General features: G+C 73.2%; 52 protein-coding genes (2 of these 52 running past the window's edge). 26 read left to right on the top strand and 26 right to left on the bottom strand.

What is annotated here, in order from left to right; genetic code table 11:
* Positions 1–2, top strand: partial view of a DUF2469 domain-containing protein gene (locus tag AH6_RS20885; RefSeq protein ID WP_067482363.1) — a 2-nt sliver only. The gene continues 313 nt to the left of window position 1, outside the view; just 2 of its 315 coding nucleotides fall inside the window; its start codon lies off the left edge, out of view; only part of the stop codon is in view: it crosses the left edge, with 2 bases visible at positions 1–2.
* A gap of 342 nt (positions 3–344) precedes the next feature.
* Here AH6_RS20885 and dprA read toward each other — a convergent pair whose 3' ends face one another.
* The 3 genes from dprA to AH6_RS20870 are packed head-to-tail and all read right to left on the bottom strand — an operon-like array spanning position 345 to position 3392.
* Entirely contained in the window at positions 345–1499 is a 1155-nt protein-coding gene (dprA, locus tag AH6_RS20880) for a DNA-processing protein DprA (protein WP_067482422.1), read from the bottom strand.
* Entirely contained in the window at positions 1487–3037 is a 1551-nt protein-coding gene (locus AH6_RS20875) for a YifB family Mg chelatase-like AAA ATPase (protein WP_067482361.1), read from the bottom strand. Before AH6_RS20875 ends, dprA begins: the two co-directional genes overlap by 13 nt.
* A gap of 1 nt (position 3038) precedes the next feature.
* On the bottom strand, positions 3039–3392 hold the full coding sequence (locus AH6_RS20870; protein ID WP_067482424.1) for a YraN family protein: 354 nt from the start codon (positions 3390–3392) through the stop codon (positions 3039–3041).
* A gap of 146 nt (positions 3393–3538) precedes the next feature.
* Here AH6_RS20870 and AH6_RS20865 point away from each other — a divergent pair, with 146 nt between their 5' ends.
* Entirely contained in the window at positions 3539–4501 is a 963-nt protein-coding gene (locus AH6_RS20865) for a tyrosine recombinase XerC (RefSeq protein WP_373861782.1), read from the top strand.
* 98 nt (positions 4502–4599) lie between these two features.
* On the opposite strand, the gene AH6_RS20860 is transcribed toward AH6_RS20865, so the two are convergent.
* Positions 4600–5472 (bottom strand): M23 family metallopeptidase, encoded by an 873-nt coding sequence (locus AH6_RS20860; protein WP_083983282.1) that lies wholly within the window; start codon positions 5470–5472, stop codon positions 4600–4602.
* A gap of 310 nt (positions 5473–5782) precedes the next feature.
* On the opposite strand from AH6_RS20860, the gene rpsB reads away from it, so the two are divergent.
* The 5 genes from rpsB (at position 5783) to AH6_RS20835 (ending at position 10037) form a co-directional block, all read left to right on the top strand.
* The gene (gene rpsB / locus AH6_RS20855; RefSeq protein ID WP_067482357.1) at positions 5783–6754 is read left to right on the top strand and encodes a 30S ribosomal protein S2; all 972 of its coding nucleotides are present in this window, start codon (positions 5783–5785) and stop codon (positions 6752–6754) included.
* An 85-nt stretch (positions 6755–6839) separates the two neighbouring features.
* Positions 6840–7676, top strand: a complete 837-nt coding sequence (gene tsf, locus AH6_RS20850; protein ID WP_067482355.1) for a translation elongation factor Ts — start codon at positions 6840–6842, stop codon at positions 7674–7676.
* Between the two features lie 58 nt (positions 7677–7734).
* Positions 7735–8514, top strand: coding sequence for a UMP kinase (gene pyrH, locus AH6_RS20845; protein WP_083983278.1), 780 nt, complete (start codon positions 7735–7737; stop codon positions 8512–8514).
* Between the two features lie 84 nt (positions 8515–8598).
* Positions 8599–9156 carry a ribosome recycling factor gene (frr, locus tag AH6_RS20840; protein ID WP_067482351.1) on the top strand — a complete coding sequence of 186 codons (558 nt, stop codon included), beginning with the start codon at positions 8599–8601 and terminating at the stop codon, positions 9154–9156.
* Positions 9156–10037: a phosphatidate cytidylyltransferase gene (locus tag AH6_RS20835; RefSeq protein ID WP_067482349.1), complete on the top strand. Its 882-nt coding sequence runs from the start codon at positions 9156–9158 to the stop codon at positions 10035–10037. The genes frr and AH6_RS20835 overlap by 1 nt, the downstream gene beginning before the upstream one ends.
* 101 nt (positions 10038–10138) lie before the next feature.
* Here AH6_RS20835 and AH6_RS20830 read toward each other — a convergent pair whose 3' ends face one another.
* Positions 10139–11236, bottom strand: a complete 1098-nt coding sequence (locus AH6_RS20830) for a suppressor of fused domain protein (protein ID WP_245679393.1) — start codon at positions 11234–11236, stop codon at positions 10139–10141.
* A gap of 179 nt (positions 11237–11415) precedes the next feature.
* On the opposite strand from AH6_RS20830, the gene rlmN reads away from it, so the two are divergent.
* Genes rlmN through AH6_RS20815 form a run of 3 tightly spaced genes read left to right on the top strand, consistent with a single transcriptional unit; the run spans position 11416 to position 13916 of the window.
* The gene (rlmN, locus tag AH6_RS20825; protein WP_083983277.1) at positions 11416–12603 is read left to right on the top strand and encodes a dual-specificity RNA methyltransferase RlmN; all 1188 of its coding nucleotides are present in this window, start codon (positions 11416–11418) and stop codon (positions 12601–12603) included.
* A gap of 17 nt (positions 12604–12620) precedes the next feature.
* Positions 12621–13133, top strand: coding sequence for a DivIVA domain-containing protein (locus AH6_RS20820; RefSeq protein WP_067482345.1), 513 nt, complete (start codon positions 12621–12623; stop codon positions 13131–13133).
* Between the two features lie 51 nt (positions 13134–13184).
* Positions 13185–13916 carry a DUF1963 domain-containing protein gene (locus AH6_RS20815; protein ID WP_067482343.1) on the top strand — a complete coding sequence of 244 codons (732 nt, stop codon included), beginning with the start codon at positions 13185–13187 and terminating at the stop codon, positions 13914–13916.
* A 15-nt stretch (positions 13917–13931) separates the two neighbouring features.
* Here the strand turns inward: AH6_RS20815 and AH6_RS20810 are convergent, their stop codons facing one another.
* Both AH6_RS20810 and AH6_RS20805 read right to left on the bottom strand, forming a co-directional pair.
* A complete protein-coding gene (locus AH6_RS20810) occupies positions 13932–14627 on the bottom strand; it encodes a hypothetical protein (RefSeq protein WP_067482341.1) in 696 nt (231 codons plus the stop codon).
* Positions 14624–15334: an ABC transporter ATP-binding protein gene (locus AH6_RS20805; protein WP_067482339.1), complete on the bottom strand. Its 711-nt coding sequence runs from the start codon at positions 15332–15334 to the stop codon at positions 14624–14626. The genes AH6_RS20810 and AH6_RS20805 overlap by 4 nt, the downstream gene beginning before the upstream one ends.
* A gap of 208 nt (positions 15335–15542) precedes the next feature.
* Here AH6_RS20805 and AH6_RS20800 point away from each other — a divergent pair, with 208 nt between their 5' ends.
* The 5 genes from AH6_RS20800 to AH6_RS20785 all read left to right on the top strand — a co-directional run bounded on the left by AH6_RS20800 (position 15543) and on the right by AH6_RS20785 (position 22492).
* Positions 15543–16322, top strand: coding sequence for an AfsR/SARP family transcriptional regulator (locus tag AH6_RS20800; protein ID WP_067482337.1), 780 nt, complete (start codon positions 15543–15545; stop codon positions 16320–16322).
* 113 nt (positions 16323–16435) lie between these two features.
* The gene (locus AH6_RS43900; RefSeq protein WP_157431607.1) at positions 16436–16609 is read left to right on the top strand and encodes a cinnamycin family lantibiotic; all 174 of its coding nucleotides are present in this window, start codon (positions 16436–16438) and stop codon (positions 16607–16609) included.
* 297 nt (positions 16610–16906) lie between these two features.
* Entirely contained in the window at positions 16907–20032 is a 3126-nt protein-coding gene (locus tag AH6_RS20795) for a class III lanthionine synthetase LanKC N-terminal domain-containing protein (protein ID WP_067482335.1), read from the top strand.
* A 1-nt stretch (position 20033) separates the two neighbouring features.
* Entirely contained in the window at positions 20034–21944 is a 1911-nt protein-coding gene (locus tag AH6_RS46700) for an ABC transporter ATP-binding protein (RefSeq protein WP_067482333.1), read from the top strand.
* A gap of 122 nt (positions 21945–22066) precedes the next feature.
* Positions 22067–22492, top strand: a complete 426-nt coding sequence (locus AH6_RS20785; protein WP_067482331.1) for an HIT family protein — start codon at positions 22067–22069, stop codon at positions 22490–22492.
* Positions 22493–22552: 60 nt separating this feature from the next.
* On the opposite strand, the gene AH6_RS20780 is transcribed toward AH6_RS20785, so the two are convergent.
* Positions 22553–22810, bottom strand: a complete 258-nt coding sequence (locus AH6_RS20780) for a type II toxin -antitoxin system TacA 1-like antitoxin (protein ID WP_067482329.1) — start codon at positions 22808–22810, stop codon at positions 22553–22555.
* Positions 22811–22930: 120 nt separating this feature from the next.
* A complete protein-coding gene (locus tag AH6_RS20775) occupies positions 22931–23419 on the bottom strand; it encodes an Lrp/AsnC family transcriptional regulator (protein WP_067482327.1) in 489 nt (162 codons plus the stop codon).
* A 165-nt stretch (positions 23420–23584) separates the two neighbouring features.
* Here AH6_RS20775 and AH6_RS20770 point away from each other — a divergent pair, with 165 nt between their 5' ends.
* The 5 genes from AH6_RS20770 (at position 23585) to AH6_RS20750 (ending at position 29200) form a co-directional block, all read left to right on the top strand.
* Positions 23585–25027: a gamma-aminobutyraldehyde dehydrogenase gene (locus AH6_RS20770; RefSeq protein ID WP_067482325.1), complete on the top strand. Its 1443-nt coding sequence runs from the start codon at positions 23585–23587 to the stop codon at positions 25025–25027.
* Positions 25028–25120: 93 nt separating this feature from the next.
* Positions 25121–26278, top strand: coding sequence for an ABC transporter ATP-binding protein (locus AH6_RS20765; RefSeq protein ID WP_067482323.1), 1158 nt, complete (start codon positions 25121–25123; stop codon positions 26276–26278).
* Positions 26275–27507: an ABC transporter substrate-binding protein gene (locus tag AH6_RS20760; protein ID WP_083983269.1), complete on the top strand. Its 1233-nt coding sequence runs from the start codon at positions 26275–26277 to the stop codon at positions 27505–27507. Before AH6_RS20765 ends, AH6_RS20760 begins: the two co-directional genes overlap by 4 nt.
* Before the next feature lie 2 nt (positions 27508–27509).
* Entirely contained in the window at positions 27510–28373 is an 864-nt protein-coding gene (locus AH6_RS20755) for an ABC transporter permease (protein ID WP_067482321.1), read from the top strand.
* Positions 28370–29200: an ABC transporter permease gene (locus tag AH6_RS20750; RefSeq protein WP_067482319.1), complete on the top strand. Its 831-nt coding sequence runs from the start codon at positions 28370–28372 to the stop codon at positions 29198–29200. The genes AH6_RS20755 and AH6_RS20750 overlap by 4 nt, the downstream gene beginning before the upstream one ends.
* An 86-nt stretch (positions 29201–29286) precedes the next feature.
* Here the strand turns inward: AH6_RS20750 and AH6_RS20745 are convergent, their stop codons facing one another.
* Positions 29287–30504: an RNA-guided endonuclease InsQ/TnpB family protein gene (locus tag AH6_RS20745; RefSeq protein ID WP_067482317.1), complete on the bottom strand. Its 1218-nt coding sequence runs from the start codon at positions 30502–30504 to the stop codon at positions 29287–29289.
* Positions 30505–30611: 107 nt separating this feature from the next.
* Between AH6_RS20745 and AH6_RS20740 the strand changes: the two genes are divergently transcribed.
* The 3 genes from AH6_RS20740 (at position 30612) to AH6_RS20730 (ending at position 33743) form a co-directional block, all read left to right on the top strand.
* The gene (locus AH6_RS20740; protein ID WP_067482315.1) at positions 30612–32024 is read left to right on the top strand and encodes an NAD(P)/FAD-dependent oxidoreductase; all 1413 of its coding nucleotides are present in this window, start codon (positions 30612–30614) and stop codon (positions 32022–32024) included.
* Positions 32025–32056: 32 nt separating this feature from the next.
* Positions 32057–32908 (top strand): DUF1444 domain-containing protein, encoded by an 852-nt coding sequence (locus tag AH6_RS20735; protein ID WP_067482313.1) that lies wholly within the window; start codon positions 32057–32059, stop codon positions 32906–32908.
* Positions 32909–32996: 88 nt separating this feature from the next.
* On the top strand, positions 32997–33743 hold the full coding sequence (locus AH6_RS20730) for a GDSL-type esterase/lipase family protein (protein WP_067482311.1): 747 nt from the start codon (positions 32997–32999) through the stop codon (positions 33741–33743).
* On the opposite strand, the gene AH6_RS20725 is transcribed toward AH6_RS20730, so the two are convergent.
* Positions 33740–34258, bottom strand: coding sequence for a PH domain-containing protein (locus AH6_RS20725; RefSeq protein WP_083983265.1), 519 nt, complete (start codon positions 34256–34258; stop codon positions 33740–33742). The genes AH6_RS20730 and AH6_RS20725 overlap by 4 nt on opposite strands.
* Positions 34259–34410: 152 nt before the next feature.
* On the opposite strand from AH6_RS20725, the gene AH6_RS20720 reads away from it, so the two are divergent.
* Positions 34411–35037: a hypothetical protein gene (locus AH6_RS20720; RefSeq protein ID WP_067482309.1), complete on the top strand. Its 627-nt coding sequence runs from the start codon at positions 34411–34413 to the stop codon at positions 35035–35037.
* Here AH6_RS20720 and AH6_RS20715 read toward each other — a convergent pair.
* From AH6_RS20715 to AH6_RS20680, 8 genes are all read right to left on the bottom strand, one after another.
* Positions 34998–36164 carry a hypothetical protein gene (locus tag AH6_RS20715; RefSeq protein ID WP_067482307.1) on the bottom strand — a complete coding sequence of 389 codons (1167 nt, stop codon included), beginning with the start codon at positions 36162–36164 and terminating at the stop codon, positions 34998–35000. The genes AH6_RS20720 and AH6_RS20715 overlap by 40 nt on opposite strands.
* Before the next feature lie 139 nt (positions 36165–36303).
* On the bottom strand, positions 36304–37146 hold the full coding sequence (locus AH6_RS20710) for a glutamate ABC transporter substrate-binding protein (protein ID WP_067482305.1): 843 nt from the start codon (positions 37144–37146) through the stop codon (positions 36304–36306).
* Between the two features lie 20 nt (positions 37147–37166).
* Positions 37167–38663, bottom strand: a complete 1497-nt coding sequence (locus tag AH6_RS20705) for a GlnX family signal transduction membrane protein (protein WP_067482303.1) — start codon at positions 38661–38663, stop codon at positions 37167–37169.
* Positions 38660–39364: an FHA domain-containing protein gene (locus AH6_RS20700; RefSeq protein WP_067482301.1), complete on the bottom strand. Its 705-nt coding sequence runs from the start codon at positions 39362–39364 to the stop codon at positions 38660–38662. The genes AH6_RS20705 and AH6_RS20700 overlap by 4 nt, the downstream gene beginning before the upstream one ends.
* The gene (locus AH6_RS20695; protein WP_067482299.1) at positions 39364–40668 is read right to left on the bottom strand and encodes a vWA domain-containing protein; all 1305 of its coding nucleotides are present in this window, start codon (positions 40666–40668) and stop codon (positions 39364–39366) included. The genes AH6_RS20700 and AH6_RS20695 overlap by 1 nt, the downstream gene beginning before the upstream one ends.
* Entirely contained in the window at positions 40665–41795 is a 1131-nt protein-coding gene (locus AH6_RS20690) for a PP2C family protein-serine/threonine phosphatase (RefSeq protein ID WP_067482298.1), read from the bottom strand. Before AH6_RS20690 ends, AH6_RS20695 begins: the two co-directional genes overlap by 4 nt.
* Complete coding sequence (locus AH6_RS20685) at positions 41792–44218, bottom strand: serine/threonine-protein kinase (protein WP_083983263.1); 2427 nt, start codon at positions 44216–44218, stop codon at positions 41792–41794. The genes AH6_RS20690 and AH6_RS20685 overlap by 4 nt, the downstream gene beginning before the upstream one ends.
* Before the next feature lie 62 nt (positions 44219–44280).
* Positions 44281–45516: a coiled-coil domain-containing protein gene (locus AH6_RS20680; protein ID WP_083983261.1), complete on the bottom strand. Its 1236-nt coding sequence runs from the start codon at positions 45514–45516 to the stop codon at positions 44281–44283.
* A gap of 146 nt (positions 45517–45662) precedes the next feature.
* On the opposite strand from AH6_RS20680, the gene AH6_RS20675 reads away from it, so the two are divergent.
* Positions 45663–46181, top strand: coding sequence for a helix-turn-helix transcriptional regulator (locus tag AH6_RS20675; protein WP_067482294.1), 519 nt, complete (start codon positions 45663–45665; stop codon positions 46179–46181).
* Positions 46182–46342: 161 nt separating this feature from the next.
* Here AH6_RS20675 and AH6_RS20670 read toward each other — a convergent pair whose 3' ends face one another.
* The 5 genes from AH6_RS20670 to AH6_RS20650 form a co-directional block, all read right to left on the bottom strand.
* Entirely contained in the window at positions 46343–47215 is an 873-nt protein-coding gene (locus AH6_RS20670) for a lysophospholipid acyltransferase family protein (protein ID WP_067482292.1), read from the bottom strand.
* 125 nt (positions 47216–47340) lie between these two features.
* On the bottom strand, positions 47341–48087 hold the full coding sequence (locus AH6_RS20665; protein WP_067482290.1) for an SDR family oxidoreductase: 747 nt from the start codon (positions 48085–48087) through the stop codon (positions 47341–47343).
* A gap of 70 nt (positions 48088–48157) precedes the next feature.
* Positions 48158–48796, bottom strand: a complete 639-nt coding sequence (locus AH6_RS20660; RefSeq protein ID WP_067482288.1) for a TetR/AcrR family transcriptional regulator — start codon at positions 48794–48796, stop codon at positions 48158–48160.
* Between the two features lie 26 nt (positions 48797–48822).
* Complete coding sequence (locus tag AH6_RS20655; protein WP_067482286.1) at positions 48823–52056, bottom strand: acetyl-CoA carboxylase family protein; 3234 nt, start codon at positions 52054–52056, stop codon at positions 48823–48825.
* Between the two features lie 100 nt (positions 52057–52156).
* A complete protein-coding gene (locus AH6_RS20650; RefSeq protein ID WP_067482285.1) occupies positions 52157–53005 on the bottom strand; it encodes a hypothetical protein in 849 nt (282 codons plus the stop codon).
* Positions 53006–53049: 44 nt separating this feature from the next.
* Here AH6_RS20650 and AH6_RS20645 point away from each other — a divergent pair, with 44 nt between their 5' ends.
* A complete protein-coding gene (locus AH6_RS20645) occupies positions 53050–53886 on the top strand; it encodes a TrmB family transcriptional regulator (protein ID WP_067482412.1) in 837 nt (278 codons plus the stop codon).
* 160 nt (positions 53887–54046) lie between these two features.
* On the opposite strand, the gene AH6_RS20640 is transcribed toward AH6_RS20645, so the two are convergent.
* Entirely contained in the window at positions 54047–55189 is a 1143-nt protein-coding gene (locus AH6_RS20640; protein WP_083983259.1) for a carboxylate-amine ligase, read from the bottom strand.
* 77 nt (positions 55190–55266) lie between these two features.
* Positions 55267–56088 carry the 3' portion of an aminoglycoside phosphotransferase family protein gene (locus tag AH6_RS20635; protein ID WP_067482283.1) on the bottom strand. It continues 90 nt past the right edge of the window, so only the last 822 of its 912 coding nucleotides appear in the window; its start codon lies off the right edge, out of view; its stop codon occupies positions 55267–55269.

Raw genomic sequence — 56088 nt, 5'->3', positions numbered from 1 at the left:
AATCCCTGCCTCTCCCGCACGTGCGGCGGGGTGGTGTTGTCGACGAGAGCCGGCGGCGTCTTCGACTCCCAGCGACAACATCTTGCCGATTGCCGATATGCGAGCGGTTGCGCATACAACGGCGCGGAGGGGCGCGTATGCCGTGGTTTGAGTAGTCGTGCATGTGGCGGCGCGTGTGCGCATGCAGGTCACCGTCCACACGGTCGTGCCGGTGATGGTGCGTGCGGTCGTGCATGCAGCCGTGCCTGTGGTGTGGACGGTTTGGTGCGCTGCGGGGCAGGGGGCGTGGGCGTGGCTGTACGGGGCGATGTGCGAGTGCGCTGCGGTTGCTCATTGGAGGGCCCTTAGGATTTGGCGGCGGCGGTCAGGCGCCAGCCGCCGTTGGCGCGTTCGATGAAGCCCGCCGCCGACAGCAGGCCGAGCTTGGCGTTCAGGGCCGCGAGGTCCATTCCCGCCTTGGCGGCCAACTGGGCGGGGCCTGCCGCGCCTCGGGACGGGAAGACCTCCAGGACCGAGCGGGTCACCGGGTCGAGGCGGTCGCGGGGCAGGACGGGGGCTTCGGGGTCCGGGGCGAGGTCCGCGCCGATGCGGCCGACGGCCTCGATGACCTCCTCGGCGCGGGTGATCAGTACGGCGGGCGGGTGGTCGCGGAGCAGGCGGTGGCAGCCGACCGAGGTGGCCGCGGTGACGGGGCCGGGGACCGCCATCACCTCGCGGCCCAGCCGCTGCGCCCAGGCGGCCGTGCTGAGCGCGCCGCTGCGGCGTTGGGCCTCCACCACCACGGTGCCCCGGGACAGGGCGGCGATCACCCGGTTGCGGACCAGGAAGCGCAGCCGTTGCGGGACGGTGCCCGGCGGGGACTCGCTGACCAGCAGGGCGCGGCGGGCCATCTCGGTGAACAGGCCGTCGTTGGAGGCCGGATAGGGGACGTCCACGCCGTTGGCGAAGACCGCCACCGTCGGGCCGTCGGCCGCGAGGGCGCCCTTGTGGGCGGCCGAGTCGATGCCCAGGGCGCCGCCGGAGACCACCGCCCACCGGCGTTCGGCCAGCTCGGCGCCCAGCTCGGCCGCCACCCGCAGGCCGTAGGGGGAGGCGGCGCGGGCGCCGACCACGGCGACCGAGCGCAGGCAGGTGTGGCGCAGGTCGTCCGGGCCGCGCAGCCACAGGGCGTAGGGGCGCTCGTCGCCCAGGTCGTCCAGGGTGGTCGGCCATTCGGTGTCGCCGGGGCAGACCAGGCGGCAGTTGAGGTGTTCGGTGACGGCCAGGTCCTGCTCGGGGGTCGCCGTCGCCAGGCGGATGCGCCAGTGCTCCAGGCGGGCGGCGATCCGGGCCCTGTCGTGGGGAGAGGGCGCTAACTCGTCGGGGACGGTGCCGGTGCAGATGTTCTCCAGGGCTCCGGCCGGGCCGGAGTGGTCGATCAGCCGGTTGATCAGGGACTCGCCCGGTTCGGCGATGGCGCAGAGGACGGCTCGGGCCGTTCGGTCGTTCACGGCCGCCATCCCGACCACAGGGCCAGGGCGCCGCCGATGTCGTCGGCGCTGGGTCTGTCGCGACCGGCCAGGTCGGCGAGGGTCCAGGCGACGCGGAGGACGCGGTCCAGGCCGCGGGCACTGAGCGAGCCGTTCTGCAGGGCGTCGTCGGCGGTGAGCATGGCGTCTCCCGAGGGGACGAAGCGGCGGCGCAGTTCGGGGCCGGGGATCTCGCTGTTGGCGCGCCAGGGCGTGTCGGCCAGGCGTTTGAGGGTGCGTTCGCGGGCGGCCAGCACCCGGTCGGCGACCACGGTGCTGGACTCGGCGAGTTCGAGGTCGTAGCGGAGTTCGGCGCGGCTGGCGGGGGTCAGTTCGAGCTTGAGGTCGACGCGGTCCAGGAGCGGCCCGGAGATGCGGGTGAGGTACTTGCGGCGGACGGCCGGCGGGCAGGAGCAGTCGATCTGCTTGGCCGCCGCGCACGGGCACGGGTTCGCCGCCAGGACGAGCGTGAAGCGGGCGGGGAAGGTGGCGGTGCCCTCGGCGCGGGCGATGTGGACCTCGCCCTCCTCCAGGGGTTGGCGGAGCGCGTCCAGGGTGCCGTTCATGAACTCCGGCGCTTCGTCGAGGAAGAGGATGCCGCGATGGGCCAGGGAGACCGCCCCGGGTTGCAGGGACCGGCCCGATCCGCCGCCCACCATCGCCGCGCGGGTGGCGGTGTGGTGCGGTGCGTGGAACGGCGGCCGGACGATGAGGGGCTGGCCGGGCGGCAGGGTGCCCGCGATCGAGTGGACGGCGGTGACCTCCAGGGCGGCCTCCCGGTCGAGGGGCGGCAGGAGGGTGGGCAGGCGTTCGGCGAGCATCGTCTTCCCGCAGCCCGGCGGCCCGGAGAAGAACAGGTGGTGGCCGCCCGCGGCGCTGATCTCCAGCGCGCGGCGCGCCTCGGCCTGGCCCCGGACGTCGGCGAGGTCCAGGCCGGTACGGCGGTCGGGAGCGCGCAGCGGCAGGGTCTCGGAGGGGCGTGGCAGCGGTTCCTCTTCCTCCTCGGGCGGGGGCGGCTCGTCGCGGAGCAGGCACAGCAGGGCGCGCAGCGTTCCGGCGGACACGATCTCCACCCCCGGGACCAGTTCGGCTTCGGCGGCGTTGGCGCGCGGCACGACGATGGTGCGGCACCCGGCGTTCGCCGCCGTCAGGACGGCGGGCAGCACTCCGGGGATGGGACGGATGCGGCCGTCCAGCCCCAGCTCGCCGATGAACACCAGACCGGTGCAGGATTGGGCGGGCACGGCTCCGGCGGCGGCCATGAGGGCTGTGGCGATAGCAAGATCGAATGTTGAGCCCGCTTTGGGGCGGCTGGCGGGGAACAGGGACACCGTGACGTGCCGGTTGGGATAGTCCTCGTCCGAATTGAAGATCGCCGCGCGGACGCGGTCGCGGGACTCGCTGAGCGCGGTGTCGGGCAGCCCGACCAGGTGCAGGCCCGGGACGCCGCTGGTGATGGCGGCCTCCACGTCCACGACGAAGCCGTCGACGCCGACCAGGCAGACCGCGCGGGTCTTGGCGAGCGTCATCTCAGCACACCGCCCGGTGGTGCTCCACGACGAAGCCGTCGCCGTCGGTCAGCAGGCCGAGCACGTCGATGCGGATCTCGGCGTCGCGGGCCCGGTGCGTGGCGGCCCAGGCGCAGGTGAGGCGGCGCAGCCGGGCCGCCTTGTCGGTGGAGATCGCCTCGAACGGGGTGCCGTAGCGGTCGGAGCGGCGGGTCTTCACCTCGCAGACGACCGTGCCGGCGCCGTCGTGGGCCACGATGTCGAGCTCGCCCTCGGGACAGCGCCAGTTGCGGGCGAGGATCGTCCAGCCGAGCCGGACCAGGTAGGCGGCCGCCGCGGTCTCTCCGCGCCGGCCGAGGCCGATGTGGGTTTGCATGATGCTCACCTCCGCCTTCGACGGTGCCGTGTCCGGACGCGGAGCGTCACTACAGAATCGCGTTCTGTGGATAAGTCGAGATCTTGCTGGGCCCGCAGGCGGGTGAGGCTTGCTTTGCCCGGCCCGGTGGCGCAGCGTGGGCCGCTGTGAGCGCTGACGAGGAGTCCGAACAGGAGATCCCCGCGGACGTCACCGCGCCGTTCCAGGAGGCGTTGGGGGAGTTCGAGCGGCACCTGCGCGCCGAACGGGACGTGTCGGAGCACACGCTGCGCGCCTACCTCGGCGATCTCGGCGACCTGTGCCGGTACGCGGGGACGGTGGGCGCCGCCGAGCCGGCGGAACTCGACGTGGCGGTGCTGCGCGCCTGGCTGGCCCGGCAGCACGCCCTCGGCAGATCGCGCGCCACCCTGGCCCGGCGCACGGCGGCCGTCCGGACCTTCACCGGATACCTGCACCGGCGCGGCCTCATCCCGACGGACCCGGGCCCGCTGCTGGGCACACCGAAACGCCCGCGCGACCTCCCCGCCGTCCTCGCGCAGGACGACGCGTCGCGCCTCCTGGACCGCATGGACGCCACCGGGCCGCTGGGCCTACGGGATCTCGCCGTTCTGGAGGTCCTGTACGGGACCGGCGTGCGGGTCGGCGAGTTGTGCGGGCTGGACATCGACGACCTGGACGCCGGGCGGCGGACCGCCCGCGTCCTGGGCAAGGGCGGCAAGGAGCGGACCGTTCCGATGGGCGAGCCCGCCGTGCGGGCCGTCGAGGACTGGTTGCGGGCCGGGCGTCCGGCACTGACCACCGAGGACAGCGGCCCCGCCCTGTTCCTCGGTGCGAGAGGCGGGCGTCTGCACCCCAACACCGCGCGCCGCATAGTGCACGACCGCATCGCCGAGGTCGGAGAGGTGCCCGATCTGAGCCCGCACGGACTCCGCCACAGCGCGGCCACCCACCTGCTGGAGGGAGGAGCCGACCTGCGCAGTGTCCAGGAGATCCTGGGGCACGCCTCCTTGCAGACCACCCAGCTCTACACGCACGTCTCCGCCGAACGGCTCAAGCAGGTGCACCGGCAGGCCCACCCGCGCGGGACCGCCGACGACGCCCGCGACTGAGCGCCCCACCGCGGCCGTTCATCGGGACAGTTATTCGTCGGAACGGTCGTTCAGCGGGACGGTCGTTCAGCAGGACGGACATTCGTCGGGACGGCCGATCATCGGGAGCGGCGCAGGCGGCGTTCCCGCGTCAGGTCGACCACGCCCGGCGGCGGACGGCGCCTGGAGCGGCCTCGGATGCGCATCTGGCGCAGGGCGACCAGGCCGAACGCCAGCAGCATGCCCGTCACGGCCCCGCCGGTCGCCGTCGTCGCGTCGCGCAGGACCAGACGGATCGGTTGGTCGACAGGACGCTCGTCGGCCTTGCCGACGTTCTGGGCGCGTGGATGTGGCGAGATCCCTGTGGCCGACGGTGGCGAGGGCAGGGAAGCAGGCGTGCTCGGCGGCGGTGGCGAGGCGAGAGAGGCGGGCGTGCTCGGCGGCGGGGATGAGAGGAGGGCGGGCGTGCTGGGCGGTGGTGTTGCCACTGCGGGCGGCGCAGGTGCCTGCAAGATCGGGCCGGCGGGCCAGCGGGGGAGTAGCCGGATCTGCGGGCGCACCAGGAGCAGCGGATCCAGGTAGGCGGTCGCGTTCCGCAGGCCCCAGTGCAGGCAGGCGACTGTGCAGTGGACGGGCACGCGTTCCACCGTGCCGATGCGCGTCCCGGGAGCCACCCGGTGGCCACGCCGGAGGGCCGGGCGCACCGGCAGGTAGGTCGTCCGCAGGGCGCCGTGGCTGATCGCGACCACTCCGCGCCCGGCCACGTACCCGGCATAGCTGATCTGGCCCCGGCCCGCGGCGTACACCGGCTGGCCCGGACGGGCGGCCAGATCGACCCCCCGGTGCCCCGACAGCCAGGGCGAGGGCGGCGGCGTGAAGCCGCGGAGGACCTCCGGAGCGGGCGGCCCTAACGGCCAGCGCCACTGATCTTGAGGCGGTGGAGCGCCCGTGATCAGGGTGGTGCAGGCGAACAGCAGAGTGAGTAGGGTCATGTCCAGCAGCGTGCACGGACCGCCGGCGGCACCGCCAGGCCCGAGCCCCACCTGTGGATAACCGAGCCTCCGAGGCCGGTTGATTCCACGTGCGCGCCGAACATCCAATAGACTTGGGGAACGGTCGCACGGACTTCACCCGCGCGGCCGAATTCACGCGCTCGTCGGCCACCCACAGCTCACCTCGCGGAGAGCACGGTGGGGCGCAGCCTCTCGGTCCGTCGCCTGCGACGGCGGGGCCGCGTCCGAGCGCGGGCAGACAACCGGAACTTGGCCCGCACCATCGGGCCGGACAGGAGAACACGGGCACATGGCTCCCGTCGTCACCATGCGGCAGCTCCTCGAGAGCGGCGTCCACTTCGGCCACCAGACCCGCCGGTGGAACCCCAAGATGAAGCGCTTCATCTTCACCGAGCGCAACGGCATCTACATCATCGACCTGCAGCAGTCGCTGTCCTACATCGACCGTGCCTTCGAGTTCGTGCGGGCCACGGTCGCGCACGGCGGCACGATCCTGTTCGTCGGCACCAAGAAGCAGGCCCAGGAGGCCATCGCCGAGCAGGCGGCCCGGGTCGGGATGCCCTACGTCAACCAGCGCTGGCTGGGCGGCATGCTCACCAACTTCTCCACCGTCCACAAGCGGCTCACCCGGCTCAAGGAGCTGGAGGAGATCAACTACGACGACGTGGCCGGCTCCGGCATGACCAAGAAGGAGCTGCTGGGCCTGCGCCGCGAGAAGGACAAGCTGGAGCGCACCCTCGGCGGTATCCGCGACATGGCCAAGGTGCCCAGCGCCGTCTGGATCGTGGACACCAAGAAGGAGCACATCGCGGTCAACGAGGCCAAGAAGCTCGGCATCCCGGTCGTGGCGATCCTGGACACCAACTGCGACCCCGACGAGGTCGACTACCCGATCCCGGGCAACGACGACGCCATCCGCAGCGTCAGCCTGCTGACCCGCGTGGTCGCCGACGCCGTCGCCGACGGTCTGATCGCCCGCTCCGGCGCCTCCGCCGGCGACGAGAAGCCGGCCGAGGCCGCCGCCTCCGCCGCCGAGCCGCTGCCCGAGTGGGAGCGGGACCTGCTGGAGGGCAAGCCGGCCGAGCAGGTCGCCACCGAGGCGCGCGCCGAGGACGGCGGCAGCACCGAGGAGCAGGCCTCCGCCGAGACCGACCGCGCCGCCGCCTCCGAGGCCACGGCCAAGGACGAGCCGGCCGCCGAGGGCACCGAGGCCGCCGCCGAGACCGCCGAGGCCCCCACCGAGGCCGCCGAGCAGTCCTGACGACGCGGGGTCCCCGAGGGCGCGGCCCTCGGGGGCCCGTTGTCTGTCACCCCAGTTTCTTCCACCACGACAGGACAAGAGAGCGATGGCTGACTTCACCGCCGCTGACGTCAAGCGGCTTCGCGAGCTGACCGGCTCCGGCATGATGGCCTGCAAGAACGCCCTCACCGAGGCGGCGGGCGACTTCGAGAAGGCGGTCGAGATCCTGCGCCTGGCCGGTGCCAAGGACGTCGGCAAGCGCGCCGAGCGCACCGCCGCCAACGGCCTGGTCGCCGAGCACTTCGAGGGCACCACCGACGGCGCGCTGCTCGAAGTGAAGTGCGAGACCGACTTCGTCGCCAAGAACGCCGAGTTCATCGAGCTCGCCAACCGGATCGTCGGGTTCGCCGCCAAGAGCGGCGTGGCCGACTCCGCCGCGCTGCTGGCCGCCGAGATCGAGTCCGGCAAGACCGTCGAGGCCCTGATCCAGGAGGCCTCCGCCAAGATCGGCGAGAAGCTGGAGATCGGCCGCTTCGCCCACTACCAGGGCGCCTACGTGGCCAGCTACCTGCACAAGTCCGACCCGTCGCTGCCGCCGACCACCGGCGTGCTGGTCGAGCTGGACACCGAGAACGCCGAGGTCGCCAAGGACGTCGCGCAGCAGATCGCCGCGATGTCGCCCAAGTACCTCACCCGCGAGGAGATCCCCGCGGAGGCGATCGAGAAGGAGCGCGCGCTCGCCGAGCAGCTCACCCGCGACGAGGGCAAGCCCGAGCAGGCCATCCCGAAGATCGTCGAGGGCCGGGTCAACGCCTACTTCCGCGACTTCGTGCTGCTGGAGCAGGCGTTCGTCAAGGACAACAAGAAGACCATCGCCAAGGTCCTCGACGAGGCCGGTGTGAAGGTCGTCCGCTTCGCCCGCTTCAAGGTCGGCCAGGCGTAAGGGACCCTGGAGACAGGGGACCGCACAGATTTCACGAAGCAACGAGGAGGCCGCCGACGTGCCGGAAGAGACCACAACCGATACGACGGCGGCCTCGTCGTCTGCCCAGCACGCCCCGCGCGGCGGCTGGAAGCGGGTGCTGCTGAAGCTGTCCGGCGAGGCGTTCGCCGGCGGTGACCCGCTGGGCATCGACCCCGAGGTCGTGCAGCACGTCGCCGAGGCCATCGCCGAGGCCGTCAAGGACGGCGTCGAGGTCGCGGTGGTGTGCGGCGGCGGCAACATGTTCCGCGGCGCCCAGCTCGCCGAGCGCGGCATGGACCGCGGCCGCGGCGACTACATGGGCATGATCGGCACCGTGATCAACTGCCTGGCGCTGCAGGACTTCCTGGAGAAGCTGGGCCTGGACACGCGGGTGCAGACCGCCATCACCATGAGCCAGGTGGCCGAGCCCTACATCCCGCGCCGCGCCATCCGGCACCTGGAGAAGGGCCGCGTGGTGATCTTCGGCGCGGGCCTCGGCCAGCCGTTCTTCTCCACCGACACCACCGCCGCCCAGCGCGCGCTGGAGATCGGCGCCGAGGCGGTGCTGAAGGCCACTCAGGTGGACGGCGTGTACGACGCCGACCCCCGCAAGAATCCGGACGCGGTGAAGTTCGACCGTTTGGATTACGGTGAGGTTCTACAGCGGGGTCTGAAGGTCATGGACGCCACGGCCATCAGCCTCTGCATGGATAACACGCTGCCCATCGTGGTCTTCGACCTCATGGGCCAGGGCAACATCGTCCGGGCCGTCCGCGGTGAGAAGATCGGCACGCTGGTCAGCCCGGCCGACGGCTGACCGATCCGACCGAGCGCGGCCGGGCCGGCGGCGCAGCACGACCGGCAGGCAACCCAAGGGCCGACAGATGAACCGGGAGTCGAAGTGATCGACGAGACCCTCCTCGAAGCCGAGGAGAAGATGGAGAAGGCGGTCGCGGTCGCCAAGGAGGACTTCCAGGCCATCCGCACCGGCCGCGTCACCCCCGCCATGTTCAACAAGATCACCGCGGAGTACTACGGCACGCCGACGCCGGTCAACCAGCTGGCCTCCTTCACGCTGCCCGAGCCCCGCATGGTGATCGTCCAGGTCTTCGACAAGTCCTCCATGCAGGCGGTGGAGCGGGCGATCCGCGACAGCGACCTCGGCGTGAACCCCACCAACGACGGCAACGTCATCCGCGTGGTGTTCCCCGAGCTGTCGGAGGAGCGCCGCCGGGAGTTCATCAAGGTCGCCGGAGGCAAGGCCGAGGACGCCCGGATCTCGATCCGCAACGTCCGCCGCCGCGCCAAGGACACCCTCGACAAACTCGCCAAGGACGGCGAGGCCGGCGAGGACGACGTCCGCCGCGCGGAGAAGGAGCTCGACGACGCCACCCACCGGTACGTGGCGCAGATCGACGAGCTGCTCGAACACAAGAAGGCCGAACTCCTCGAGGTTTGATGGAACTCGACGAGTCCGGGGAGCCCGCGGGCTCCCCGACCGGCGGTGCGCAGCCGCCGGCCAAGAAGAACCGGGCGGGCCGCAACCTGCCCCTCGCCATCGGCGTCGGGGCGGCACTCGGCGCGCTGGTGCTGGTGTCGCTCTACACCGTCAGGGAGATCTTCCTGGCGGTCATGGTCGTGTTCCTGTTCCTCGGGATGCGGGAGCTGACCGAGGCGTTCAAGAGCCGCGACATCCAGGTCCCGTTCGCCCCGCTGGCGGTCGGGATGGTGTTCGCGCCGGTCGCGGCCTACATCTGGGGGCCGATCGCGCTGGTCGCGGTCGTCGCCCTGGTGGTGCTCGCGGTGCTGGTGGTGCGGATGCCCGAGGGCGCGGAGGGGTACGTCCGCGACACCACCGCCGGGGTGTTCGTGGCGGGCTACCTGGTGCTCATCGGCGGCATCGTGGCCCTGCTGATGCGGCCCGACGACGGCGACCACCGAACGGTGATCTTCATCGCGGTGACGGTGGCCAGCGACATCGGCGGCTACTTCGCCGGGGCGTTCCTCGGCCGGCACAAGATGGCGCCGACGATCAGCCCGAAGAAGACCTGGGAGGGCGTCACCGGCTCGGCGATCGCCTGCATGGCGGTGGGCGCCTGGCTGATGTGGTGGCTGCTGGCCGACGGCCAGGTCTGGCACGGCGTGCTGGTCGGCCTGGCCGCGGTGGTCACCGCCACCGTGGGCGACCTCATCGAGTCGATGATCAAGCGGGATCTCGGCATCAAGGACATGGGCACGCTGCTGCCCGGCCACGGCGGCGTGATGGACCGGCTGGACTCCCTGGTCGCCACCGCCCCCGTCGTGTGGCTGCTGCTGGAGCTGTTCACCCCCGCCCCCTGATCCCCCGACGCGCCGGACGGCCGTGCGATCGCCCCCGATCGCACGGCCGTCCGTGTTCTCTCGTCCGTGTTCTCTCGCCCGTGTTCTCCGGACCGTTCCGGTCAGGACACCACCCAGGACCGCCCCTGCTGCGCCAGCCGCCGCACCAGCGCGTCCGACCCCTCGCTCCTGGCGTACCGGTACTCCTCGCCGGAGATCGGCACCAGCCACAACCAGCGCACCGGGTCGCCGACCGTCAGCCCTGTCAGGCCCGGCGCGACCGGCCCCGCCAGGCGGCTGGGGTCGTCCAGCAGCAGCACGCCCTCCCAGGCCGTGTCGTCGCCGCCCAGTGGGAACGTCTGAGCCTCGTGGTACCACTTGACCACGTCGCCCGGCGCGAACCACGTCACCGACCGCCACGGGTACTGCGCCAGCCAGGGGAAGACGCTGCCCGCCCGCTGGCTCGGCATCGTGGTGGCGACGGCCAGCTCGATGCGCGAGTGCGGGGCGACGTCGTCCTCGTACAGCTCGACGGTCGGCATCCGCTGCCGGCTCATCCCCACGGTGCTCAGCACCGTGAACTCCCGGTCGCGGCGGGCAGGGCGCTCCGACACCCCGACCAGCGGCGCGGCCCCGGCGTTGCCGGGGGTGAGGCGGCGGCCGACGTCGTGCCAGTAGTGGCCGCCGGGCCCCAGGCGCTGGAGGAGGTGACCCAGCACGGACTGCTGGTAGCCGGCCCACGAGCCGTCCGCCGTGACGGCCTTCCAGTGCTCGCGGGCCTGGTCGACGCGCGCCGCGAACTCCGCGATCTCGTCGTCGAGCGGGAACGCGAACGGTCCGGGCCCGGTGGCGTCGCGGCTGTAGCCGGGCACGCCGCGGGCCACGTCCCCCCAGCCCGGCAGCACCAGCAGGAGTTCGCCGCGCTCCAGGACGGCCGCGCCGTCGCCCTCCTCGAACCAGACGATCTCAAGGTCGCCGGGGGCCAGCGGGTCCCGCCCCTCGGGCTCGCGGACGTGGGAGGCGGGCATGAGCGGCGCCAGTCCGGCGTCCATCCGGCCGAGGTCCGGCCCGTCCGGCGCGGCCCGGTGGTTGGCGGCCCAGACCGCGCCCACCACCGCGTCGCGGGCGTCCTTGAGATAGGCGGCGGTGACGACGCCGTCGGTCTCGATCACCAGCCGCCTGCTGCCGTACGGGCTGACCGCGTCCCGCACGACCGTCACACCGCTCCGGGCCGAAGCGGACCCCCTGCGCAATACCGACATGATCGAGACCCTAGTGTCCGGGGAAGGTCATGCGCAGGCGTGTTGGAGGTCAACGCGCGAGCCCGCGGGACGAGGGCCGTGCCGGGAAGTCGGGAACGGTCAGGGCATGGCGCGGTGTTTGCGACACTGGAGGAACCATGTCTGCCACCACCGAACCCGCCGCGTCCACCGAGTCCGCCGCTTCCGCGCCCGAGGGCGCCCCGGCGGCCGGGTCGCCTGCCAAGACGCCGGCCAAGCTCGTGTTCGCCGCGCCCCGCCGGGCCAAGCCGCCGCGCCACCTCGCCGACCTCACGACGGACGAGCGCCGCGCCGTGGTCGCCGAGCTGGGGGAGAAGCCGTTCCGCGCCGACCAGCTCTCGCGGCACTACTTCGCCCGCCTGGTCGACGACCCGGCGCAGATGACCGACCTGCCCGCCCCGCTGCGCGAGCGGCTGGTCGGCGAGCTGCTGCCGGACCTGCTGACCCCGGTGCGGGAGCTGGCCTGCGACGGCGGCAAGACCTTGAAGACGGTCTGGAAGGCCTTCGACGGCGTGCTGTTCGAGTCGGTGCTGATGCGCTACCCCGACCGCGCCACGATGTGCGTGTCGTCCCAGGCCGGGTGCGGCATGAACTGCCCGTTCTGCGCGACCGGGCAGGCCGGGCTGACCCGCAACCTGTCCACCGCCGAGATCGTCGAGCAGGTCGCCGCGGGCGCCCGCGCGATGGCGCGCGGCCGCGTCGCCGGCGGTCCGGGGCGGGTCTCCAACATCGTGTTCATGGGCATGGGCGAGCCGCTGGCCAACTACAAGGCGGTGCTCGGCGCGGTGCGGCGCATCACCGACCCCGCGCCGGCGGGCCTCGGCATCTCCCAGCGCTCGGTGACGGTGTCCACGGTGGGCCTGGTCCCGGCGATCGAGAAGCTGGCGGCCGAGGACATGTCGGTGCGGCTGGCGCTGTCGCTGCACGCGCCCGACGACGAGCTGCGCGACGAGCTGGTGCCGATCAACAACCGGTGGAAGGTCGAGGAGGTCCTGGACGCGGCCTGGGCCTACGCCGACAGGAGCGGCCGCCGGGTCTCGATCGAGTACGCGCTGATCAAGGACATCAACGACCAGGGCTGGCGGGCCGACCTGCTGGGCCGCCTCTTGCGCGGCCGTCTCGTACACGTCAACCTGATCCCGTTGAACCCGACGCCGGGCTCCAAGTGGACCGCCTCGCGGCCGGAGGACGAGCGGGAGTTCGTCCGGCGGCTGGAGGCGCACGGGGTGCCGGTGACGGTGCGCGACACCCGGGGGAGGGAGATCGACGGCGCCTGCGGCCAGCTGGCCGCGGCCACCAAGGACTAGCACGGACGAGGAGCCGCATGTCGGCCGGGACCGGGAGCCGCCCGCCGGTGGCGCTGCGCGGCTACGACCGCGCGCAGGTGGACGCGCTGCTGGCGCGGATCGACCGGGCCCTGGACGGCGGCCCGGAGCTGCCGCCCGAGGAGGTCCGCCGGACCCGGTTCGACGTGGTGCTGCGCGGCTACGAGCAGCGGGCGGTCGACGAGCTGCTGCGCGAGCGCGTCCGGCGGCTCCAGGCGGCCGGGCCGATCGCCGAGCGCGCCGGGCGTCCCCGGGTACATCCGGGCTGGCTGATCACCTGGATTCAGAACGCCCGATTCACCGGTTCCCGGCTGCGCGCCGGATACGACGTGCGCGACGTGGACGCGTTCCTGGACCGGGTGATCGCCGGGCTGCGCGGCACCGCGCCGCCCGTGCCGCCCCGGGACGTGCGCGAATGCGTGTTCCGCAACGTGCGGTGGGGGCCGGGGTACGACGAGCAGGAGGTCGACCGGTTCCTGACCCAGCTCGCCGGGGCGCTGGAACGCCGCTGAATCCGTCCCGACACTGGTACGCGCGACCCGCGCCGGGGAACGCTACGTGACATGGATCACTTCCTCCCGCAACGGCAACGCCTGCACTCCCTGTTCGGCGTGTTCTTCGCCCCCGAGGTCACCGCGGCGCTGCTGGAGCTGGCGCGGCCCGCCATCGCGCTGGGCCCGCCCGGTGACGCGACGGTCCGGCTGGGCGGCGAGCCGCTGCTGCCGGAGGGCGCGTCCTGGCCGGTCCAAGACGGGCGGCCGCTGGCGTTCCTCGGCTCGGTGGACTTCGCCGGGCTCGCGGCCCTGACGCCGCTGCCGGGCCTGCCCGGCAAGGGCGTGGCGGCGTTCTACCACGCGGCGGGCGCGGAGGAGGGCTGCCGGGTGTTCACCGGCGACCTCCGCCCGGCCGAGCGGCCGTCCGGCGCCGTCTCCTACCCGCTGTGCCCGCTCGGCGCGTCGCCGTTCCTGTCGGTGCCCTCGCCGCAGGAGCCGGTCATGCGGCGGCTGGAGGAGTCCTACAGCGGGTTCCTGGAGGTCTACGAGCAGCTGCACGCGGCGTGGCTGGCGCACATGTGGCCCGACGACGCCCCGAACCACCAGCTCGGCGGCTGGCCGGTGCTGGTGCGGACCCCGGCGGGGCCGCAGGAGACCGAGCAGGAGCGGTGGCGGCTGCTGCTCCAGCTCGACTCCGACGTCCGGCTCGGCTGGGACTGGGGCGGGCCCGGCCGGGTGTACTTCTGCGTGCGGTCCGACGAACCGGTCGAAAGCGCGTGCCTCACCGCGCAGGCGTCCTGAACCGATCGGCAGAGCTCAGCGGCGGCGGCCGACCAGGGCGTAGCCGACGCCGACCAGGGCCGTCCACAACGCCAGGCGCAGCGCGATGCCCCCGTAGGCGTCGGTGAACGCGACCGGCCCCGCGTGCGCGGCGCGGATCCAGTCGAGCATCGGCACCGTCAGCGGGGACAGCGGCCCGATTCCGAGCAGCAGCACGGCCAGGAGCACGCTCAGCAGCACCAGCAGGCCCGTCCCCGGCGAAGGGATGACCGGCCTGCTCGTCCAGGCGCCCAGGGCGGTGGCGGACGCGGCGGCCAGCAGCATCAGCCCCACACCGGCCAGCAGCGCGGGCGCCCCGACGCCCGCGAGGGCGCCGTAGACGAACGGCACGGCCAGCGCCACCACGCCCAGCACCAGGTTGACCGTGTACGCCGCGAGCAGCCCGGCGGCGACCGGCGCGCCGCGATGCCGCACGGCCGTCGCCGACAGGTCGCGCTGCCCGTCCGGCTGGGTGTCGAGCAGCGCGCGGGCCGCCCACGCCCAGATGGGGAACATGAACGCGGCCACGTCGCCCAGCGTGCCGGTGGCGAGCTCGCGAAGCCCTTCCGGGTCGGGATGGCTCGGCCGCTGGAGCAGGACCAGCGCCACGATCAGCAGGACCACCAGCAGCGGTTGCAGGATACGCAGCGACCGCAGGTAACCGGCGATCTGGAACCGGGCGAGCGCGATCACCGGCGCGGCCTCCGCACGTCGTAGCCGTCGGCCCGCAGCTTGGTCTCCACGGTGTCGGCCTCGTCGGCGCGCACCACCACCTCCAGGGTCGTCCATCCCGCGGTCGCGCCCGCGGCGGTCACGGTGCCGTCGGCGACGCGGACGCGCTCGACGCCGGGCAGGTCCTCCAGGCAGCGCTGATGGTCGCTGACCACGACGGTCGTGCCGCCCTCGGCCAGCTCGGCGACCAGGCCGGGCAGCGCGTCGCGGGTCTGGGCGTCCAGCCCGGCGAACGGCTCGTCCAGGATCAGCAGGCCGGGGCCGGGCAGCAGCGCCTGCGCCAGCCCGACCTTCTGCGCGCTGCCCTTGGACAGCTCGGGCAGCCGCGTCTCCAGCAGGTGCCCGAACGCCAGGCGCTCGATCCAGGGCTCGGCGGCGGAGGTGGGCACGTCCTGCATGGCCGCCATGTGCCGCAGGTAGGCGCGGACGGTGAACGGCTGCTCGACCGGGAAGCGCTCGGGCGCGTACCCGACGCGCGCGGGCCTGCCGGTGACCGTGCCGCGGCGCGGGTCGCGCAGCCCGGCGACCAGCCGCAGCAGCGTCGACTTGCCGGCGCCGTTGCGGCCGGTGACCTCGATGATCCGGCCGGGCGGCAGGTCGAGGGTCACGTCCCGCAGCACCCACGGAGCGCGGCGACGGTACCGGAAGGCGACACTGTCCAGGCGCATGGGACCGCACGCTAGCGGTGCGCGCGTAAGCCCGCCATCAGGCCGGAACCCGCCGCGCCGGGCGACCTGTCGATCTGGTGAGACCAGTGTGCGGAAACGTTCCCATAGTGCTCACCTGGCCGATCCGCACCACGAAGCGCTCCGTCGCATGAGAATGACTGTCCGTCACCTTGCCCAGGTGAAGGGGAAGGGTGGAGAAAGGAATGTGATGGAATTCCGGTTGCTCGGCACGGTCGAGACGGCCGACGGAGGGTGGTCCCCGACCGCCGCCAAACAGCGGGTCCTGCTCGCTGCCTGCCTGCTCACGCCACGCCGGGCGGTGTCCACTGAACGACTCATCGAGGCGATCTGGGGGACGGCCCCGCCGGCCACCGCGAGCGCGCTGGTGCAGAGCTACGTGTGCGCGCTGCGCCGCGCCCTTCCGAAGCCGGACCTGTTGCAGACCCGGCCTCCGGGATATCTGATGGACGTCGATCCGGGGCAGGTGGACGTGCACCGGTTCACCGACCTGACGGCCCGGGGCCGGCGCGCGCTGGTCCGGCAGCGGCACGCCGAAGCGTCGGCGATCCTGCGGCACGCCTTGGGGTTGTGGCGCGGGGCCGCGTTCGGCGGCGAGGGCGAGTCGTTCCTGCGGGCGGAGGCCGCCCGCCTGGAGGAGATGCGGCTGGCGGCGCTGGAGGACCGCGTCGCCGCCGAACTATGGCTGGGAGAGGGGCTGTCGCTGGTGCCCGAACTGGTCGGCCTGGTGGTCGGCCACCCGTTACGCGAACGGCTGCGCGGGCAGCTGATGGTGGCCCTGCACCAGTCGGGCCGCCGGGCGGAGGCCCTGGAGGTGTACCGGGAGACCCGGCGCGTGCTGGCGGAGGAGCTGGGACTGGACCCGTGCCAGGGCCTGCAACGCCTGCACGAGGCCATCCTCAACGAGGATCCGGAGCTCCCGACGGCCTTCCAGCCCGGCGATCCCCGCCGCCAGCGGCGGGGCGCCTGAACGTTGCAGCGGGACTGCAGAGCTGCTGCAGAGCCGCCCGCTTGACTGGGCGGCAGCCGGGAGGAACCCGGCGGACGAGGGCGCCGAAGGCGTCCCGAGCAGGGGAGTTGTGCATGAACGCGAACACGCTCGAACCGCGCGACGCCGGCATCCGGGAGACGGCCGAGTTCGACCAGGTCTTCTTCGCGACGGCTGAGGGCGCCGACCACTACAGCCCGCAGACGGCCTGCATCAGCACGTGCATCTCGGGCTGGACCATCCGCTGCGACGGCCGGACGTTCGACTAGGCCGCGATCCGCTCCCAGGAAAGGCCACCGGGCGGTGACCCGGTGGCCTTTCCCAGCGAATCCAGGCGCAGCCGCCGCCCGGCAGGACCGAGCGGCGGCGCGCACACCCGGCGGAACGAGGGCGGCTGGCTAGTCGGCTTCGGCGAGGGCCAGGGACATGGCACAGGCGCTCGGCGCATGCATCGGTGATTACGGGTTCGTGGGCTGGGCTGGGCGTTCGGCCTGGCGGCGGTGGGTGGGACGGCCTGGTGACGGGCCGGGCAGGGAACGGCGGGACTCGGCGAGAGGGGCGGGACGATGGACCTCGGCGAACGGATCGAAGCCGCGGCCGGGCGGCGCGGGCTGTCGGTGCGCACCGGACGAACGTGGATCTCGGTCCGGGACCCCACGGCCGAGCTGGCCGACCAGGGCTGGAAGCTGCACGTCTCGGCGCGGCCGGTGACGCTGGCGGAGACCGTGGAGCGGGCGCTGCCGGTCCTGCTGGAGGCCGCGCCCGGCTTCAAGGTGGTCAGCGGCGCTGACATCCTGGGCTCGTTCAACTCCAGCGGCAACGGCACCGGCTCGACCGGCAAGGCCATCACCGTCTATCCGGCCCAGGACGCCGTCGCCGAGGTGGGCGCCCTGCTGGTGGCGGCGCTGCGCGGACTCGACGCGCCGGTCATCAAGAGCGATCGGCGCGTTCATCCCGACGCCCCCGTCTACTACCGGTACGGACCGTTCCGGCCGAGGTACCGGGCGACGCGCAACGGCGACTACGAGCTGGTGGTGGTGGGGCCGGACGGTCAGACCTACCCGGGGGAGGCCGGACCCGCCTACCGATGCCCGGATTGGGCGCGAGATCCGTTCCATGACGAACCCGGTGACCTCGGGGGAGCCCGGATACTCGGTGGCCGTTACCGCCTCGTCTCCGGAATCTCCTGCTCGCCCAGGGGGAACGTCTACCGGGCGGTCGACCTGGAGGACGAGCGCGAAGTGGTCGTCAAGCAGGCGCGCGCCTATATCGGGGAACGCGAAGACGGCACGGACGTGCGCACCTACCTCCGCAACGAGCGCCGCGTGCTGCACGTGCTGGCGGGCGTCAGCGGAGTGCCCGCCGTCCTGGACCACTTCCGGCACGGTGCCGACGAGTTCCTGGTGGTGAGCAGCGCCGGAGAACGGGACCTGCGCCAGGACGTCGCCGAGCACGGTCCGTACAGGTCAGGTCCCTCCGGGCAGGATTCGTGCGGGCAGGATTCGGAACGGGACCTGACGGCCCTCGCGCGGAAGCTGGTGGCCCTGCTGGACGCGGTGCACGGCAAGGGAGTGGTGTACCGCGACCTGGCGCCCAAGAACGTGGTGCTGGACGGCGATGGCCGCTGCCATCTGGTGGACTTCGACATCAGCCGCTTCGACGGCGAGCAACGGTCCGGCTGGACGCCCGGATACGCGCCTCCCGGCCAGAACCAGGGTGTTGCGGCTGTACCCGCGGACGACTACTACGCCCTCGGCGCCACCCTGTTCTACGCCGCGACCGGCCTCGACCCCGTCCGGATGCACGACCAGGAGGAGCGGAACGTCACCGGCACCCTGGCGGCCCTGGGCGCCCTGGGACTGGCGGATTCACCGGCGGTGGCGGCGATACCGCGCCTGCTCGACGCGGACCCGGCCGAACGTGTCAGGGCGGTCGCCGACCTCCGCGAACGCGCAGTCCCGGGTGGACGCGCCGCTTCAGCTGATCACCGTCGCGGGGGCCGCCTCCGCCCGGTTCCGCTTCCCGCACTTCCGGCGTCCGGCCCGGCCGAGCTGGAAGAGATCATCGCGCACACCGTCACGGAGACCGTCCGCTACGCCCGCGAGATGGTCGAAGCCGGCGGGGACCCGCCCCGTCCGACCAACGCCCATCTCGGCGGTGCCGGGATCGGGGCCGAGCTCCTGCAGCACGGCGACCGGCCGGACGTCCGCCATGCCGTTCACGACCTCGTCCGCTGGTCCCTGGCGCGCGTGCGGGACGAGGAACCGGCGCACGGTCTGCTCTTCGGCAGCGCCGGTCCGGCGATCTTCCTGGCCATGGCCGCAGCAGACTCGCAGATCGGGCTCGACCGCTTCGCCGGCCGCGCAAAGGACGATCAGAGTGGCTTCGCTCGTGGCCTCACCGCCCCCGAAGACGCGGCTACCGGCCCTTCCCGCACGAACCGTGACGTGCACGGGGCAGACGATGGCAGCGGGCGTGTTCGGGGCCGACCGGGTGATCCTGCTGATCTGCGCACTCCGGAGACCGGCGACCAGCGCACTCGGGCCGCCGCGTGCATACCGGAAAGCGGCGGCCATCGCGCCTGGCCTGTCGACGCGGGATCGCATGCACAAGCCTGGGATGCACAGGGCGGGGAAGCCCGGCGTGCAGCTGACGGTTCGTCTGACCAGCACGGCGCAGGACGGGGTGATTCCTGCGCCCGGTTCGCCGCACCTCGACCCGGTGATCGGGACGACTTCGCACACGGCTTGGCCGGGACGGGTGCCGGTCACCTGATCCTGGCTGAACTGGAAAGCGACTCCTGGCATCTGGAACGCGCCGCCGAATGTGCGCACCTGCTCGCCAACGGGCAGGTCAGCGCGACCGCCGACGAGATCCCGCCGTCCCCGCCCGGGTCCGGTGTCCATCCCGAATGGGGACTCGCGCACGGAACGGCGGGCATCGTCTCCTTCTTGCTCGCCGAAGGCCGGACGGCGATGCCGGAGGCCGAGCGCCGCTGCGCGGAGCTGGCCGCCGTGGTCCCCGAACTGGTCGAAGCCGCCGGGCGGCCCACGGCGCGCCCCATGGTCGGCTCCTGGTGCCAGGGGCTCGCCGGGATCGGCGTGTGCCTGCTGGCGGCGTCCGCCGTGCTGAACGACGACCGGATGCTGGACCTCGCTGCGGACGCCGGGCGGGCCTGCCTGCGCACCGCGCCGACCATGGCCGTGCTGAGCCAGTGCTGCGGCATGGCCGGGGCGGGCGAGCTGCTCATCGACCTGGCCGTGGCCACCGGATCGGAGGAGTTCATGGACGGCGCGCACCGCGTGCTCGGGCTGATGCTGGCCCGGTCCGGCGGGTCACCGGGGCGTCCGGTCTTCCCCGACCATTCGCTGACCGCCGCCAGCGGTCCGTGGGGGGTGGGCACGGCCGGTGTCCTGACGTTCCTGCGCCGGCTGCGCGACGGCGGCGGACCACGGCCATGGACGATCGGTGGGGTTGCCAGCGGGACGGCCGACGGGCCTACGGGTAGGGCGGGCGACAGGGTTGCTGGCAGGACGGTCGACGGGGCTGCTGGCAGAGTGGCGGGCAGCGCTGTCAGCAGGGCGGGCGACGGGGGAGCCAGCAGGGCGACAGGCGGGACGGTCGGCGGGGCTGCCAGCGGAGTGACCGGCAGGATGACCGGCGGGGCGGTCGGCATGACGGCGGGGCGGTGACATGGGCCGCGACACCGCCGAACTGGACCCGTCCCTCCTGCCCGGCTACGACGCGCGCCTCATGGGCGCGGGCGTGTGGGGGACGGCGCGGGAACTGCCCGTCGTCACCGGGCGCGTGCTCCGGCTGGCCTGGTCGGCCGGGCGCCGCGCCACGCTGGGACTGCTGGCGTTGCAGACGTTGTCGGCCGCCGTGACCGGGTTCGCGCTGCTGGCGGGGACGGCCGTGCTGAGCGCGCTGCTGGCGTCCGGGCCGACCCCCGACCGGATCCGTGCCGCGCTGCCCGCGTTGCTGGTGATGGCGGGGGCGTACGCGCTGCGCGGGCTCGCCGACGCCGGGGTCGCCGACCTCCAGGCCCGGCTCACCCCCCGCGTGCAGCGGGTCGCCGAGGACCGTTTCCACACCGCCATCGTCGGCGTCGAGCTGCCCGCGTTCGACGATCCCGACTGGCACGACGCGATGAGCCGGTCCCGCGACCGTGGCCTGACCTACACCGAGATGGCCGTCGAGCAGCTCGTGGAGACGGTCAGCGCCCTGGTCGGGCTGCTGGCGGTGGCCGGGGTGCTGGGCGTGCTGCATCCGCTGCTGGTGCCGCTGCTGGCCCTGTCGGTGCTGCCGCAGGCGTGGGCGGCGCTGAGCACCGCGCGGCACTCCTACACCGGTGCGCTGCGCCTGGCGACGTTGCGCCGCCGCCAGCTCATGGTGGGAGACCTGCTGTCGCAGCGCGCCCCGGCCGCCGAGATCCGCGCGTGCACGGCCGAGGACTTCCTGCTGGGGGAGTACCGGGCGCTGGCGGCCACGGTCGAGGCCGAGCGGCGCCGGGTCGAACTCGCCGGGGCCCGCCGCACGACCCTGGGCCGGACGCTGGGTGGGACGGCCACCCTGGGGCTGTTCGTGGTGCTGGGCTGGCTGCTGGCCGAGGGCATGATGCCGCTGGCCGTGGCCGGTACCGCCGTCGTCGCGGTCCGGCTGGGGCAGGCCGGGCTGCTGAGGTTGTCCACGGTCGCCAACCGGCTGTACGAGCAGGGCCTCTACATCGCCGACCTGGAGACCTTCATCGGCGACAGCCGGGCGCGCCGCCCCGAGCCCACCGGACGGCCCGCCCCCGCCGACTTCGAGGAACTGGTGCTGGACGGCGTCGGCTTCCGCTACCCCGGCGCTGACCGGGACGCGCTCCGCGACGTCCACATGCGCGTCCGCAGGGGCGAGGTCATCGCGCTGGTCGGGGAGAACGGCTCGGGCAAGTCCACGCTGGCCAGGTTGCTGGCCGGACTCTACCGGCCCGACACCGGCACGATCCGCTGGGACGGTGTGGACACGGCCGGTCTCGACCCCGCCGGCGTCCGTGAACGGGTCGCGCTGGTCCCCCAGGAGGCGGCGCGCTGGCCGCTGACCGCCCGCGAGAACATCACCATCGGACGGCACCGGCGCCCGGACCCCGCGGACCGGGCGCTGGGGGAGGCGGCCCGCTTCTCCGGCGCGGACCGGATCATCGCCAGGCTGCCCGGCGGCTACGACACCATGTTGTCGCGCTGCTTCGCGGGCGGCGCGGAACTGTCGGGCGGGCAGTGGCAGAGCGTGTCGATCGCCCGCGCGGTGTACCGGGACGCGCCGCTGCTCATCTGCGACGAGCCGACCTCGGCGCTGGACCCGCGCGCCGAGCACCGCGTCTACGAGTCGTTCCGGCGGCTGGCGGGGAGGGGGGCCGACGGCGGCCCGGAACGCACGGTCGTGCTGATCACGCACCGCATGGCCAGCGTCCGGCACGCGGACCGGATCTACGTGCTGGACCGGGGCGCCCTGGCGGAGGTCGGCGGCCACGAGGAGCTGATGGCCCTGGACGGGATCTACGCCGGGCTCTACCGGACCCAGGCCGCCGCCTTCCGGGAGGAACCACCGGTCCCGGCGTGCTGATCGCCGTTGTCGGTCAGCCGGCTTCATGGTCGAAGGCATAGGGGCGCGTTGTCCGGTAGCCGGGGCTGTGAGCAGGGGGCGGGACGCTTCGGGCGGGGGTGGCGGCGGGCAGAATGAGGGGCATGAGTGCCAGCGGGTGTGTGTTCTGTCGGATCATCAAAGGGGAGCTCGGCGCACATTTTGTGCTGGAGGAGCCCGACGCGGTGGCCTTCCTCGACACGCGGCCGCTGTTCAAGGGGCACACCCTGCTGGTGCCGCGCGACCACCACGAGACGCTGACCGACCTGCCGGCCGAGGAGGTCGGGCCGCTGTTCCGGCACGCGCAGCGGCTGGCGGGGGCCATGGAGAGCGGGCTGGCGGCGGCCGGGTCGTTCGTGGCCAACAACAACCGGATCAGCCAGAGCGTCCCGCACCTCCACGTCCACGTCGTGCCGCGCAGGCCCAAGGACGGCCTGCGCGGCTTCTTCTGGCCCCGCACCAAGTACGAGTCCGACGCCGAGGCGGCCGAGTACGCGGCACGTCTGCGGGCGGCGTTGGCGGGGGCGTAGTCAGCTGGGGGTCATGGCCGACGGCGCTGTCGGGCGGGGGCGGGGGTCCTCAGGGCGGCTTCACAGAGCGGCTATCAGGGCCACGAACGGCGCGGCCGTCTCCTCGAAGTGCAGGCGGTCGCCGTCGGCGCGCTCGTCGACCGCGGCGTGCTCGTAGAGTTCGCGTTCAGCTCGGTCCAGGACCGCGCACAGCACGTACTGGTTGACCGTCCAGCCCAGGAGGTCCGCGGCCTTGCGGATCACAAGGTGCTGTTCCTCGGTGACGGGCAGCTCGATCTGGCGGGTGGCGGGAAGGTCCTGGCGAACCGACTCCGACATGGCCGGTCTCCTTCCTGGCAACATCTCAAAGTACGCCCGCGGGCGCGGCCGCTGCATCCCCTAGGAGAAGGAGAATCCGAAGGTGGCGGGGTCCCGGCCGGGCGGCGCGCGCCCCAGGAGTCAGCGGGTGCCCCAGGAGTAGGACTGTTTCCGCAGCTTCAGGTAGACGAAGCTCTCGGTCGAGACCACCCCCCGCACCGCGCGGATGCGGCCCAGCAGCTCCAGCAGCTGCTCGTCGTCCTCGCAGACCAGCTCGACCAGGATGTCGAACGAGCCCGCGGTGATCACCACGTAGTCGATCTCCTCGACGGCGGCCAGCTGGTCGGCGATGGACTCCAGGTCGCCCTCGCACTTGACGCCGATCATCATCTGCCGGGAGAAGCCGAGCATCATCGGGTCGGTGACGCCCACGATCTGCATCACGCCCGCGTCCAGCAGCTTCTGCACGCGCTGGCGCACCGCCGCCTCCGACAGTCCCACCGCCTTGCCGATCGCCGCGTAGGAGCGGCGGCCGTCCTGCTGGAGCTGCTCGATGATCTGCTTGGCGGTCTCGTCGAGGTGGACGGACGCTAGGGCACGTCGGGACGACGGCGGTCGGCGGTCCGTCATGGGTGCTCTCCTTGCTGCGGCATCGTGCCTGTTCGGCGTACGGTCCAAAGGAATTAGTCGTGAAATGGGATCGTAACAACGGAATCACTTGTCAGAGCCCGAGTCCTCTGTCAAGGTCGGGACCAAGCGGACACATCGGGCAGGTGCCCCCGGGAAGGGATCGACGTGACCAGCGACGGCAGGACCAGGCTGCGCAACTTTATCGGCGGCGCGTACACCGACACCAAGGAAGGCCGGACGCTGGAGGTGATCGACCCCAGCACCGGTGACGCCTACGCCGAGGCCCCGGTCTCCGGGCCCGCCGACGTGGACGCGGCCTTCCGCGCCGCCGCCGACGCCTTCCCCGGCTGGCGCGACGCCACCCCCAAGGACCGCAGCCTCGCGCTGCTGCGCTTCGCCGACGCCGTGGAGGCCCGCGCCGCCGACCTCGTCGAGGCCGAGAGCCGCGACACCGGCAAGCCGCTCCAGCTCACCATGGACGAGGAGATCCCGCCCATGGTGGACAACATCCGCTTCTTCGCGGGCGCGAGCCGGGTCCTGGAGGGCAAGGCCACCGCCGAGTACATGGCCGACCACACCTCCTCCATCCGGCGCGAGCCGATCGGCGTCTGCGCGCAGGTCACGCCGTGGAACTACCCGATGATGATGGCGGTGTGGAAGTTCGGCCCGGCGCTGGCGGCGGGCAACACCGTCGTCCTCAAGCCGTCGGAGACCACCCCGGCCAGCACGCTGCTGCTCGCCGAGATCGCCGCCGAGCACCTGCCGCCGGGCGTGTTCAACGTCATCTGCGGCGACCGCGACACCGGCCGCGCCCTGGTGACCCACCCGACCCCGCAGATGGTGTCGATCACCGGCAGCGTGCGGGCCGGCATGGAGGTCGCGCGGGCCGCCGCCGACGACCTCAAGCGCGTCCACCTGGAGCTGGGCGGCAAGGCCCCGGTCGTGGTGTTCGACGACGCCGACGTCGAGAGCGCCGCCGCGGGTATCGCCGAGGCCGGGTACTTCAACGCCGGGCAGGACTGCACCGCCGCGACCCGTGTACTGGTCGCCGACCGGCTGGCCGCCGACTTCACCGCCGCGCTCGCCGAGGCCGCGCGGGGCACCGCCGTCGGGCCGCCGAGCGACGGGGACGCCTACTACGGCCCGGTCAACAGCGCCGACCAGCTCGCGCGGGTGCAGGGCTTCCTGGACCGCGCGCCCGACCACGCCGAGGTGCTGGCGGGCGGCGAACGTGTCGGGGAGCGCGGGTACTTCTTCTCCCCGACCGTCGTCGGCGGGCTCCGCCAGGACGACGAGATGGTGCAGAACGAGGTGTTCGGCCCCGTCATCACCGTGCAGAGCTTCACCGACGAGGAGCAGGCCGTCGCCTGGGCCAACGACGTCAGGTACGGCCTGGCCGCCAGCGTGTGGACCCGCGACCACGGCCGCGCCATGCGCATGACCAGGGCCCTGGACTTCGGCGCGGTCTGGGTCAACACCCACATCCCCTTCGTGTCGGAGATGCCGCACGGCGGCTTCAAGCACTCCGGCTACGGCAAGGACATGTCGCTCTACGGGATCGAGGACTACACCCGCGTCAAGCACGTCATGCACTACATCGGCTCCTGAGCCGTCCCGGCCGAGGTCCGTGCCACCGGCGGGCCTCGGCCGCGCCTCCCTGTCGCGCCCCCCGTCGCACCGACCCCGCGAAGGAACCCCGCCATGACCGACACCACTCCCGTCCCGGTGCGCGACGACCCGGGCCGGGCCGATCCCGCGGCGCCGGCGATCGAGCTCGACGGCGTCCGCAAGACCTACCACTCGCACGGCGACACGGTCGCGGCGGTCCGCGGCGTCGATCTCAGCATCGCGCCGGGCGAGTTCTTCTCCCTGCTGGGCCCCTCCGGCTGCGGCAAGACGACCACCATGCGGATGATCGCCGGGTTCGAGGAGCCGACCGCCGGCCGGGTCCGCCTGGACGGCCGCGACGTGACCGGCGTGCCCGCCAACAAGCGCGACGTGAACATGGTGTTCCAGTCGTACGCGCTGTTCCCGCACATGAGCGTGTTCGACAACGTCGCGTTCGGGCTGCGGCGCAAGGGCGTCGCCAAGGGCGAGATCAAAGCGCGGGTCGGCGACATCCTCGGCATCGTGGACCTGGCGGGCCGGGAGAAGCGCCGCCCCGGCGAGCTGTCGGGCGGCCAGCAGCAGCGGGTCGCGCTGGCCCGCGCCCTGGTCAACCGGCCGCGCGCGCTGCTGCTGGACGAGCCGCTGGGCGCGCTCGACCTCAAGCTGCGCCAGGCCATGCAGGTCGAGCTGAAGCGCATCCAGCGCGAGGTCGGCATCACCTTCGTCTACGTCACCCACGACCAGGGCGAGGCGCTGACGATGTCGGACCGCATCGCGGTGATGAACGACGGCGGCGTCGAGCAACTCGGCACCCCGCGCGAGATCTACGAGCGGCCCGCCACCAAGTTCGTGGCCGGGTTCATCGGCACCTCCAACCTGCTGTCGGGCGAGGTCGGCGGGGTGGACGGCGCGCAGGCCGTGATCTCCTACGGCGACGACGGCCGCATCGTGGTGCCGCTGCGCGAGGACCGTCCGGCGGCGGCCGGGGACCGGCTGGAGGTCACCGTGCGGCCCGAGAAGATCGAGCTGCTGACCGAGCGCCCGGACCGGCCCGGCTCGCTGGTGCGGGCCACCGTCGCCGAGGTCGTCTACCTCGGCACCTCCACCAGCTACCTCGTCACCACGCCCGGCGGCGCCGAGGTCACGGTGTTCCAGCAGAACGCCACCAACGCCGACGACCTCGCCGCCCGCGGCGACCAGGTGTGGCTGGCGTGGGAGGCACGCCACTCCTACGCGATAGGCACGGCATGAGCGGCGGACGGAACGCCGCCCCGACCCCCGCGTTCGCGCGCGGCATGACGACCCGGCGCGGCGCGCTGCGGCTGCTGGGCGCCTCCGCGGCGGCCGTGGCGCTGGCCGGATGCTCCATCCCCGGGCAGGGCGGCCGCGGCAAGGTCACCCAGGCCACCATCGACGCGTTCTGGAAGGGCAAGGCCGGCAAGGGCGCCGTGAACTGGGCGAACTGGCCCGGCTACATGGAGGACGACCAGGCCACCATCAAGGCCTTCACCAAGGACACCGGCGTCAGGGTCGCCTACAAGGAGGTCATCCAGGAGGCCGCCGACTGGTTCGGCAAGGTGCAGGCGCCGCTGGCCGCCGGGCAGTCCATCGGCTTCGACCTGATGGTGGTCACCAACGGCATCCAGCTCACCAAGATGATCGAGCTGGGCTTCCTGGCCCCGCTCGACCACGACCGGCTCCAGAACTTCCGCAAGTACGCCGGGCCCAGCTTCCAGAACCCCGCCTACGACCCCGGCAACGCCTTCACGATCCCGTACACCTCGGGCGTGACCGGCATCGCCTACAACACCAAGTACGTCAAGGAAGAGATCACCAGCATCGCCCAGCTCTTCGACCCCCGCTACAAGGGCAAGGTCGGCATGATGGGCGACTCCCAGGAACTCGGCAACTTCGGGATGTTCGCCATCGGCGTCGACCCGCAGAAGTCCGCCCCCAAGGACTGGGAGAACGCCGCGCGCAAGCTGCGCGAGCAGCGCGACAAGGGCATCGTGCGCAAGTACTACGAGCAGAACTACATCGACGCCGTCAGCAAGGGCGACGTGTGGATGACCATGGCCTGGTCGGGCGACGTGTACTCGCTGGCCAGCGACGACGTGAAGTTCGTCGTGCCGCGCGAGGGCGGCACCCTGTGGACCGACAACATGATGATCCCCAAGCCCGCGCCCAACCCCGTCGACGCCCTCACGCTGATGGACTGGCTGTACGACCCGCGCCGCAACGCCACCCTCACCGAGTTCATCAACTACGTGACGCCCGTCCCCACCGCCAAGCAGTACATCGAGGCCGACGCGCGCTCGGCCGAGGGCGACGACAAGGCCGACCTGGAACGGCTGGCCGGCAGCCCGCTGGTGTTCCCCAGCGCCGACGACCTCGCCAAGCTGCGCACCTACCGCGTCCTCACCCAGCAGGAGGAGACGCAGTACCAGAAGATCTTCACGCCGATCGTCCAGGGGAGCTGACCATGCGCCGCCTGAGAGGGGCCCTGGCCCCCTACCTGCTCGTGCTCCCCGGCGGGCTGTGGCTCGCGGTGTTCTTCGTGGTGCCGATGGTCTACATGGCGTCGGTGTCGCTGATGACCGGCAACATCATCGACGGCTTCACGATGACCTGGCACTGGCGCAACTACACCGACGGCCTGGACGTCTACGGCGACAAGCTCGTGCGGTCCCTGTGGTACGGCGGGCTCGCCACGCTGGCGTGCATCGCGCTGGCCTACCCGGCCGCGTACTGGATCGCCTTCAAGGGCGGCCGCCACAAGTCCACCTGGCTGTTCCTGCTGCTGCTGCCGTTCTTCGTGTCGTTCGTGCTGCGCACCGTCGCCTGGAAACTGGTGCTGACCGACGAGGGCCCGGTCCTCGGCCCCCTCAAGGGCTGGGGCCTGCTGCCCGACGGCTTCCACGTCCTGGACAGCGGCTTCGCGGTGGTGTCGGGTCTGACCTACAACTTCCTGCCCTTCATGATCCTGCCGATCTACGTCGCGCTGGAGCGCATCGACTACCGCGTCATCGAGGCCGCCTACGACCTGTACGCCGGGCGCCTGGCGGTGTTCCGGCGGGTGGTGCTGCCGCTGTCGCTGCCGGGGGTGTTCGCCGGCGTCATCATGACGTTCGTGCCGGTCTCCTCCGACTACGTCAACGCCGAAGTGCTCGGCGGCCCCGGCAACACCATGATCGGCAACGTCGTCCAGACCGAGTACTTCGACAACAGCTCCTACGCGCTGGCCTCGGCGCTGTCGTTCACCCTGATGGCGATCCTGCTGGTCGGGATCTTCGCCTACGCGCGGGCGCTGGGCACCAAGGACGTCCTGGAGGCGGCGGGCCGATGACCACCACCCTCACCGCACCCGAACGGCGCGCCCCGCGCCGCCGCCCCGTCCGGGGCCGCGGCCTGCAGATCTACACCACCCTCCTGGTGGCGTGGCTGCTGCTGCCGATCGCCGTCATGATCCTGTTCGGCTTCAACGACACCAAGAGCAAGCAGAACTTCGAGTGGGAGGGCTTCACCCTCCACTGGTACGCCCACCTGTTCGACAAGAAGGACCTCACCACCGCCCTGGTCAACTCGCTGACCATCGCGGCCCTGACCACCGTCATCGCGACCGTGCTCGGCACGCTGGCGGGCCTCGCCCTCGGCCGCCACCGCTTCCGCGGCCAGGGCGTGTCCAACCTCGTGATGTTCGCCGCGATCTCCTGCCCCGAACTGGTCATGGGCTCCTCGCTGCTGGCGATGTTCGTGGCCACCGAGACCCCGCGCGGCTACCTGACGATCCTGGCCGCGCACGTGATGTTCTCGGTGTCGTTCGTGGCCATCACCGTGCGGGCCCGCGCCGTCGGCCTCGACCCCAAGATCGAGGAGGCGGCCCAGGACCTGGGCGCCGGCCCCTGGACCACCTTCCGGCTGGTCACCCTGCCCATGATCATGCCGGGCGTGCTCTCGGGCGCGCTGCTGGCCTTCGCGCTGTCGGTGGACGACTTCATCATCACCAACTTCACCAGCGGCGCCACCCAGACCTTCCCGCTGTGGGTGTGGGCCTCCACCCGCACCGGCACCCCGCCGCAGGTCAACGTGATGGGCACCCTCATCTTCGCGGTCGGCGTACTACTGGCGATCATCAACATCGCCGCCACCCGCCGCCGCGCCCGCACCCACTGAAAACCCGACCGAACACACCCGCGCCGCGCCCTTCGGGCCACGGCGCGGGTCCCAAGGGAGCTGAAAATTTGACTTCTCCCCTCTCCCTAGCGGGAGGGGGTTCCACTCCTCGCGGAGCGGGTTTTCTGCTTCGTGGCCGATTGCGGAAGGGAGGGCCCTTGCCGTCTGACATCAGCTCCACAGACCTCGCCAGGCTTTTGTCTGGCTACGGCTGGACCAGCCGCAAGGATGTTCTGGGCCGCGTTGTGGTCCCGGTCGTGCCGGGTGCGGCAGTCCGGGCACGTCCAGGCCCGGGTGGCAAGGCTCAGCTCTGCGAGCAGGTGGCCGCAGGCCGAGCAGGTCTTGGACGAGGGGTACCAGCGGTCGACCACTACCAGGACGCGCCCGGCGCGCTGGCACTTGTATTGCAGTTGGCGGCGGAACTCGCCCCAGCCGCAGTCGGAGATCGCACGGGCGAGCCTGCGGTTCTTGACCATGTTGGTGACCGCGAGGTCTTCGATGGCGAGGGTGTCGGCGTGGCGGACCAGGCGTGTGCTGGTGCGGTGCAGGAAGTCGGCGCGGGCGTTGCGGACCTTGCGGTGCGCGGCGGCGACCTTGGCTTTGGCCTTGCGTCGGTTGTTGCTGCCGGGCTGTTTGCGCGCCATGCGGCGCTGGTAGCGGGCCAGGTTGCGGGCTTTGCGCTCCAGATGCCGGGGATTGGGAATCTTCTCGCCGTCGGAGGTGACGGCGAAGTCCTTGATACCGAGATCCACTCCGATCGCGTGGCCCGCCGTGGGCATGGGCGTGGGGTCGTCGGTGTCGACGGCGAAGGTGACGTACCAGCGTCCGTCGGGGTCGCGGGAGACCACCACCATGGTCGGGTCGAGCGTGGCCAGGTCGATGTCGTCGAAGGACCAGGCGAACGCCAGTGGCGCGCCGGTCTTGGCCAGGCGCAACCGGCCGCCGGTCATGCGGAACGCCGAGCGGGTGTAGTGCGCTGCCTGGCGGCCGTTGCGGCTCTTGAACCGCGGGTACCTGGCGCGTCCGGCGAAGAAGCCCGCGAACGCCGCGTGCTGGTGGCGCAGCGTCTGCTGCAACGGCACCGACGACACCTCGCCCAGAAATGCCAGCTCGCCGGTCTTCTTCCAGGCCGTCAGCGCCGCGTCGGTCTGCTTGTACGAGGTGTTCTCGCCCCGCTGCCGGTAGGCCGCCTGACGCTCGGCCAGCGTCTTGTTCCACACCAGCCGCACACACCCGAACGTGCGATTGAAGATCGCCGCCTGCTCGGCATCGGGATAGGCCCGGCACTTGAACGCCGTCCGCATGACCCTCAGTTTACGGAAGGGAACAGCGTGTGTAAGAAGAACAGTGAATGTCCTGCCACATGTCCTCAGTGCTCTAAGAGACAAAGCTTCCACGCTGTGGGTGTCTGATGAACGTCCTGACTGCGCTCGTTGATGCTGAGCCCACCTCCTACTGGCTTGCCGATCCTGGGCGGCCGGAGGCCGGTGGGGCGTTGGCCGGGCGGGTTGGTTGTGACCTCGCGGTCGTCGGTGGTGGATATACCGGGCTCTGGACCGCGCTGCGGGCCAAGGAGCGGAATCCGTCGCTCGACGTCGTCGTGCTGGAGGCCGATCGGGTCGGTGGGGCAGCCTCGGGGCGCAATGGCGGGTTCTGTGCCGCGAGCCTCACGCATGGGCTGGGCAACGGGCTGGAGCGCTGGCCCGACGAGATGCCCCAACTGGAGCGGCTCGGTCGCCAGAACCTTCGGGATATCGGTGACACGCTCGCCCGCTACGGCGTCGACGCCGAGTGGGAGCGGACCGGGGAAATGCACATCGCCACTGAGGAGTGGCAGTTCGAGGAGTTGCGGGAGGAGGCGGAGCACGCCGCTGAATTGGGCTGGCGTCCTACGCTGCTCGGGCCTGACGAAGTGCGGGCCGAGGTGGACTCGCCGACGTATGTCGGAGCGCTGTGGGATCGCGAAGGTGTCGCGATGGTGCATCCGGCCAAGCTCGCCTGGGGTTTGGCGGAAGCCTGTCGGGCTTTGGGTGTGCGCATTTTTGAGAACACCCGTGTGACTTCTCTACAGGGTGAGTCGGATGGGCGGTTGCGGCTGGGCGGCGCTTACGGGGTGGTGTCGGCGCGGCATGTTGCATTGGGGACGGGGGTTTTTCCGCCGCTGCTCAAGCGGTTGAAGCATTTCCTGGTGCCGGTGTACGACTACGCGCTGGTGACCGAGCCGTTGACGCCCGAACAGCGCAAGGCCATCGGGTGGGCGCATCGGCAGGGACTCGGGGACAGCGCCAACCAGTTCCACTACTACCGGCTGACCGCCGACGACCGGATTCTGTGGGGCGGCTACGACGCCGTCTACCACTACGGCAACGGGCTGCGGTCGGAGCTGGAACGTCGTCCGGCCACCTTCGCGACGCTGGCCGAGCACTTCTTCACGACCTTCCCGCAACTGGAAGGCGTTCGCTTCACCAACGCCTGGGGCGGCGTCGTGGACACGTGCAGCCGTTTCTGCGCCTTCTACGGCACCGCCTACGACGGCAGGCTCGCCTACGCGGTCGGCTACACCGGGCTCGGCGTCGGGGCCACGCGGTTCGGCGCCGACGTCATGCTCGACCAGTTGGGGATCGGGGAGGATGAGGGGCGGGAGACCGAGCGGACGCGGTTGCGGATGGTGCGGTCCAAGCCCGTGCCGTTCCCGCCCGAGCCGCTGCGGTACGGCGTCATCGAGCTGACCAGGCACGAGATCGCCCGCGCCGACCGTAACGCCGGGCGGCGCGGCCTGTGGTTGCGGACGCTGGACAGGTTCGGGCTCGGTTTCGACTCCTGACACTGTCGGCGGGCGCCGCTAGGGTGCCCGCCATGACCGAGGTGCCCCCATGGTGTGAGTTCTTCGACGGCGAAAAGTACGAGGAGTTCTGCGACGAGGTCGATGAGGCCGCGGCGGCTTTCGGCGCCGATGGGCAGGACCTGTCGTCGGGCTCCATCGTCCTGGCCGCCGGTGACCGCAACGAGAACCCCTCGTTTCCCCTCGACCACCTTGCGCGGGCGTGCCACGCGCGCCCGCGCGAGGAGTGGGCGGACCTGTGCTTCGCGCAGGTCGACGGGTGGAGCGTGGCGGCCGCGCAGGCGCGGTGGCTGGTAGGGGCCTCGTTCGACCAGGTGCGCGAGCGGCTGGGCGTCCATCTCGATGACGGCAGGCGGCACTGGCAGGGGACCGAGCGGGACGATCCGCGCGAGCCGTGTCGGCTGCCGTTGGCCGACGGGCTCTGGGCCGGGTTGTGGGTGGCGGATGTGCCTGGTGCCCATGAGGACGAGCCTGAGTTGGACGTCCAGGTGCACAACGCGGCGGCGCGGGCTTGGGGCGTCGAGGCTGATGAGCTTGTGCGGATCGCGCTGGGAAACGTGCGGCGCAACGGGCCACCGGCGTGGACCGAAGTGCAGGCGGGGCCGGTCACGCTGCTGGAGGGCTGGGGGAGTGACGCCGCGTCCTGGGCGCTGCTGCTTGATGAGGTGTTGCCAGAGCGGACGGGGAGTGTGTTGGTGGGAGTGCCCGGCCGGTCGCAGTTGATCCTGTGCCTGGACGGAGGTGAGCACGCCGAGCAGGTCATGCGTGAGCGTGTGCGGCACGTTCATGCTGCGACCGACGTCCTCAAGAGGATCAGCGACCGGGTGTACCGCCATCGCGAGGGAGGGGTTTTCGAGGTGGTCTAGGGCTTGGGGCGCGGGTCTCGGGAAGTGTGTTCCGCTTCGCTACGCTCGGTGTTACCTTCGACCCGAAGAGTGGCGAAGGGGGCGCGGAATGCTGAACGTCATGATCGTCGGTGACTCGATCAGCCACGGCAGCAGCGGCGACTGGACCTGGCGGTACCGGCTCTGGAAGCACCTGCGCGCGCACGGCGTGGAGCTCGACCTCGTCGGGCCCGCCAACGACCTCGACAACGCCACCACGGCCGAGGTCGGGGACGGCGACCTGACCTACTGCGACCCCGCCTTCGACCAGGACCACTGCGCCCGGTGGGGCCGCCCCTACCTGGAGGAGATGCACCAGATCGAGGACAAGGTGCGCGCGCACCGTCCCGACGTCCTGCTGGTGCTGCTCGGCATCAACGACCTGTTCTGGTACGGCCTCGGACCCGAGGAGAACGAGGCCAACGTGCGGGCCTTCGTGGCGGCGGCCCGCCGGGGCAACCCGGCGCTGCGGCTGGTGCTCGGCACGCTGCTGGACACCCAGCGGGCGCGCGAGGACGTGGAGTTCAACGCGCGCGTCTCGGAGTTCAACCGGCGGCTGGTGCTGCTCGCCGAGGAGCTGCACACCGACGCGTCGCCCATCGTCATCGCCCCGACCGGCGCCGAGTTCGTCGCGGCGGCGCACACCTGGGACGGCACGCATCCCAACGCCCAGGGCGAGTTGCGGATCGCGGCCGCCTTCGCCGACACGCTCGCCGGGCGGTTCGCGGTCGGGGTGCCCTACCCGCGCCCCTTCCCCGTGGTCGAGGAGATCCCCGCCGAGGCCAAGCGCGTGGTGCCCCGGCCGGAGCGGACCTAGTCCGGCGAGGCGTCCTCGGCGCCGAAGATGACCGAGGAGACCTCCAGGTAGAGCTGCTCGGGGTAGGGCATGAAGGCCACGTTCCGCAGCGCCTGCTTCTGTCCCGCCGACTCCATGACGAACTCGCCGTAGCCCAGCACCCGGCCCAGCACCGAGCGCTCCAGCGCGATGTCGGTGACCTTGGCCAGCGGCATCATCGCGACCGTGCGGTTCAGCACGCCGTGCACCACCATCACCCGGTGCTCGGTGACCAGGAAGAACTGCATCGACCAGGCGATGACCTTCCAGATCAGGTAGCCCAGCGTGAGCAGCCACAACCACCACACCCAGGCGGCGCCGACCGCCGCCGCGGCCAGGCCGCACAGGATCAGGCCCGCCACCGCCAGCGTCACCGGGAGCAGCAGCACCGCCGGGTGCCGGCGCACCGCGATGACCCGGCCCTCGTAGGACATCAGGTAGCGGTCCACCGTGCGCGACCCCGCGTCGCGGAAGACCATCACGTTCTGCATGTTCATGGCGGCGCCCTCGTCATGATCCGATGGCACGAGGGTAGCCGACGGAGGGACGGCCGCGCAGTGGCGGCGGGGCGGGGGTCCCGGCACCCGGGGGGCCCGGCGCGCGGTCGATGGTCTTGTGCGACGAAGATCGACCGCAGAGGATGGTCAGCATGGACGGCACGCGGGAGCCCCTTCCCGGGGGCGGCGACGGCGGCCCCCGGGGCGCGCGGGGCGAGTTCGTGCCCGACGTCACCGGGCGGCCGGTGTGGCGGCTGCTGGTGCGGGGGCTCGGGGTCTACCTGCCGGGCTGGCAGGCCCCGGCCGGGGCGCTGCGGGTGCCCGACGGCGGCGGGGTCGGGGCGCCGGGGTTCGTGGCCGGCGACGCCGGGTTCGGGGTGCACCTGCCCGCGCGGCGGCGGGGCCTGGAGCCCGACCGCGAGATCTACGTGCGCGGGCGCGAGGACCCCAGCTTCGGCATCGTCATCGCCGGGCCGCTGGAGGCCGTCGGCAGCCGCGTGGTGGACGCGGCGGCGCTGGTGCGGTTCGCGCGCCGCCTCACCTTCGAGGAGCTGTTCGAGACCGGGGACGCCGAGTCGGTGCCGTACGCGGTGCGGGCCGCGCGCGCCGTGGAGAACGTGGTGTTCCTCGACCGCGCGGCGGGCGTCGGGTTGTGCGCGGAGGCCGACCCGGGCAACGGCGCGGCGTCGTGCCCGGTGCTGGTGCGCATCGGGGCCCCGCACGAGCGCACGGTGCACGCCTACGGGGTGGCGCCCCAGGTGGTCAGGTCCCAGAGCTGATGGGCGGGCAGCCGCCGCAGCCGGACCGTTGACGCCGCAGGGTCCCAGAACACCTCGTCGCTCTCCAGTTCCAGGGACTGGCCCGGCGTCAGCACCGCGCAGAGCAGTTCGTCGCGGGTCCGCACCGCCAGCAGCGGGCCGATCTGCGCGACCGCGCCGCTGCTCTCGTACAGGGTGCGCAGCAGCGCCTTGAGCGCCGCCTCGTCCTCGGGCGGGCGCACGCCCTGCACCGCCTGCGGCAGGCGGCCCTGCTCGCGCGACAGGCCGTTGTGCGGCAGGTCCGCGCCGGTCGAGATGAGCAGCGCGGTGAACGCGCCCGCCAGGTCCTCGGCGCGGCGGCCGCCCAGGAAGTAGCGGTGCCGGTCGGGCGCGTCCGGGCCGTGGCCGTCGGGGTCCTCGACGGTGCGGAAGCGCACCTCCAGGCGGCTGGCGCGCACCGACCGCTCGTACATCTCGGTGAGGATGTCCTGCAACTGCCCGTCGCGGGTCCAGAGCCGCCCGGTCGCGGTGACGGACGCGCCTTCGGTCCGGCGGCCGGTGAGGGTGGCGGTGACCGCCTCGTCGAGGCCGCCCTCGGTGTAGCGCAGCAGCTCGGCGACCACGTCCTCGACGTCCTCCAGCGTGCGGGTCAGCGTGCGCTGGAGGTCCAGGATCTCGGTGCCGCCGCGCTCCAGGTCGGCCAGGCGGTCCAGCGCCGAGTCGACCTTGCCCTCGACGGCGGCGGCGCCCGCGCCGGTCGCCGCGCGCACCGTCGTCTCGACCTCGCCGAGCTTGCGGCGCAGCGCGGCCAGCGTGACGCGCTGCTGCTCCAGGTCCTGCAACCGCCCGACCTGGGCGCGCAGGTACTCGTCGGCCTGGTGCACGACGGTGGCCAGCTCCTCGACCTGGCCGGTGTTGTGCCGCAGCCGCGAGTCGAGCGCGGGCAGCACCTCCCGCTTGACCTTCGACAACTCGGCGGTGAGCTGCTCGCCGACCGTCACCAGCACGTTGTTCTGCTTGGTGACCTGGTCGTTCAGCTCGTCGATGCGCCGCACGAAGGCGCGCTGCTGGTCCTTGCTCTGCTTGCCCGCGTACAGCTCCAGCGCCCCGACCACGACGCACATCACCACCAGGATGACGGTCGTCATGGGTCTCCTTCGCAGCCGGTCGGCATTACCGGAACGGGTTTTGATCGTGACCATAACTTACGATCATGTGGCGCGACCCGCCCTTACGGTATCGGCTGATCTCACTAACCAACCGACTGATCTCAGTGACCACCCGGTCTCAGTCGCAGCCCTCGAACTGCGGCACGGTCGTCACCACGTCCAGCCGCGACAGCCGGAACCACTTGTTCAGCAGCTTCGGCGCGGTGCCGTCCTGGTACATCGTGGTGATGGCCTTGTTGACCGCCTCGCAGCCGTCGGTGTCGTCCTTGCGGACGCCGATGCCGTACGGCTCGTCGGTGAACGGCGAGTTGACGATCTTCAGCGGGCGGCCGCCCGACTTCAGCGCCTGCGCCGCCAGCCCCGCCAGGATCAGGTCGTCGGTGGAGACCGCGTCGAGCTGCCCGGCCTGGAGCTTGGCGAGGCAGTCGGAGTAGCCCGACGCCTGCGCCGACACCGCCGCGATGCCCTTCTCCTTGGTGACGCGCGGGAACGACACCGAGCCCGGCACCTCGCACAGCCGCTTCCCGGCGAGGTTCCGCACGTTCCTGATGTCGGTGGTCTCGCCGCGCACCAGGATGTCCTGGTGCGCGACGTAGTAGGGCCCGGCGAACGCGACGCGGGTCTTGCGCTCGGGCGTGATGGAGTAGGTCGCCACCACCAGGTCCACCTCGCCGCGCTCCAGCATCTCCTCGCGGGAGGCGGAGGTGACGTTCTTGAACCGCAGGCTGGACGCGTCCACGCCCAGCCGTTTGGCGACCTCGCGGGCGACGTCGATGTCGAAGCCCTCGCGGGTGGAACCGGTGAGCTGCCCGAGGCCCGGCTGGTCGGGGGAGACGCCGATGGTCAGGGTGTCCTTGCCGAGGATCGAGTCGTCCTCGGCGCCGGTGACGCCGCACCCGGCCGCGCCCAGCGCGGCGGCGGCCAGGGCCGCGAGGGCGGCGGTGGTTCGGCGTGCTCGCATCGTGTGCCCTTTCCCTCGGCTCACCGGTACTCCGCCAGGCGGGGCCGGACCCCGACCCAGAGCAGCGCCAGCACGGCCACCCCCACGACCGGCAGCCCCAGCTCCCAGCCGCGCGAGCCGCCGTCGCCGTCGTCCACGGCCCGGTCGAAGGCGGTGCGGTGGATCTGGATCAGCTTGACCAGCGAGGCGTCGTAGGCGGCGAAGTCGCGGGCGGCCGTGCCGGTGCGGACGCCGATGGCCTGGCCGCGCCGCCCGGCGGCGGTCAGCTCGCGGATCTGCCGGTCGTCCTGCTGGAACCGCTTCCAGTCCTCCAGCACCCTGCCCAGCGCCTGGCGCTGGCCCGGCCCGGCCTGGGCCCGCGCGGCCTCGGTGCCGAGGAAGCCCAGGTACTTGGGTCCGCCCTGCCCGGACGGGACGCCCTGGAGGGCCTGGTTGTAGGCGGCCAGGTTCCCGGCGCGCAGGTACATCACCGACTGCGACTTGGTCAGGAACACCTGCTCGTAGGTGTCGGAGCGGCCGGGGTCGAGCAGGTAGCGGGTCTGGTCGGCGTTGGCGCTGTTGCCGATGGCGCGGGCCCGTGACAGCGCCAGGATGGAGTCGAAGCCGTCCTCCTTGGCGCGGCGCAGGTCGCCGGCCTGGGCGGTCAGCATCAGGGTGCTCGCCACCGTCAGCGCGAGGACGCCGACGGTGGCCAGCGCCAGCGCGGGGTTCAGCAGCCGCCGGAACCGCACGGCCAGCGACAGCTGGAGGCCGACCAGCAGCGCCACCAGGACCAGGCCGGTGACGATGACCCAGATCACGCCGGTCAGCACCGCTGAGCGCTCGTCCTCGTAGGTGTGGCGGACCAGCGTGCCGTTGTCCAGCGTCAGGTTGTACGCCTTGGGCAGCAGGTCCAGCTTCATCAGGTCGGTGGCCTGCCGGTACAGCTCGACGACCTTGGCGTTCGGCGGCCCGGCGGCGTGCGCCGACTGGTCGTCGAGCTGGAGGGCCTGCCCGGCGAGCCGCTCGTAGCGTCCGAGGGCCTCCAGCAGGTCGCGTGCGGTCTTCTCCTCGCTGGTCTCGTCGGCGAGGCGGGCCGCCTGGAGCAGCGCGGTCCCGGCCTGGCGGCGGTCGGCGTCGTAGCGGCCGACGGCCTGGGCGCGGGTGATCCCCAGGTCGGCGGTGCGGCCGACCAGCAGCGCGTTGGCGAGCTGGGCGTCCATGTCGGTGAGCGCGAAGTACAGGTCGCCGGTCGCCACGACCTGCGGGCCCGCGTCGTGGCCGATGACGCGCACGCCGTCGCGGGCGTCGTCGATCGCCAGCCAGGTGGCGGCCAGGGCCGCCGCCAGCGCGACGACGATCGCGGCGGTGAACGCGCGGATGCGGGCGACGTTGGTGCGCGGGACCAGGCGGCGCCGGAGCGGGGGACGCCCGGCCCGGCGCGCGGGGGCGCCCGGGGCCCGCGTCCCGGGCGGGCCCGCTTCCGAGGCGGCGGGGGACGCGGGGGACGCGGCAGGGGAACGCTGGACGGCGGTCATGTCGCCTGGCCTCTCCTGAGGGTGATCGTCGTCCACGCGCCCACGTGGATGCGGTCGCCGTCGCCGACGGGCACCTCCACGTTCAGGGCGATGGGCTCGGTGGCGCCGTTGAGGCAGGTGCGGTTGGCCGAGCCGGGGTCGACCAGCGTCCAGCCGCCGTCGGGCCGCGCCAGCAGCACCGCGTGCACCCGCGAGACGCCCGGGTCGGCCGGGGGCTCGCGCAGGTCGATCTCGGGCGTGATGCCCTGGGAGGTGCTGCGCCGCCCGATGCGGATCTGCTGGGCCGTCAGCGGGATGCGGCGCTCGGGGGAGTAGGGCGGGAACGCGAGGTCGCCGGCGTCGTCACCGAGCTCGGCGACGACGCGGTCGAAGTAGCCGCGGTCGGCGTTGACGACCGCGAACCAGGTCTCAGTGGTCTCGGGGACGGCGGTCGGGGGAGCCGGGACCGACGTCGCACCTGCCGTCGCGCCCAGCGTGGGGGCGGGGCCGGTGGGCTTGCCGCCGCCCGTCGCGAAGTCGTAGCCGCACTCCTCGCAGAAGCGGTCGCCCGCGGGGGTGCCGCAGTCGGGGCAGGGCGTGCCGCCGCCGACCGCAGGGCCGGAACCGGGCGCGGACGGCGCCGGGGCGCCGCCGATCAGCGCGCCGCACACGTCGCAGTAGTCGGCGGAGCCGGAGCTGTGCCCGGCGGGGCATGTCGCCATCAGCCCTCCTTCTTGCGGGTGCGCACCGTCTTGGTGGAGGTGGTGTCGAGCGACATCTCGTCGGCCTTGTCCACGTTGCGCTTCAGCCGCACGGTGCCGGTGGCGGCGTCCTCGACGTCCACGACCTTGCGCAGCGCCGCGGTGATCGCGTCGTTGCCCGCCTCGTCGGCGAGCTGCACCGCGCGGCCGAGCCGGGCGGTGGCGGTGGCGAGGTCGCCCTCCTTGCGGGCCTGGAGACCCTGCTGGATGACGTCGGCGAGCTCGGCCTGCCCGGTGTAGTGCGCTACCCGCGGGTTGATCTTGGTGGCGGCGGCCTCGTCGTCGGTCCACCGCGCCAGCACGTTGCCGGTGGCCAGCACCTGCGCCTCCTGTCCGGGGCCGCCGGGCACCACCAGCTTCACCCAGGCGGCGCGCAGCTCCTGGCCGACCGGCTGCGCGGGCACCTCGACGCAGATGTGGTAGTCGCGGCTCTCGGCGCCCCACGCGCCCAGCGGGTAGTCGCCCGCCTGCGGCCCGGCCTCGGCGCGGCGGGCGGTGAGGTCGGCCACCGACGGCATGACCTGCTTGACGAACCGGAGCCGGGCGTTCTGCGGCGTCCACACCCGCAGCGCCACGTCGGCGACGGCCTTGCCCATGGCGGCCTCGGTCATCGCCTGGAAGTCGGCGACCAGGTCCCGGGGGTCGGCGACGATGTCGACGCTGCCGAGCAACGCCGAGGACACCTTGCGCAGCTCGGCGACCTCCCAGTCGGTGCCGACGCCGCGGCAGTCGCACACGAACCGGCCGCTGCACCGGGCCAGCGCCGCGTCGAGCTGCTCGGGGGTCTCGTGCTGGTTCTTGCCGTCGGTGAGCAGGATCGCGTGCCGGATGCCGTCCTGGTAGGGGTCGAACAGCTCGTCGGCCAGCCGCAGCCAGGACCCGATGGCGGTGCCGCCGGCCGCCTTGAGCGCCTTCAGCGCAGCCTTGGCGGCGTGCCGCGACCCGGCGTCGGCGGGCACCAGCCGGGGCGTCTGCGGGAAGACCATCGACGCGGTGTTGGAGCCCGACACCACCGCGAACAGCACGCCGTCGCGCAGGGTGTCGACGGCGGTCTGGGCGGCGGCGATGGCGGCGCGCAGCTTGCTGTCGGGGTAGGACATCGAGCCGGAGGTGTCGATGATGATGACCTCGGCCGCGCCGGCGGGCGCCGCCGCGGCGGGCGCGCCGGCGGCCTCCACCGACACGATCGCGTGCACCTCGCTCGCGCCCTCGGGCAGGGACTTGTTCTGGTCGACGGTGATGCCGAACTGCGGCTGCTCGCTCATCGGGGCTGCTCCGTGTGGGGGTGGGCGACCGGGATGACGGCCACCGTGATGTTGTCGCGGCCGCCGGCGTCGAGCGCGCGGCGGACCAGGGTGCGGACGGCGCCCAGCGGGTCGCCGGCGGGGTCGAGGGAGGCGTCGGCCAGGGCCTGGACCAGGGCCTCGGCCTGCGGCAGGTAGTTCCACAGGCCGTCGCTGCACACCAGCACCGCGCCGGGGCCGTCGACGGTGAAGGTGCGCACGTGCGGCGCGACCTCGCCCGCGTCGGCGCCGAGCCAGCCGGTGATGACGTGCGCGTTGGGGTGCGCCTCGGCCTCGGCCTCGGTCAGCGCGGCCCGCTCCACCATGATCGCCGCCCACGAGTCGTCGTCGGTGAGGCGGCGGGCCGGGCCCAGCGCGGCGCTGTCGGCGGTGTCCTCGGACGCGCCGGTGTCGCCGATCGCCAGCTCGGCGGTGTCGACCTCGGCCCCGGCCCGGGGGCCGTCGCCGGCGGGGCGGGTGGGCAGCCAGTAGACGCGGCTGTCGCCGACCCAGCCGACCGTCACCGACCGGGGGCCGGTCACGGCCGACACGTAGGTGCAGGAGGGGGCCGAGTCGGGGTCCGGGGCCAGCGCCGCGACCGCGTCGGCCGCCTTGATGAGCGCCGCGCGGGTGGCGGCCTCGAAGTCCTCGCCCTTCCCCAGGCGGCCGGTCAGCTCGTCCGCGCCGGTCGCGGCGGCCTTGGCGGACGCCTCGTGCGGGGTCGGGGAGGAGCCGACGCCGTCGCAGACGACCGCCGCGACGCCGGTGGGGTGGGCGGCGAGGGCGAGCGCGTCCTCGTTGCGGCTGTAGCGCTTGCCCCGGTCGCTGCCCCCGGCGGCCAGCAGCCGCCCGTTCGGGCCGGGCAGCTCGATCTCGTAGTGGTCGCGCTCGGCGGGCTGGCGCAGGCCGCAACGTTCGCAGTAGCCGTCGGCGTCGATGGCGGGCGCGGCGCAGCCCGCGCAGGCGCGCACCGGCTCGGGCGCGGGCGCGGCGACGCCGTCGCCCAGCCGCCGCCCGCACGCCTCGCAGAAGCCCTCGCCGGGGTACACCGGCTCGCCGCACGCGGGGCAGGCCAGCTCGGCGGGCTTCACGCTCTGGTCCTCGGTCACAACAACGTCCTCGGCCGGACGGCGTTGGCGGCGTCGATCAGCAGACGCCGGTCCTCGCGGTCCTGGGTATGGCGGGCCAGGGCCCGGTAGGTGGTCTCCAGTTCACGGCGCAGCCGGGCTTCGGCGAAGGGGACGCCCAGCACCGTGCCGTTCGGCTCGGGCCCGCCCGCGCGCTGGACCCAGTCCAGCGCGGCCCACAGGACGCTGACGGCGAGCTCGTCGCGCCGCCGCCCCTCCAGGCCCAGCCCCGCCAGCCGGTCGCCCGTGGCGGTCAGCTCGGCGGGCGACAGCTCGGCCGCCGGGCGGCGGCGCACCGCCGTGACGACGGCGGCGACCTGCGCGGGCACGTACCGGATCGACACCGGCGGCACCGAGTCCAGCACGGCGACGGCGGCGGTGTGGTCGCCCGCCTCCAGGTACACGCGGGCCAGGCCGAACGCGGCGTTGATGTAGCCCTGGTCGGTGCGCCACACCGTCTCGTACAGGCGCGCGGCGTCGCGCGGGGCGCGCTGCTCGCGGCAGTAGGCCAGCGCCAGCTTGGGCGCGGCCTCGCCGGGCAGCAGCCCGTACAGCCGGTCGAACAGTGCCTCGGCGTCGCCGAAGCGCTCGGCGGCCAGCGCGGCGACGGCGCGGTACCAGTCGATCCGCCAGTCGCCGGGCAGGTCGGCGGCGGCCTGGTCCAGCAGCGCGTTCGCCGCGTCGAAGTCGCCCAGCTCGACGCGCACCCGCGCGAGCGCCAGGGTGATTTCGGGGGTGCGCTGCGGGGCGCTCTCGACGGCGGCGGCGAGCTGGGCGGGCTCCAGCGCGGTGAGGCCCGCCAGGAACCCGGCGGCCGGGTCGGCACCGTCGGCCAGCGGCACCGGCAGCGCGGCTGCGGCGGCGCGCGGCAGGACGGGCGGGAGCGCGCGCTCGTCGTCGTCGGAGACGCTGCCCGGCGCGAACCGCTCCGGCCCGAACAGCCCCGACATCGCCGGGCGCGGCACGCCGTCCTCGGCGGCCAGCACCTCGCGCAGCACGCCGGTGAGCTGCTCGGCCATCTCGGCGGCGTCCTGGAAACGCTGCGCCGGGTCCTTGTGCGTGGCGCGGCGCAGGAACCGGTCGTAGGACTCGAACCGCGCCAGCACCGGGATCTCGGCGCGCGGCGGCAGGCCGTCCACGTAGGTGGACATGTAGCCCTTGAACGAGAAGCTCATCACCGCGAGCGCGCGGCCCACGGTGTACAGGTCCGACGCCACGGTCGGGCCGGTGTCGGCGACCTCGGGGGCCTGGTAGCCGACGGTGCCGTAGATGTCGCCGTCGGGGTCGTCGACGCGCCGCACCGCGCCCATGTCGATCAGCCGGAGCTGCTCCTCGGACTGGATGACGTTGTCGGGCTTGAAGTCGCAGTAGACCAGGCCGCGCGCGTGCAGGTAGCCGAACGCCTGGAGGACCTCCAGCGCGTAGGCGATGGCCTGGCCGAGCGGCAGCGCGTCCTGGCCGAGCTGGTTGCGGTGGTGCAGCAGGATGTCCTTGAGGGACTGGCCGCCGACGTACTCCATGACGATGTAGTCGTCGCCGCCGTACTGCACGAAGTTGTAGATCTTGACGATGTTGGGGTGCTCGACCTCGGCCAGGAAGGTGCGCTCGGCCGCGGCGAGGGCCTGCGACCCGGCGTCGCCGGTGTTGAGCAGGCCCTTCAGCACCACCCAGCGGTCGCTGACGTTCTTGTCGCGGGCCAGGTAGATCCAGCCGAGGCCGCCGTGCGCCAGGCAGCCCAGCACCTCGTACTGGTTGCTGACCAGGTCGCCGGGGCGCAGCTTGGGCGTGTAGGAGAACGCGGCCCCGCACTTGGGGCAGAAGCCCTCGGTGCGGCCGGGCCGCCCCTCGCGGCTGCGGCCGACCGGCTCGCCGCAGTTGCTGCAACTGCGGCGGCCCTCGGGGACCTCGGGGTTCTGGAGCACCGCCGAGGCGGGGTCGCGGTAGGGGATGCGCGGCACCTCGACGAGGTTCGCGCCCAGCATGCCGCGCCGTCCCGACGAGCGGGCCGAGCCGGTGCGGGTGCTGCCCGTCCGGGTGCTGCCGCTCGTCGCGAAGCTGCCGGAGTGCACGCTGCCCGAGTGCGCGCTGCCAGAAGGCACGCTGCCCGAGTGGGCGTGGGGGAAGTCCGGGGCCTTGGGCTGTTCCTGGGCCTGCGCGGGCGGTAGGCCGCACACGTCGCAGTAGCCGTCCTCGATGGTGCCGGTGCAGCCGGGCCGGACGCAGGCGTTCGACGCGGGGGCCGCCTGCGGGGGCGGCGCGGGCGCGGGCTGCGCGGCGACCGCCGGGGGCATGCCGCACACGTCGCAGTAACCGTCCTGGACGGTGCCGGTACAGCCCGGCCGCGCGCAGGCGTCCGGCGCGGGGACGGCTCCGGCGGAGGGGGGCGGGCTCGGCGTGGGGGGCATACCGCATACGACGCAGTAGCCGTCTTCCACGGTTCCGGCGCAGCCCGGCGCGGTGCAGTGGATCATCCGTTCGGCCCTTTCGCACGCGAGGAGATGGCCTGCTGGTAGCCGGACAGGGTCACGGTCGCCTTGCGCAGGTCACAGGGCGAGGTCCAGAGCAGGTCGCGCGCCGCCTGGTAGATGCGGCCGAGTTCGGCGTCCTCGGCGTGGCCGAGGCGCGCGGCCTTCATCCGGTAGGCCTCCAGCCGCCCGCGCAGTTCCTCGCGGCGGTCCAGCAGGCCGGTGATGAGGCCGGTCGCGGCGCGCGCCTGCTCCAGCGCGGTCGCGGCGGCGGCCTCCAGGTCGGTGGCGCGGGCGGCGAGGTCGGCCCAGCGGCGCTGCCCGGCGAGCGGCGCGACGGCCGCCAGCCGGTCCTCCAGGGCGCGCGCCCGGTCGGGGAGGTCCGGCAGGGTGGACGAGGCGATCTTGACGAGCACCTCGTCGCGGGCGCGCAGCGCCTCCTGCTCGGCCGCTCGGACCTCGCCGATCGCGGCGCGCAGCCGGTCGAGGCGCTCGGCGTACCCGCCCTGGACGCGCGCGGCCTCCTCCAGGGCGCGCCGTAGCCCAGCCAGCTCGTGGGCGGCGGCGTCCAGGCGCGTGGTGTCGGCGCGGTCGTTGCGGCTGAGGGCCAGGGGATCGGTGCGGACGGTCGTGCCGAGCGCGTCCAGCTCCGCCGAGAGCCGGTCGAGGGCGGGATCGGACGCGCCGAGCCGCTCGGCGAGCGCGACGGCCGCGCGGCGCTCGCGGTCCACGTCCTCGAACCGTTCCAGCAGCGCCGACCAGACCGTGTCGACGGCGGCGACCAGCCGGGCGGCCTCCTCGTACAGCGGCGTCATCCGCTGCACGGCGGCGGCGAGGGTGAGGCGCTCGCCGGTCGGCGGCGACAGCAGCGTGCGCCGCTCCAGCGGCACCTCCTCGGCGGGCAGTTCGACCGAGGGGCCCGCCAGCAACATCGTCAGCTCGGCGAGCTGGGCCTGGCCCGGACGCGAGTGGCGGGCGCGCAGCTCGCGGGCGCGGCCGAGCACGGCCTCGTACAGATTGAACAGCTCCCACAGTGCGGTGGTGCGCGCCTGGACCTCCCGCTGCCGCTCGGCGGTCCGGCCCGTGAGGGCGGCGCCGTCCAGCAACTGGTGGCCCTGGTGGGCCTCCAGTTCGAGCAGGGCGGCGCTGATGCGCTCGCGCTCGTTCAGGAGATGGGCGAGTGTCCGGTCCGCCTCGTCGCGGCCCATCGGCGGACGTCCGGATCCGGCGTCGCTCAACGACCACCCCGCGCTCGTGCCATCTCGGCCCCCGTATTCCCCTATACGACACGCTTTCGGAGGATCAGTGTTCCCCATGCGCGCCGCTGCGCTCAAGTGGGGCGTGACCTCTGCAAAATGTCAGTGCTCGAACGTATTATCGAACCATGGCGAACGTTGCAGAGCACGACCGAGCGCACCACGACACCGCGCTCTCCGCCGCCGAGATCGCCGCCCTGGCGCTCTCCCTGGCGCACCTCGGCGCGGGGCCGCAGGCGGCCACCGCGCGCCGGGCGCTGCGCACCCTCCTCGAATCCGACGCCGACGCCACCGGGTCCGCCGACGCGGTGGTCACCGCCACCCTGGCGACCCTCACCCTCCCGCTGGACGCCGCCACCGCCGACCGGGCGCGGGTGGTGGCCGCCGCCATCACCGAGCACCGGGTCGTGCGGCTGTGCTACGGCGACGCCGGCGCCAACGTCACCATCCGCGAGGTGGAGCCGGTCACCTGCCTGGTCCACCGCGAGCACTGGTACCTGGTGGGCTGGTGCCGGATGCGGCGGGGCGTGCGCGCCTTCCGCTTCGACCGGATGCTGGCGGTCGAGTCCACCGGCATGCCCGCCCGCCCCCGCCGGGCCGACCGCTACCTGCCCTTCCAACGCCGCACCCCCGCCCACGCGGCCTGAGTGACGGGTCGCGGGTCGTCAAAGGCCCGTGCCCGCCTTCCCGAGCCCGCTTCGAAGACCCCAGCCGTCACGCGAGTGACTAACCGTCCCGGCGGGGCGATGCCGGAGGCGAGCCCCGGCGGGACGGATCGCGAAGCGATGTGACACTCGCCAAGGCGCGGTCAGAGGGGCGAGCGCCAGCGAGCCCCTCTGGGCCGGGACTTCAAGGAACGCAGACGGCCGAGTGGGGTGCGGGCGGGGTCTGCCGCCTGCTCGGCGCGCAGGCCGTCGACGATCTCCTGGACGGCCTTGCGCGCCAGGTCGCGCACCTCGGTGACCGCCAGGTCGTCGTCGGCCCTGCCCTGCCAGGGCGTGGTGTCGATGGGCCTGCCGAAGCCGTAGTAGAGGCGTTGGGGGCGCGGGATCGGCGACAGGCCGATGCCGCGCGAGATCGGCACCATCACGTCGTCGCGCCGGCCGCGCTCGCCCAGCACGGCGCGGCCCAGGGCGCGCGCGGGCGCGAGCAGCGGGCTGTCGGGGTCCAGGACGGGTGTGAACATCTCCTCCGCGCCCACCGAGCCGAACGGCACGATCGGGCAGCCCGCCTCGACCGCCAGCCGCGCGAAGCCGAGCCGCCCGTCCCACTGGAGCCGGTAGCGGTCGTCGCGGTGGCGGGTGGCCTCGCGCGCCCCGCCGGGGAACACCACGACCATCTGCCCGGCCCGCAGCAGCGCGCGGCAGTTGTCGCGGGTGCCGTCCACCGACCCGCCCAGGTCCATGACCGTGCGCCAGCCGGGGATCTGCCAGTGCACGTGGTCGGCCAGCGAGCGCACCCACACCCCGCGCCGCCGGTGGATCTCGAAGAAGACCAGCGGCGCGTCCACCACGCCGTAGACGGTGTGGTTGCCCACCAGCAGGGCCGGGCCCCGGGCGGGCAGGTTCTCCAGCCCGTGGAACACCGGGGAGGTCCAGGCGCGCCAGGGTTCGAGCGCCAGGTCGGCGGCGCGGATCAGGTGCTCCGAGGGCGGCGTCCACTCGGCGGGGGAGGTGGCCATGCGCGCATCGTAGGCGAGCCCGCGCCCGCGGTGACCAAGCGCCTGACGGACAAGTCAGTGTCCGCTTACGAGTGCGCTGGTGAACGCCGTTTGTGACAGTGGTCACAAACGGCGGGCGGGTGCCCTCACAACAGCCCGGAGTACTCCCCGCCGTCCACCGGGATGGCGCTGCCGGTGACGTAGCCCGCCTGCTCCGACGCCAGGAAGGCCACGAACGCGCCGAAGTCGCCGGGGTCGCCGACGCGGCCCGCCGGGATCTCGGCGGCCACCTTGTCCCAGTCGCCGCCGCGCAGCGAGCGCAGCCGCTCGGTGGCGTGGAATCCGGGCAGCAGCGAGTTGACGGTGACGCCGTCCTTGGCGACCTCCAGGGCCAGCGTCTTCAGGAAGCCGGTGGCCCCGGCCCGCGCCGTGTTGGACAGGATCAGCGTGGGGATCGGCTGCCGCACCGTGATCGAGGTGATGGCCACGACCCGGCCCCAGCCGCGCTCCTGCATGGCGGGCACGGCGGCCTTGCACATGGCGACGGTGGACATCAGGTTGAGGTCGAGCGCGGCGCCGTAGGCGTCCAGCGGGGTGGAGGCGAAGCCGCCGGGCGGCGGGCCGCCGGCGTTGGTCACCAGGATGTCGACCCCGCCGAGCGCGTCCTGCGCCTCCCGCACGAAGGCGGTGGCCCCCTCGGGGGTGCCGACGTCGGCGATGACGGGGCGCACGTCCGGCCCCAGCTGGCGGGCGGCCACCGTGAGCCGGTCCCGGTCGCGTCCGCAGATCGCGACCTCGACGCCTTCGGCGACCAGCGCCCGCGCGGCCGCGAAGCCCAGGCCGCTGCTGGCGGCCGCCACCGCGGCGCGACGGCCGCTCAGTCCGAGATTCACGCTCGGAAGGCTATCTCCCCGGACGGGCTGTTCCGGGCCAGGTCGGGCGGCCTTTCGCGGGACGGCGTCCCTACCCGGCGCCGTGCGGGGCCTCGGGCAGGCCGAGGAGGCGCAGGTACATCGCGGTGAGGTGCTCCACGGCCTCGGCGTGCCGCCCCGGCTCGTCGGCGACGATCCGCGCGAACTGGGCGAACATCCCGTAGGTGGCCTGGGCGATGGCGAGCGCGGGCACGGCGGGCCGGGCCTCGCCGCGCGCCGCCAGGCGGTCGATGTAGCGGGCGGTGCGGCGCATCGGCCGCTCCTGGATCTCCTGCCAGATCAGCGCGATCTGCGGGTCGGCGATGGACTGGTGCTCGATCACCGTCATCAGGTCCAGGTGGGCGGTGTAGGCGGTCAGGAACGCAGCGGTGGAGGCGCGCGCCAGCTCGTGGGCGTCGTCGGCGTCCACGCCGGGCAGCTCGTGCGCGGCCAGGAACTCGTCGCGCACCCGCCGCGCCACCGCCTGGAACACGTCGGCCTTGGAGGCGTAGTACACGTAGCAGGTCGCCCGCGAGACCCGCGCCTCCTCGGCGATGTCGGCGACGGTCGTGCGCGCGTAGCCCAGGCGGGCGAAGACCCGCGCCGCGCTCTCCAGCAGCAGCGACCGGGTCCGGCTGTCCTTGCCCGCCCGGGAGGTGCGCGCCGCCCAGGGGGCCTTCGCCTGTGCCATCGGATCAGCCTAGGGGGTCGCCGGTGTCAGGGGCGGGCACCGAACGCGGGGCGGCCGGTCTGCTCGGGTAGCAGCCGGTAGGCGTCGTGCACCCAGTCGCACAGCAGCGGGCGGCTGTCGCGCGGGTCGATGAGGTCCTGCACGCCGAACCGCTCGGCGGTGCGGAACGGCGAGGCGACGGCCGCGAGCCGCTGCCGCAGCAGCTCGATCTCGCCTTCCGGGTCGGCGGAGTTCTGTAGCTGCGCGCGGAAGGCCGCCTCCACGCCGCCCTGCATCGGCAGCGAGCCCCAGTCGCCCGACGGCCACGCCCAGCTGCGGCCGTGCCGGTGCCGGTTGACGATGCCCGCGCCGCCGACGCCGTAGACGCGCCGCAGGATCAGCTCGGCCTGCGGGACGCGCGCCTGGTAGACGGCGGTGATCGCGCGGGCCCCGTGCCGGATCGTCGCGCGGCGCTCGGCGGCCGACCCGATGGTCATGCCCGCCTGGTCGGTGAGGCTGACGACCGGCAGGTGGAAGGTCTCGCACAGGTCCACCAGCCGGGTGATCGCCTGCGCGCCCTCGGCCGACATCGTGGCGCCCCGGAACGGATCGGCGGCGATCACCCCGACCGGGTGGCCGTCCAGCCGCGCCAGGGCGGTGACGGTCGCGCCACCGTACTCGGCGTACCGGAACACCGAGCCCGCGTCGAAGACCGCCTCCAGCACCGGTTCGATCCGGTAGGGGGCACGGGGATTGCGGGGGATCGCGGCGAGCAGGGCCTCCTCGCGGCGGCCGGGGTCGTCGTTTGCGGCGATGACGGGCGGCGTCTCGAAGACGCTGCCAGGCAGGTAGGACAGGAAACGGCGGATCAGGTCGAACGCCTCCTGCTCGGTGCGCACGAACCGCTCGACGGTCCCGTTGCCCCGGTGCACCGCCGCGCCGCCCAGCTCCTCCTTGGTGAGGTCCTCGCCGGTGCCGCCGCGCACGACCGGCGGCCCGGCGGTGAACAGCTGGCCGATCCCCTCCACCATGACCGCCAGGTGCGACATCACCAGCCGCGCCGCGCCCAGCCCGACCGTGGGCCCGAGGCAGGCCGCCACGACCGGCACCAGCGACAGGTTGTCCACGACCGCGTCCCAGCCGGGGTTGACCGGGACGTAGGAGTAGCCCGCCTCCATCGCCATCTTGACGCTGCCGCCGCCGCTCGCGCCGTCCAGCAGCCGCACCACCGGCAGGCGCATCTCGCGCGCGTACTGCTCGGCGTAGACCTGCTTGGCGTGGATCGCGGCGTCGCCCGAGCCGCCCCGGACGGTGAAGTCGTCGGCCCCGAGCACGACCTTGCGGCCGCCGATCCGGGCGGTCCCGGCGACGAAGTTGGCGGGCAGCAGCGAGGTGAGGCGGCCCTGGTCGTCGTAGTCGGCAAAACCGGTCAGTGCGCCGATCTCCTGGAAGGAGCCGGGGTCGGCCAGGGCGGCGACGCGTTCGCGGACGGTCAGCCGTCCCGTGCCGTGCTGCCGTGCGATCTTCTCCGGGCCGCCCATCCGTTGGGCCAGCTCGTGCCGCCGCGCGATCTCGGCGACCTCGGGGCCCCAGCCGTCGCCGGTCCCGGCGTCGGCCTCGCGGGCCGCGTCGCCGGAGGGCTCGCCGGGCTCGACGAACACCAGCGGCGCGCCCTCGTCCACCAGGTCGCCCTTGGCCGCCGCGATCCGCCGCACGACGCCGTCCCCGGCGGCGCGCACGACGTGCTCCATCTTCATGGCCTCCAGCGCCAGCAGCGGCGTGCCCGCCCGCACCTGATCGCCCTCGGCCACCTCGACGCCGACCACCACGCCCTGCATGGGCGCGACGACCGGGACGGTGCCCTCGGGGGCGATCTCGGTCGTGGCGGCGTCCTCGGCAGCGCCGGTCGGCTCGAAGTGCACGCGGCGGGACTCGGCCGACAGCAGTTCTTCCAGGTGGGCAGCCACGAAACCGGTGTCCCAGACCCCGGCGGACGACGCGGGATGGCGCAGCACGCTCTGGAGCAGCGCGAGGTTGGCGGGCACGCCGTCGATCTGGAACTCGCCGAGCGCGTCGCAGGCGCGGTCGCGGGCGGCGGCGAAGTCCGGGCCCCAGGCGATCACCTTGGCGAGCAGTGAGTCATAGCGCAGGCTCGTGCGGTAGCCGGTGTAGCCGTAGGTGTCGACGCGGACGCCCGGCCCGGACGGCGGGGTGAACGCCGTCAGCGTCCCGGCCCTGGCGCGCGGTGTTCCGTCCGGCTCCAGCGTCTCGGCGTTGACGCGCGCCTGCACGGCGCAGCCCCGCACCTCGGGGACGCGGCCGAGCCCGACGTCGGCCAGGGACGCGCCGCGCGCCAGACGGATCTGGGCGCGCACCAGATCGACGCCGGTGATCTCCTCGGTGACGGTGTGCTCGACCTGGAGCCGGGGGTTGGCCTCGATGAACCAGAACTCCGGGCCCGAGACGAGGAACTCGAACGTGCCGAGCCCCTCGTAACGAACGGCCTCGGCGAGCCGCACCGCCGCGTCCAGGACGTGCCCGCGCAACTCCTCGTCCAGCCCCTGCACCGGCGCGACCTCGATCAGCTTCTGGTGGCGGCGCTGGACGCTGCAATCGCGGTCCCACAGGTGCCGGACGCCGGAGCCGTCCCCGGCGATCTGCACCTCGACGTGCCGGGCGCGCTCGGCCAGCGCCTCCACGTACAGGTCGCCGTCGCCGAACGCCTGCCGCGCCTCCGACCGGCACCGCTCGTACGCCTCCGCGATCCCGGCGGGGTCGTGCACCGCGCGCATCCCGCGCCCGCCGCCCCCGGACAGCGCTTTGACCATGACGGGACCGTGCTCGGCGGCAAATGCCTGCACCTCCGCCAGGCTCGTCGCGCCGGTCGTGCCCGGCAGGACCGGGACGCCGTTCTCCCGCGCGTGCGCGCGAGCCCGCGCCTTGTCGCCGAACAGCTCCAGCACCTCGGGCCGGGGTCCGATGAACGTCAGGCCCGCCTCGGCGCACCGCCGCGCGAACCCGGAGTTCTCGCTGAGGAACCCGTATCCGGGATGCACTGCGTCGCAGCCCTCCGCCAGCGCGGCGGCCACGATCGCCGCGCCGTCCAGGTAGGCGGCGGCTCCCTCACCCGGCAGCCCGCGCGCGGCGTCGGCGCGCGCGACGTGCAGCGACCCGGCGTCGTCGCGCGCGTGGACGGCCACGGCCCGCTCGCCCAGCGCGGCCGCCGCCCGCACGATCCGCACCGCGATCTCGCCGCGATTGGCCACCAGAATGCCGCTCATCCGCCCTCGCCTGGTCGTTGACGCCAACGTCAACGACCTGTCTACGCGCCGGGTGGCCCGGCCGCAAGCGGGCACTGACCGGCCCCGCGCCCGGACACCGTCACGAGGCGTTCGCGGCCAGCTCGTCGATGGCCTCCAGGACGCGGTGCTCGGCGCGGGTGAGGCGCGCGGCGCGTTCGCGCAGCGTCGCGTACGCCCTCGCCATGTCGGGCTCGGGGCAGGTGACGGCGTGGTCGGTGCGGGCGAGCTGCTCGGTGTAGCGGTCGTTCCACATCGACCATGTCCAGTCGGGCCGGCGGGCGGCCATCTGCTCGTGCCGCCCGCACAACGGCTGGACGGTCCAGAAGCCCGCCGCCCGCTCGGCCACGTCGAAGTGCACGCCCGACTCCGGCAGCGACGCGCAGTGCTCGACCGTCGGCCAGTCCGCCAGCTCGTCGATCAGGCCGACGCCTCGGCCCAGCACGTCCGCGAAGTCGGTGTCGATGGCGTAGGCGCGCGTCTTGCCGCCGTCGGTCACCGTCACCAGGCAGTTGATCCAGTGTTCCTGGTCGTAGGAGGGCCACAACTCCAGCGGCGGCGCGTCGGAGCGGATCGCCGCGCGGTCCTGCCCGGCGGCGTCGGCGAGGTCGCCCTGCCCGTCCCACGCCCAGTCGATCCGCCAGCCCGGCCAGGTGCGGCGCAGGACCTCGCGGACGGCGGCCCGCCCGGCGTAACCGCCGGCGTCCACCGCGTGGTAGAGCAGCCGCCGCCGGTCGTGGTCGACGAGCGCCCCGCCCTGCCCGGCGACGTCGTCCAGCCAGCGGTCGGCCGGGGCGCGGCCGGTGAACAGCGCGGTGGCCGCGTCCGGACCCGGCAGCAGTTCGACGGTGAGGCGGCTCGCGCCCCAGTGCGCCTCGTACAAGCCCAAGGCGCCGTCCCGCAGGACGGCGTAGTTCGCCCGATCGCCCATGGCAGGCCACGCTAACCGGTCCAGCGCGGCGTAGCATGGCGGCGATGAGCACGCAGGACGTCCTCGACCACCTCCAGCGCCTGGGCATGTCGGGCTACGAGGCCAAGGCGTACGTGGCGCTGGTCGCGGCGGGCAGGCCGGTCAACGGGTACGAGGTCGCCAAACGGTCGGGCGTCCCGCGCAGCACCGTGTACGAGACGCTCGGCAAGCTGGTGGCGCGCGGCGCGGCCTACGAGCTGCGCGGCTCGGACGCGGCCACCGACTACCTGCCGCTGCCGCCCCAGTCGTTGCTGGACCGCATGCGCCGCGAGTTCGACGGCTCGGTGGCGGCGCTCCAGACCGCGCTCCCGGCGGTGGTCGCCGCGCCCGAGGGCCACCTGATCCACAACCTCAAGGACGGCGCGGCGATGCTGGCCCGCGCCGAGGACGTGGTGGCCGGGGCGCGCCGCGACCTGTTCCTGTCGATCTGGCCGCAGGAGCTGGCGCGGCTGGAGGAGCAGGTGCGGGCGGCGGCCGGGCGGGGCGTCGAGGTGTCGGTGATGTCGTTCGGCAAGTCCGCCGATCCGCTGGGCGGCGAGCGGATCGGCGACGTCTACGAGCACCGCTACTCCGCGCCCGAGGCGGTGCTCCAGGACCTGGGGTACCGGCTGGTCGTGGTGGTCGGCGACCGGCGCGAGGCGGTGGTCGGCGGGTTCGGCGCGGACGGCTCGGCGTGGGGCATCTACACCGCCGACCCGGCGGTGGCGCTGATGGCCGCCGAGTACGTCCGGCAGGACATCGCGTTGCAGATCCTGGCCGAGCGGGTCGGGGCCGAGGAGCTGAACCGGCTGTTCGCCACCGACCCCGGCCTATTGCGCCTGCTGGGACGCGGCCGCTCTTAACCCGGTTTCGGCTACCGGCCTCGGCCTGCTGCGCTGCGGTCGCCCCTACCTCGGCCCCGGCCCCCTGCCCCGGCTTCGCCACCGGCCCCGCCCCCTGCCCGGCTTCGCCCCTGCTCCGGTCGGCTGCGTTTTCTCAGCGGAGGCCGCTCCTGACCCGGCCTCACGCCCCGCTTTCGGGGCTGGTCGCGCGCACCGCGTCGGCGACCACCTCCCGCACGTCGCCGGTGCGCTCGTACACCGCGCGCTGCCGCATCGCGCCGTTGCCGCGCTCCAGCAGGCCCTCCAGCAGCCGGTTCGCGGTCTCCAGGTCCCCGCTGCGCTCCAGCTCCGGGGCCAGGTGCTCCATCAGCACCTGCACCACCGCGCGGGCCGGGGCGGGCTGGCGGGTCACCGGGTCCACCAGGTCCTCGCGAACGCCCGACCGGCTGGCCCGCCACATCGCCAGCCGCAGCAGGTCGGTGCGGACCGCGTCGGGCGGGTCGCCGGCGCGCCACTCGCGGGCGGCGGTGCCCACCAGCGCCCGGATCAGCACGGCCATCAGCACGGTGTCGTCGGCGTTCAGGCACACGTCGGCGACGCGGACCTCCACGGTGGGGTAGTGCCGCGACAGCCGCGCGTCGAAGTAGACCATGCCCTCGTCCAGCAGCGCGCCGGTCTCCAGCAGCGCGTCGATGGTGGCCCGGTAGGCCTTGGCCGAGCCGAACAGCTCGGTCGGGCCGGTCGACGGCCAGCGCCCCCACACCTGCTGCCGCCAGCTGTCGTAGCCGGTGTCGTGGCCCTGCCAGAACGGCGAGTTGGCGCTGAGCGCCAGCAGCGGCGGCAGCCAGGGCCGGATGCGGTCCAGCACCGCCACGCCCTCGTCCGGCGAGTCCACGTTGACGTGCACGTGGCAGCCGCACGACAACTGCTCGTCGGCGGTCGGCCCGTAGGCGGCGGCCATCAGCCGGTAGCGGCGCGAAGGCGTCAGCGACGGGTGCACCGCCACCGGCGAGGTCGCCAGCGCCGCCACCGCCGCGCCCACCCCGGCCGCCGCCTGCGCGGCCGCCATGCGGGACTCGCGGATCTGCCCGGCCAGCTCGTCCGCCGAGACGCACGGCCGGGTGCCGGTCTCCAGCTGCTCGCGCTGCAGCTCGGTCTCGAACTGCTTGTCGCCGTCGGCGAACGGCATCGCCGCGTCGTGCTCGCGGGCGTAGCGGATGACCGCCCCCGACACCGCCTGCGGCATCCCCGAGTCCGGGTCCACCAGCAGCAGTTCCTCCTCGACGCCGAAGGTGCGCCGCTGTTCCTGTCCCTGATTGTCCACGTGGGAGGTCTGCCCGATCAGGCCGGATGTACTGCACGTTTTCGACGGTGTGATGAAGACGGCTCCGGCCTGCCGGTTCACGTGCGGAGAAGCACGGCCTCGGCGATGGTGCGCTGCACCTCGTTCATGCCGGGTTCGCCGTCCTCCAGGTCCCACAGGGTGTTCTGCAACGCGCGGCCCAGCGTCCAGCCCGCCGCGCGCCGCCGGTCCAGGCCCAGGACCTCGGTCATGTGGTCGAAGCGCCGCAACACGGCCCGTCCCGCGTCGCCGGTCGCGACGATGTCCTCCCACCGGTTGTCCAGCGCGGGCATCAGGTCGAAGCCGGGGTCGCCCGCCAGCGGCTCGGGGTCGATGGCCAGCCACGGCTCGCGGGCGGCGGCCAGCACGTTCTCGTAGTGCAGGTCCCAGTGCAGCAGCCGGTCCCCGCCCTCGTCGGCCAGTTCCTTGACGGCGCCCACGCACGCGTCGGCCACGCGCCGCTGGTCGCCGGGCAGGGCGGGCAGCAGGTCGGGGGCCTGGTCGAGCATGCCGTGGGCGATGTCGGTGAGCCGCCGTATCCCCGGCGGCGCGGGCAGCGTCACCAGCCGCGCCAGGATGCCGGTCAGCAGGCGCAGCGCCTCGGCGTCGTCGGGCACGTCGGCCAGCGAGCGGTGGTCGTCGAGGCGTTCGAGCAGCAGCGCGCCGCGCTCGGGGTCCTCGCGCAGCAGCCGGACCGCCCCGTCGCCGTCCCAGGCGCGCAGCGCGACGGGCTCGCCCTCGGTCTCCTCGTTGGCCAGGCGCAGCTTGAGCACGGCGGGGACGCCGTCGGCGTCCCGCACCGGCAGCACCAGCGCCGCCATGCCGTGCCGGATCGCCCCGTCGCGGCGCAGCCCCCACGCGTCCAGCGTCTCGGCCGCCAG

This window comes from Actinomadura hibisca NBRC 15177, assembly GCF_001552635.1.
Lineage (GTDB): Bacteria > Actinomycetota > Actinomycetes > Streptosporangiales > Streptosporangiaceae > Spirillospora > Spirillospora hibisca.
The sequence above is the reverse complement of the archived record's forward strand: the minus strand, read 5'-3'. Positions and strand labels throughout refer to the sequence as shown.

What these genes read in the sequence shown, in the direction of transcription:
- AH6_RS20730 (WP_067482311.1), top strand. Translation starts at nt 32,997, where the DNA reads ATGCTGAACGTCATGATCGTCGGTGACTCGATCAGCCACGGCAGCAGC.
- dprA (WP_067482422.1), bottom strand. Translation starts at nt 1,499, where the DNA reads ATGGCGGCCGTGAACGACCGAACGGCCCGAGCCGTCCTCTGCGCCATC.
- AH6_RS20705 (WP_067482303.1), bottom strand. Translation starts at nt 38,663, where the DNA reads ATGACCGCCGTCCAGCGTTCCCCTGCCGCGTCCCCCGCGTCCCCCGCC.
- AH6_RS20650 (WP_067482285.1), bottom strand. Translation starts at nt 53,005, where the DNA reads ATGGGCGATCGGGCGAACTACGCCGTCCTGCGGGACGGCGCCTTGGGC.
- AH6_RS20695 (WP_067482299.1), bottom strand. Translation starts at nt 40,668, where the DNA reads ATGAGCGAGCAGCCGCAGTTCGGCATCACCGTCGACCAGAACAAGTCC.
- AH6_RS20805 (WP_067482339.1), bottom strand. Translation starts at nt 15,334, where the DNA reads ATGCGCCTGGACAGTGTCGCCTTCCGGTACCGTCGCCGCGCTCCGTGG.
- AH6_RS20795 (WP_067482335.1), top strand. Translation starts at nt 16,907, where the DNA reads ATGGACCTCGGCGAACGGATCGAAGCCGCGGCCGGGCGGCGCGGGCTG.
- AH6_RS20780 (WP_067482329.1), bottom strand. Translation starts at nt 22,810, where the DNA reads ATGTCGGAGTCGGTTCGCCAGGACCTTCCCGCCACCCGCCAGATCGAG.
- tsf (WP_067482355.1), top strand. Translation starts at nt 6,840, where the DNA reads ATGGCTGACTTCACCGCCGCTGACGTCAAGCGGCTTCGCGAGCTGACC.
- AH6_RS20725 (WP_083983265.1), bottom strand. Translation starts at nt 34,258, where the DNA reads ATGAACATGCAGAACGTGATGGTCTTCCGCGACGCGGGGTCGCGCACG.
- AH6_RS20775 (WP_067482327.1), bottom strand. Translation starts at nt 23,419, where the DNA reads ATGACGGACCGCCGACCGCCGTCGTCCCGACGTGCCCTAGCGTCCGTC.
- AH6_RS20815 (WP_067482343.1), top strand. Translation starts at nt 13,185, where the DNA reads ATGGATCACTTCCTCCCGCAACGGCAACGCCTGCACTCCCTGTTCGGC.
- AH6_RS20655 (WP_067482286.1), bottom strand. Translation starts at nt 52,056, where the DNA reads ATGAGCGGCATTCTGGTGGCCAATCGCGGCGAGATCGCGGTGCGGATC.
- AH6_RS20875 (WP_067482361.1), bottom strand. Translation starts at nt 3,037, where the DNA reads ATGACGCTCGCCAAGACCCGCGCGGTCTGCCTGGTCGGCGTCGACGGC.
- AH6_RS20745 (WP_067482317.1), bottom strand. Translation starts at nt 30,504, where the DNA reads ATGCGGACGGCGTTCAAGTGCCGGGCCTATCCCGATGCCGAGCAGGCG.
- AH6_RS20710 (WP_067482305.1), bottom strand. Translation starts at nt 37,146, where the DNA reads ATGCGAGCACGCCGAACCACCGCCGCCCTCGCGGCCCTGGCCGCCGCC.
- AH6_RS20820 (WP_067482345.1), top strand. Translation starts at nt 12,621, where the DNA reads ATGTCGGCCGGGACCGGGAGCCGCCCGCCGGTGGCGCTGCGCGGCTAC.
- AH6_RS20760 (WP_083983269.1), top strand. Translation starts at nt 26,275, where the DNA reads ATGAGCGGCGGACGGAACGCCGCCCCGACCCCCGCGTTCGCGCGCGGC.
- AH6_RS46700 (WP_067482333.1), top strand. Translation starts at nt 20,034, where the DNA reads ATGGGCCGCGACACCGCCGAACTGGACCCGTCCCTCCTGCCCGGCTAC.
- AH6_RS20675 (WP_067482294.1), top strand. Translation starts at nt 45,663, where the DNA reads ATGGCGAACGTTGCAGAGCACGACCGAGCGCACCACGACACCGCGCTC.
- AH6_RS20715 (WP_067482307.1), bottom strand. Translation starts at nt 36,164, where the DNA reads ATGACGACCGTCATCCTGGTGGTGATGTGCGTCGTGGTCGGGGCGCTG.
- AH6_RS20660 (WP_067482288.1), bottom strand. Translation starts at nt 48,796, where the DNA reads ATGGCACAGGCGAAGGCCCCCTGGGCGGCGCGCACCTCCCGGGCGGGC.
- AH6_RS20700 (WP_067482301.1), bottom strand. Translation starts at nt 39,364, where the DNA reads ATGGCGACATGCCCCGCCGGGCACAGCTCCGGCTCCGCCGACTACTGC.
- AH6_RS20800 (WP_067482337.1), top strand. Translation starts at nt 15,543, where the DNA reads ATGGAATTCCGGTTGCTCGGCACGGTCGAGACGGCCGACGGAGGGTGG.
- AH6_RS43900 (WP_157431607.1), top strand. Translation starts at nt 16,436, where the DNA reads ATGAACGCGAACACGCTCGAACCGCGCGACGCCGGCATCCGGGAGACG.
- rlmN (WP_083983277.1), top strand. Translation starts at nt 11,416, where the DNA reads ATGTCTGCCACCACCGAACCCGCCGCGTCCACCGAGTCCGCCGCTTCC.
- rpsB (WP_067482357.1), top strand. Translation starts at nt 5,783, where the DNA reads ATGGCTCCCGTCGTCACCATGCGGCAGCTCCTCGAGAGCGGCGTCCAC.
- AH6_RS20735 (WP_067482313.1), top strand. Translation starts at nt 32,057, where the DNA reads ATGACCGAGGTGCCCCCATGGTGTGAGTTCTTCGACGGCGAAAAGTAC.
- AH6_RS20670 (WP_067482292.1), bottom strand. Translation starts at nt 47,215, where the DNA reads ATGGCCACCTCCCCCGCCGAGTGGACGCCGCCCTCGGAGCACCTGATC.
- AH6_RS20750 (WP_067482319.1), top strand. Translation starts at nt 28,370, where the DNA reads ATGACCACCACCCTCACCGCACCCGAACGGCGCGCCCCGCGCCGCCGC.
- AH6_RS20720 (WP_067482309.1), top strand. Translation starts at nt 34,411, where the DNA reads ATGGACGGCACGCGGGAGCCCCTTCCCGGGGGCGGCGACGGCGGCCCC.
- AH6_RS20785 (WP_067482331.1), top strand. Translation starts at nt 22,067, where the DNA reads ATGAGTGCCAGCGGGTGTGTGTTCTGTCGGATCATCAAAGGGGAGCTC.
- AH6_RS20765 (WP_067482323.1), top strand. Translation starts at nt 25,121, where the DNA reads ATGACCGACACCACTCCCGTCCCGGTGCGCGACGACCCGGGCCGGGCC.
- AH6_RS20685 (WP_083983263.1), bottom strand. Translation starts at nt 44,218, where the DNA reads ATGCCCCCCACGCCGAGCCCGCCCCCCTCCGCCGGAGCCGTCCCCGCG.
- AH6_RS20870 (WP_067482424.1), bottom strand. Translation starts at nt 3,392, where the DNA reads ATGCAAACCCACATCGGCCTCGGCCGGCGCGGAGAGACCGCGGCGGCC.
- AH6_RS20835 (WP_067482349.1), top strand. Translation starts at nt 9,156, where the DNA reads ATGGAACTCGACGAGTCCGGGGAGCCCGCGGGCTCCCCGACCGGCGGT.
- AH6_RS20860 (WP_083983282.1), bottom strand. Translation starts at nt 5,472, where the DNA reads ATGACCCTACTCACTCTGCTGTTCGCCTGCACCACCCTGATCACGGGC.
- AH6_RS20755 (WP_067482321.1), top strand. Translation starts at nt 27,510, where the DNA reads ATGCGCCGCCTGAGAGGGGCCCTGGCCCCCTACCTGCTCGTGCTCCCC.
- AH6_RS20740 (WP_067482315.1), top strand. Translation starts at nt 30,612, where the DNA reads ATGAACGTCCTGACTGCGCTCGTTGATGCTGAGCCCACCTCCTACTGG.
- AH6_RS20645 (WP_067482412.1), top strand. Translation starts at nt 53,050, where the DNA reads ATGAGCACGCAGGACGTCCTCGACCACCTCCAGCGCCTGGGCATGTCG.